The 55,587-nt window shown below is 69.1% G+C and carries 60 protein-coding genes (2 of these 60 only partly in view); 34 read left to right on the top strand and 26 right to left on the bottom strand.

What is annotated here, in order from left to right:
• Positions 1-412 carry the 5' portion of a polyphosphate--glucose phosphotransferase gene (gene ppgK / locus NM203_RS12910; RefSeq protein ID WP_255060318.1) on the bottom strand. Its footprint begins 389 nt before the window's first position, so the window shows 412 of its 801 coding nt (coding positions 1-412); it begins with the start codon at positions 410-412; its stop codon lies off the left edge, out of view.
• Positions 413-538: 126 nt separating this feature from the next.
• Between ppgK and NM203_RS12905 the strand changes: the two genes are divergently transcribed.
• The gene (locus NM203_RS12905; protein ID WP_255060317.1) at positions 539-1,396 is read left to right on the top strand and encodes an inositol monophosphatase family protein; all 858 of its coding nucleotides are present in this window, start codon (positions 539-541) and stop codon (positions 1,394-1,396) included.
• A gap of 6 nt (positions 1,397-1,402) precedes the next feature.
• On the opposite strand, the gene cei is transcribed toward NM203_RS12905, so the two are convergent.
• Positions 1,403-2,053, bottom strand: coding sequence for an envelope integrity protein Cei (gene cei / locus NM203_RS12900; protein ID WP_255060316.1), 651 nt, complete (start codon positions 2,051-2,053; stop codon positions 1,403-1,405).
• Between the two features lie 162 nt (positions 2,054-2,215).
• Between cei and NM203_RS12895 the strand changes: the two genes are divergently transcribed.
• Positions 2,216-2,518 (top strand): DUF4193 domain-containing protein, encoded by a 303-nt coding sequence (locus NM203_RS12895; RefSeq protein ID WP_255060315.1) that lies wholly within the window; start codon positions 2,216-2,218, stop codon positions 2,516-2,518.
• Here NM203_RS12895 and NM203_RS12890 read toward each other — a convergent pair.
• Positions 2,515-2,994, bottom strand: a complete 480-nt coding sequence (locus NM203_RS12890; RefSeq protein WP_255060314.1) for a DUF3093 domain-containing protein — start codon at positions 2,992-2,994, stop codon at positions 2,515-2,517. The two genes, NM203_RS12895 and NM203_RS12890, sit on opposite strands and share 4 nt — an antisense overlap.
• A gap of 25 nt (positions 2,995-3,019) precedes the next feature.
• On the opposite strand from NM203_RS12890, the gene dut reads away from it, so the two are divergent.
• A complete protein-coding gene (gene dut, locus NM203_RS12885; protein ID WP_255060313.1) occupies positions 3,020-3,484 on the top strand; it encodes a dUTP diphosphatase in 465 nt (154 codons plus the stop codon).
• Positions 3,484-4,257 (top strand): DUF3710 domain-containing protein, encoded by a 774-nt coding sequence (locus tag NM203_RS12880; RefSeq protein ID WP_255060312.1) that lies wholly within the window; start codon positions 3,484-3,486, stop codon positions 4,255-4,257. The genes dut and NM203_RS12880 overlap by 1 nt, the downstream gene beginning before the upstream one ends.
• Before the next feature lie 11 nt (positions 4,258-4,268).
• Here NM203_RS12880 and NM203_RS12875 read toward each other — a convergent pair whose 3' ends face one another.
• Positions 4,269-4,988, bottom strand: coding sequence for an alpha/beta fold hydrolase (locus tag NM203_RS12875; RefSeq protein WP_255060310.1), 720 nt, complete (start codon positions 4,986-4,988; stop codon positions 4,269-4,271).
• A 159-nt stretch (positions 4,989-5,147) separates the two neighbouring features.
• On the opposite strand from NM203_RS12875, the gene NM203_RS12870 reads away from it, so the two are divergent.
• Genes NM203_RS12870 through NM203_RS12860 form a run of 3 tightly spaced genes read left to right on the top strand, consistent with a single transcriptional unit; the run spans position 5,148 to position 7,653 of the window.
• Positions 5,148-5,519: an OB-fold nucleic acid binding domain-containing protein gene (locus tag NM203_RS12870; protein ID WP_255060309.1), complete on the top strand. Its 372-nt coding sequence runs from the start codon at positions 5,148-5,150 to the stop codon at positions 5,517-5,519.
• A gap of 59 nt (positions 5,520-5,578) precedes the next feature.
• Positions 5,579-6,211, top strand: coding sequence for a DUF3159 domain-containing protein (locus NM203_RS12865; RefSeq protein ID WP_255060435.1), 633 nt, complete (start codon positions 5,579-5,581; stop codon positions 6,209-6,211).
• Positions 6,212-6,225: 14 nt separating this feature from the next.
• Entirely contained in the window at positions 6,226-7,653 is a 1,428-nt protein-coding gene (locus NM203_RS12860) for an MFS transporter (protein WP_255060308.1), read from the top strand.
• Here the strand turns inward: NM203_RS12860 and NM203_RS12855 are convergent.
• Both NM203_RS12855 and NM203_RS12850 read right to left on the bottom strand, forming a co-directional pair.
• Positions 7,636-8,295: a potassium channel family protein gene (locus NM203_RS12855; protein WP_255060307.1), complete on the bottom strand. Its 660-nt coding sequence runs from the start codon at positions 8,293-8,295 to the stop codon at positions 7,636-7,638. The genes NM203_RS12860 and NM203_RS12855 overlap by 18 nt on opposite strands.
• Positions 8,296-8,302: 7 nt before the next feature.
• Positions 8,303-8,977: a potassium channel family protein gene (locus NM203_RS12850; RefSeq protein WP_255060306.1), complete on the bottom strand. Its 675-nt coding sequence runs from the start codon at positions 8,975-8,977 to the stop codon at positions 8,303-8,305.
• A 92-nt stretch (positions 8,978-9,069) separates the two neighbouring features.
• On the opposite strand from NM203_RS12850, the gene NM203_RS12845 reads away from it, so the two are divergent.
• Both NM203_RS12845 and NM203_RS12840 read left to right on the top strand, forming a co-directional pair.
• On the top strand, positions 9,070-11,073 hold the full coding sequence (locus tag NM203_RS12845) for an APC family permease (protein ID WP_255060305.1): 2,004 nt from the start codon (positions 9,070-9,072) through the stop codon (positions 11,071-11,073).
• A 29-nt stretch (positions 11,074-11,102) separates the two neighbouring features.
• Positions 11,103-12,293, top strand: a complete 1,191-nt coding sequence (locus NM203_RS12840) for a class I SAM-dependent RNA methyltransferase (protein ID WP_255060434.1) — start codon at positions 11,103-11,105, stop codon at positions 12,291-12,293.
• Between the two features lie 188 nt (positions 12,294-12,481).
• Here NM203_RS12840 and nhaA read toward each other — a convergent pair whose 3' ends face one another.
• Positions 12,482-13,816, bottom strand: a complete 1,335-nt coding sequence (gene nhaA / locus NM203_RS12835; protein WP_255060304.1) for a Na+/H+ antiporter NhaA — start codon at positions 13,814-13,816, stop codon at positions 12,482-12,484.
• A gap of 261 nt (positions 13,817-14,077) precedes the next feature.
• On the opposite strand from nhaA, the gene dxs reads away from it, so the two are divergent.
• Together dxs and NM203_RS12825 are read left to right on the top strand one after the other, a co-directional pair.
• Positions 14,078-15,988 carry a 1-deoxy-D-xylulose-5-phosphate synthase gene (gene dxs, locus NM203_RS12830; protein ID WP_255060303.1) on the top strand — a complete coding sequence of 637 codons (1,911 nt, stop codon included), beginning with the start codon at positions 14,078-14,080 and terminating at the stop codon, positions 15,986-15,988.
• Positions 15,989-16,009: 21 nt separating this feature from the next.
• Positions 16,010-16,924, top strand: a complete 915-nt coding sequence (locus tag NM203_RS12825; RefSeq protein ID WP_255060302.1) for an alpha/beta fold hydrolase — start codon at positions 16,010-16,012, stop codon at positions 16,922-16,924.
• Here NM203_RS12825 and NM203_RS12820 read toward each other — a convergent pair whose 3' ends face one another.
• Positions 16,925-18,202 carry an HRDC domain-containing protein gene (locus NM203_RS12820; RefSeq protein ID WP_255060301.1) on the bottom strand — a complete coding sequence of 426 codons (1,278 nt, stop codon included), beginning with the start codon at positions 18,200-18,202 and terminating at the stop codon, positions 16,925-16,927.
• Positions 18,202-18,738: a DUF3000 domain-containing protein gene (locus tag NM203_RS12815; RefSeq protein ID WP_255060433.1), complete on the bottom strand. Its 537-nt coding sequence runs from the start codon at positions 18,736-18,738 to the stop codon at positions 18,202-18,204. Before NM203_RS12815 ends, NM203_RS12820 begins: the two co-directional genes overlap by 1 nt.
• 166 nt (positions 18,739-18,904) lie before the next feature.
• Here NM203_RS12815 and hemE point away from each other — a divergent pair, with 166 nt between their 5' ends.
• From hemE to NM203_RS12795, 4 genes are all read left to right on the top strand, one after another.
• Positions 18,905-19,954, top strand: a complete 1,050-nt coding sequence (hemE, locus tag NM203_RS12810; RefSeq protein WP_255060432.1) for a uroporphyrinogen decarboxylase — start codon at positions 18,905-18,907, stop codon at positions 19,952-19,954.
• Entirely contained in the window at positions 19,951-21,306 is a 1,356-nt protein-coding gene (locus NM203_RS12805; RefSeq protein WP_255060299.1) for a protoporphyrinogen oxidase, read from the top strand. Before hemE ends, NM203_RS12805 begins: the two co-directional genes overlap by 4 nt.
• Before the next feature lie 4 nt (positions 21,307-21,310).
• Complete coding sequence (hemQ, locus tag NM203_RS12800; protein ID WP_255060298.1) at positions 21,311-22,003, top strand: hydrogen peroxide-dependent heme synthase; 693 nt, start codon at positions 21,311-21,313, stop codon at positions 22,001-22,003.
• A gap of 113 nt (positions 22,004-22,116) precedes the next feature.
• Positions 22,117-24,429 carry a putative bifunctional diguanylate cyclase/phosphodiesterase gene (locus NM203_RS12795; RefSeq protein ID WP_255060297.1) on the top strand — a complete coding sequence of 771 codons (2,313 nt, stop codon included), beginning with the start codon at positions 22,117-22,119 and terminating at the stop codon, positions 24,427-24,429.
• On the opposite strand, the gene msrB is transcribed toward NM203_RS12795, so the two are convergent.
• The 4 genes from msrB to NM203_RS12775 all read right to left on the bottom strand — a co-directional run bounded on the left by msrB (position 24,404) and on the right by NM203_RS12775 (position 28,545).
• Positions 24,404-24,820: a peptide-methionine (R)-S-oxide reductase MsrB gene (msrB, locus tag NM203_RS12790; protein WP_255060296.1), complete on the bottom strand. Its 417-nt coding sequence runs from the start codon at positions 24,818-24,820 to the stop codon at positions 24,404-24,406. The genes NM203_RS12795 and msrB overlap by 26 nt on opposite strands.
• Positions 24,817-26,091, bottom strand: a complete 1,275-nt coding sequence (aftC, locus tag NM203_RS12785; RefSeq protein WP_303624589.1) for an arabinofuranan 3-O-arabinosyltransferase — start codon at positions 26,089-26,091, stop codon at positions 24,817-24,819. The genes msrB and aftC overlap by 4 nt, the downstream gene beginning before the upstream one ends.
• Positions 26,092-26,123: 32 nt before the next feature.
• A complete protein-coding gene (locus NM203_RS12780; RefSeq protein ID WP_255060294.1) occupies positions 26,124-27,692 on the bottom strand; it encodes an alpha/beta hydrolase in 1,569 nt (522 codons plus the stop codon).
• Between the two features lie 64 nt (positions 27,693-27,756).
• Positions 27,757-28,545, bottom strand: a complete 789-nt coding sequence (locus NM203_RS12775) for a pyrimidine reductase family protein (protein WP_255060293.1) — start codon at positions 28,543-28,545, stop codon at positions 27,757-27,759.
• A gap of 25 nt (positions 28,546-28,570) precedes the next feature.
• Between NM203_RS12775 and zapE the strand changes: the two genes are divergently transcribed.
• Positions 28,571-29,617, top strand: coding sequence for a cell division protein ZapE (zapE, locus tag NM203_RS12770; protein ID WP_255060292.1), 1,047 nt, complete (start codon positions 28,571-28,573; stop codon positions 29,615-29,617).
• A gap of 32 nt (positions 29,618-29,649) precedes the next feature.
• Entirely contained in the window at positions 29,650-30,414 is a 765-nt protein-coding gene (locus NM203_RS12765; protein ID WP_255060291.1) for an FkbM family methyltransferase, read from the top strand.
• On the opposite strand, the gene NM203_RS12760 is transcribed toward NM203_RS12765, so the two are convergent.
• The 9 genes from NM203_RS12760 to NM203_RS12720 all read right to left on the bottom strand — a co-directional run bounded on the left by NM203_RS12760 (position 30,384) and on the right by NM203_RS12720 (position 36,108).
• A complete protein-coding gene (locus NM203_RS12760) occupies positions 30,384-30,920 on the bottom strand; it encodes a GNAT family N-acetyltransferase (protein WP_255060290.1) in 537 nt (178 codons plus the stop codon). The genes NM203_RS12765 and NM203_RS12760 overlap by 31 nt on opposite strands.
• A 3-nt stretch (positions 30,921-30,923) precedes the next feature.
• Positions 30,924-31,445 carry a hypothetical protein gene (locus NM203_RS12755; protein WP_255060289.1) on the bottom strand — a complete coding sequence of 174 codons (522 nt, stop codon included), beginning with the start codon at positions 31,443-31,445 and terminating at the stop codon, positions 30,924-30,926.
• 74 nt (positions 31,446-31,519) lie between these two features.
• Complete coding sequence (locus tag NM203_RS12750; RefSeq protein ID WP_255060287.1) at positions 31,520-31,942, bottom strand: PPOX class F420-dependent oxidoreductase; 423 nt, start codon at positions 31,940-31,942, stop codon at positions 31,520-31,522.
• A gap of 29 nt (positions 31,943-31,971) precedes the next feature.
• Positions 31,972-32,685, bottom strand: a complete 714-nt coding sequence (locus NM203_RS12745; protein ID WP_255060286.1) for a Clp protease N-terminal domain-containing protein — start codon at positions 32,683-32,685, stop codon at positions 31,972-31,974.
• Between the two features lie 127 nt (positions 32,686-32,812).
• Positions 32,813-33,298: an SRPBCC family protein gene (locus NM203_RS12740; RefSeq protein ID WP_255060285.1), complete on the bottom strand. Its 486-nt coding sequence runs from the start codon at positions 33,296-33,298 to the stop codon at positions 32,813-32,815.
• Positions 33,299-33,307: 9 nt separating this feature from the next.
• Entirely contained in the window at positions 33,308-33,715 is a 408-nt protein-coding gene (locus NM203_RS12735) for a hypothetical protein (protein WP_255060284.1), read from the bottom strand.
• A 112-nt stretch (positions 33,716-33,827) separates the two neighbouring features.
• Complete coding sequence (locus NM203_RS12730; RefSeq protein ID WP_255060283.1) at positions 33,828-34,346, bottom strand: Rv1352/Rv1906c domain-containing protein; 519 nt, start codon at positions 34,344-34,346, stop codon at positions 33,828-33,830.
• Positions 34,347-34,397: 51 nt separating this feature from the next.
• Positions 34,398-35,063: a hypothetical protein gene (locus tag NM203_RS12725; RefSeq protein WP_255060282.1), complete on the bottom strand. Its 666-nt coding sequence runs from the start codon at positions 35,061-35,063 to the stop codon at positions 34,398-34,400.
• Positions 35,056-36,108 carry a phosphotransferase family protein gene (locus NM203_RS12720; RefSeq protein WP_255060281.1) on the bottom strand — a complete coding sequence of 351 codons (1,053 nt, stop codon included), beginning with the start codon at positions 36,106-36,108 and terminating at the stop codon, positions 35,056-35,058. The genes NM203_RS12725 and NM203_RS12720 overlap by 8 nt, the downstream gene beginning before the upstream one ends.
• Positions 36,109-36,191: 83 nt before the next feature.
• On the opposite strand from NM203_RS12720, the gene NM203_RS12715 reads away from it, so the two are divergent.
• Entirely contained in the window at positions 36,192-37,031 is an 840-nt protein-coding gene (locus NM203_RS12715; protein ID WP_255060280.1) for an alpha/beta fold hydrolase, read from the top strand.
• Here NM203_RS12715 and NM203_RS12710 read toward each other — a convergent pair.
• Positions 37,028-37,600 carry a TetR/AcrR family transcriptional regulator gene (locus NM203_RS12710; protein ID WP_255060279.1) on the bottom strand — a complete coding sequence of 191 codons (573 nt, stop codon included), beginning with the start codon at positions 37,598-37,600 and terminating at the stop codon, positions 37,028-37,030. The genes NM203_RS12715 and NM203_RS12710 overlap by 4 nt on opposite strands.
• A 111-nt stretch (positions 37,601-37,711) precedes the next feature.
• Between NM203_RS12710 and NM203_RS12705 the strand changes: the two genes are divergently transcribed.
• From NM203_RS12705 to NM203_RS12695, 3 genes are read left to right on the top strand one after another with little or no spacing between them, the layout of a single operon-like run.
• A complete protein-coding gene (locus tag NM203_RS12705) occupies positions 37,712-38,647 on the top strand; it encodes a metal-dependent hydrolase (RefSeq protein WP_255060278.1) in 936 nt (311 codons plus the stop codon).
• A gap of 9 nt (positions 38,648-38,656) precedes the next feature.
• A complete protein-coding gene (locus tag NM203_RS12700) occupies positions 38,657-39,820 on the top strand; it encodes an Rv3169 family protein (RefSeq protein ID WP_255060277.1) in 1,164 nt (387 codons plus the stop codon).
• Positions 39,817-40,266 (top strand): VOC family protein, encoded by a 450-nt coding sequence (locus tag NM203_RS12695; RefSeq protein WP_255060276.1) that lies wholly within the window; start codon positions 39,817-39,819, stop codon positions 40,264-40,266. The genes NM203_RS12700 and NM203_RS12695 overlap by 4 nt, the downstream gene beginning before the upstream one ends.
• On the opposite strand, the gene NM203_RS12690 is transcribed toward NM203_RS12695, so the two are convergent.
• Positions 40,256-41,926 carry an FAD-dependent oxidoreductase gene (locus NM203_RS12690; RefSeq protein WP_255060275.1) on the bottom strand — a complete coding sequence of 557 codons (1,671 nt, stop codon included), beginning with the start codon at positions 41,924-41,926 and terminating at the stop codon, positions 40,256-40,258. The two genes, NM203_RS12695 and NM203_RS12690, sit on opposite strands and share 11 nt — an antisense overlap.
• 51 nt (positions 41,927-41,977) lie before the next feature.
• Here NM203_RS12690 and NM203_RS12685 point away from each other — a divergent pair, with 51 nt between their 5' ends.
• From NM203_RS12685 to NM203_RS12670, 4 genes are read left to right on the top strand one after another with little or no spacing between them, the layout of a single operon-like run.
• Positions 41,978-42,415 (top strand): Rieske (2Fe-2S) protein, encoded by a 438-nt coding sequence (locus NM203_RS12685; RefSeq protein ID WP_308212824.1) that lies wholly within the window; start codon positions 41,978-41,980, stop codon positions 42,413-42,415.
• Positions 42,412-43,494, top strand: coding sequence for an amidohydrolase family protein (locus tag NM203_RS12680; RefSeq protein WP_255060274.1), 1,083 nt, complete (start codon positions 42,412-42,414; stop codon positions 43,492-43,494). Before NM203_RS12685 ends, NM203_RS12680 begins: the two co-directional genes overlap by 4 nt.
• On the top strand, positions 43,491-44,639 hold the full coding sequence (locus NM203_RS12675; protein WP_255060273.1) for an amidohydrolase family protein: 1,149 nt from the start codon (positions 43,491-43,493) through the stop codon (positions 44,637-44,639). Before NM203_RS12680 ends, NM203_RS12675 begins: the two co-directional genes overlap by 4 nt.
• Before the next feature lie 58 nt (positions 44,640-44,697).
• Complete coding sequence (locus NM203_RS12670; RefSeq protein WP_255060271.1) at positions 44,698-45,030, top strand: hypothetical protein; 333 nt, start codon at positions 44,698-44,700, stop codon at positions 45,028-45,030.
• On the opposite strand, the gene NM203_RS12665 is transcribed toward NM203_RS12670, so the two are convergent.
• Both NM203_RS12665 and NM203_RS12660 read right to left on the bottom strand, forming a co-directional pair.
• The gene (locus tag NM203_RS12665; RefSeq protein ID WP_255060270.1) at positions 45,027-45,773 is read right to left on the bottom strand and encodes a TetR family transcriptional regulator; all 747 of its coding nucleotides are present in this window, start codon (positions 45,771-45,773) and stop codon (positions 45,027-45,029) included. The genes NM203_RS12670 and NM203_RS12665 overlap by 4 nt on opposite strands.
• Positions 45,774-45,825: 52 nt before the next feature.
• Positions 45,826-46,542, bottom strand: a complete 717-nt coding sequence (locus tag NM203_RS12660) for an SDR family oxidoreductase (protein ID WP_255060430.1) — start codon at positions 46,540-46,542, stop codon at positions 45,826-45,828.
• Positions 46,543-46,629: 87 nt separating this feature from the next.
• Between NM203_RS12660 and NM203_RS12655 the strand changes: the two genes are divergently transcribed.
• The 9 genes from NM203_RS12655 to NM203_RS12615 form a co-directional block, all read left to right on the top strand.
• On the top strand, positions 46,630-48,948 hold the full coding sequence (locus tag NM203_RS12655; RefSeq protein ID WP_255060269.1) for a CaiB/BaiF CoA-transferase family protein: 2,319 nt from the start codon (positions 46,630-46,632) through the stop codon (positions 48,946-48,948).
• 82 nt (positions 48,949-49,030) lie between these two features.
• Positions 49,031-49,582, top strand: coding sequence for a TetR/AcrR family transcriptional regulator (locus tag NM203_RS12650; protein ID WP_255060268.1), 552 nt, complete (start codon positions 49,031-49,033; stop codon positions 49,580-49,582).
• On the top strand, positions 49,575-50,816 hold the full coding sequence (locus tag NM203_RS12645; RefSeq protein ID WP_255060267.1) for a cytochrome P450: 1,242 nt from the start codon (positions 49,575-49,577) through the stop codon (positions 50,814-50,816). The genes NM203_RS12650 and NM203_RS12645 overlap by 8 nt, the downstream gene beginning before the upstream one ends.
• Entirely contained in the window at positions 50,809-51,846 is a 1,038-nt protein-coding gene (locus NM203_RS12640) for a dihydrodipicolinate reductase (RefSeq protein WP_255060266.1), read from the top strand. Before NM203_RS12645 ends, NM203_RS12640 begins: the two co-directional genes overlap by 8 nt.
• A gap of 50 nt (positions 51,847-51,896) precedes the next feature.
• Positions 51,897-53,012, top strand: a complete 1,116-nt coding sequence (locus NM203_RS12635) for an aromatic ring-hydroxylating oxygenase subunit alpha (protein ID WP_255060265.1) — start codon at positions 51,897-51,899, stop codon at positions 53,010-53,012.
• Between the two features lie 87 nt (positions 53,013-53,099).
• Positions 53,100-53,492 (top strand): nuclear transport factor 2 family protein, encoded by a 393-nt coding sequence (locus tag NM203_RS12630; protein WP_255060264.1) that lies wholly within the window; start codon positions 53,100-53,102, stop codon positions 53,490-53,492.
• A 20-nt stretch (positions 53,493-53,512) separates the two neighbouring features.
• On the top strand, positions 53,513-54,019 hold the full coding sequence (locus NM203_RS12625; RefSeq protein WP_255060429.1) for an FAS1-like dehydratase domain-containing protein: 507 nt from the start codon (positions 53,513-53,515) through the stop codon (positions 54,017-54,019).
• Between the two features lie 5 nt (positions 54,020-54,024).
• Positions 54,025-54,453, top strand: coding sequence for a MaoC/PaaZ C-terminal domain-containing protein (locus tag NM203_RS12620; RefSeq protein ID WP_255060428.1), 429 nt, complete (start codon positions 54,025-54,027; stop codon positions 54,451-54,453).
• Positions 54,450-55,587 carry the 5' portion of a flavin-containing monooxygenase gene (locus NM203_RS12615; protein ID WP_255060263.1) on the top strand. It continues 314 nt past the right edge of the window, so the window shows 1,138 of its 1,452 coding nt (coding positions 1-1,138); its start codon is at positions 54,450-54,452; its stop codon lies beyond the right edge, outside the window. Before NM203_RS12620 ends, NM203_RS12615 begins: the two co-directional genes overlap by 4 nt.

Below are 55,587 nucleotides of genomic sequence, written 5' to 3'. Positions count from 1 at the left end.
TGCCCGCGCCGAACTTCTCCTCGGCCAGGCCCGCCGCGTCGGCGTCGTTGAGCACCTCGACCGGCTGCCCGTCGAGTTTGGCGCTGATGACCTCGGCGGCGTTCGTGCCGATCCAGCTCTTGTCGACGTTGGCCGCGGTGCGCACCGTGCCGTTGGTCACCACGCCGGGGTAGGTCACGCCGAGCGCGCCGGTCCACCCGAATTCGCGAACCACCGCCGCGATCGTGTCCGAGACGGCTTCCGGAGTGGCGGGCTGCGGCGTGTCCAACTTGTAGCGGGGGCCGATGAGCTCACCGGTCGACAGGTCGACGATGCCGCCCTTGACGCCGCTGCCGCCGACGTCGACGCCGAACCCGCGGTGACCGGAGTCCTCGCCGCCCGCCTCGGTGGGTGGAGTGTCGGTGGCGGTCATGTTTCGCTCCTCGATACAAAGGCCGGGGTTGACAGCTGAGACGCGCACCACACATTAGTGGTTCGTCAAAGCCCATGTGTGGCTGCCGCGCAACCCGATCACCGAGGTGTGTGCTGCGATGGAGGGGTGAGCCACCCCAACGCCGATCACGACAGCGACCCCGACACTCTGCGGACGGTTGCGGAGGGACTGGCCGCCGAGGCGGCGGACTTCGTGCGCAGACGTCGGGCCGAGGTGTTCGGGGACGGCGCGGGCCGGTCTGACGTGGGATCGGCGGTGCGTGCGAAGAGCTCGCCGACTGACCCGGTGACCGTGGTCGACACCGAGACCGAGCGATTGCTGCGCGAGCGGCTGGCCGAGCTGCGGCCCGGCGACGTGGTCGTCGGCGAGGAGGAGGGCGGCGCCGCGGACACCCGCGGGGGCAGGCCCACCTGGGTGCTCGACCCCATCGACGGGACCGTGAACTTCCTCTACGGCATCGAGGCCTACGCCGTGTCGGTGGGCGTCCAGGTGGACGGCGAGTCGGTGGCTGGCGCCGTGGCCAACGTGTCGACGGGGGAGGTGTTCTCGGCTGCGAAGGGGCACGGTGCCCGGATGCGTCGCGGCGACGTCTCGATCGCGCTGCGGTGCAACGACGTCACCGAGCTGTCGATGGCGCTGGTCGGCACCGGCTTCGCGTACGACCGCGACCGCAGGCTGGCGCAGGCGGAGGCGCTCGCCCGCTTCATCCCCGCGGTGCGCGACGTGCGGCGGGTGGGGTCGTGTGCGCTCGATCTCTGCATGGTCGCGGCGGGCAGGCTCGACGCCTACTACGAGGACGGCGTGCACCTGTGGGACTGGGCCGCCGGTGCCCTGGTGGCCGCGGAGGCGGGCGCCGTACTGCGGCTGCCGCCCGCCGACGGCGCGTCCGAGCTCATCGCGGCCGCGGCACCCGGCATCGCCGCGGCGTTCGAGGCCGCGCTGCGCGAGTCGGGCGTGCGGTAAGCGGGCTCAGCAGGCGCTGGCGTGGATCTTCGTCAGCAGCGAGGCGTCCGCCGGCTGCGTGGCGTCCGGACGCAGGCTGGCCAGCATGGCGTCGGTGTCGTCGTTGTGGCTGAGCTCACCGAAATCGGTGCCGATCGCCAGATCAACCGTGTCGTCGGTCCGCTGGTCCTGATACAGCTCGGTGCAGGGCGCGACGAGCCACAGCGCCGCCGCCGTCGCCCGTCCCGATGCGCCGAAGCGGATCTGGCCCTGACAGGTCAACCGGGTGTTGGCGTACACGGTGTCGTTGGCGGCCTCGGGTTGTGCGTACCCGAGGTCGCGCAGTGCACCGGCGACCTCGGCGGCCTGCCCGCCCTGCCCGCTGGCGTTGAGCACCTTGATCTTGGTGTCGGCGAGCTTGGCGGGCACGACCTCGGTCATGGTCGCCGCGCTGACGCGTTCGCCCAGTGCGGTCTGCGACGGATCGGTCGGCGCGGGCGGGGCGTTGCACGCCGTTGCCTGCTCGACCACGACCGGCTGGTTGAACGCGATCACCCACACGACGAGCGACACGACGGCCAGCGCGGCGATGAGAACGGCGCCGGGGAGGTAGTTGCGCCGCCGGAACGGGCGCCCGTGCTTGTCGAACGCTGTTCCGGAGGTGATTTGCGCGACCACCACTGCACTGTAATCTCCGGCTGCGCGACCGGTCCCTACCTGGTCGTTTGGGTTGTGATATAAATCACAACCAATCCGGCGACGATCGGGGCACGAATCGTTTGGCGGATGCGTTCTGCGCTGATACAAACCTCAGTCGCAGAGGTAACGAGGGAAGAGGGCATGGCTACCGACTACGACGCCCCACGGCGCACCGAAACGGACGACGTTTCCGAGGATTCGCTTGAGGAACTCAAGCAGCGGCGGAACGAGGCCCAGTCCGCGGTCGTCGACGTCGACGAGAGCGAAACCGCGGAGTCGTTCGAACTGCCCGGCGCCGATCTGTCGGGCGAGGAACTGTCCGTCCGGGTGGTGCCGAAGCAGGCCGACGAGTTCACCTGCTCGAGTTGCTTCCTGGTCCACCACCGCAGCCGTCTCGCGAGCGAGAAGAACGGCCAACTGCTCTGCTCTGACTGCGCCGCCTAGACCCGCAGCGCCGCCAGCAGCCGGTCGGGCCTGCGGCAGCTGATGAGCCAGTAGGGCGTCGGATCGTCCGGATCGTCGAGAACCACCAGGACCATCGGACCCACCCACGGCCGGTGCACGACGTACGCGGCCGGATCGAGCTGCCGTCCGAGCGCCGACGACTTGGCCGACCGCGGCACTTCCGCGGACCGGGAGATCACGCCGACCGGCAGGTGCGCCGGTCCGGCCCACAGTTCGGTCTCGCCACTCGACGTGCCCACGACCTTGATCTCGACCCGGCCCAGCCACAGCAGCACGATCGCGGCAACCGGGAAGAACACCGCGTACGGCAGCCACGCCGGCAGTGCGGTTACTCCGCGCGCGAAGGTCGCGGCGATCAGTGCGGCGAGCAGGAAGCCGGGGGGCCACCACCACCAGGGCACCAGCAGTCGTTCTTGGTAGCGCACCGTTTGGGCGGCTGCGCGCGTGTCGGACACGCGGCCAAGAGTAATCTTGCACGCCGTGCCCACCTCTCTGGCGGTCGTCCGGCTCGATCCCGACCTGCCGATGCCCGCCCGCGCTCACGACGGCGACGCCGGTGTCGATCTCTACAGCGCGGTCGACGTCGACCTGGCGCCGGGCCACCGCGCGCTGGTGCCGACCGGTGTCGCCGTGGCGATTCCGCACGGCATGGTCGGCCTGATTCATCCGCGCTCCGGTTTGGCCGCGCGCGTTGGCCTTTCGATCGTCAATACGCCGGGCACCGTCGACGCGGGTTACCGTGGCGAGATCAAGGTGTCACTGATCAATCTCGACCCGGCCGAACCGATCGCCGTGCGCCGCGGCGACCGGATCGCCCAGTTGCTGGTGCAACGGGTCGAACTGCCCGAGTTGGTCGAGGTCACGTCGTTCGACGAGGCCGGACTGGCCGACACCTCCCGTGGCGAGGGCGGCCACGGTTCCTCCGGCGGACACGGGAGTCTGTGATGGCATTCGGTAAGCGCAAGCGCGACGACGACACGGACGCCGGTGGCCACGAGGCCGCCGCCGACGTGCCCGAGAGGACGGCGGGCGGTGCGGCCGACGCGGCCGATGTCGACGACGGTCCGTTCGACATCGAGGACTTCGACGATCCGGATCTCGCGGCGCAGGGCCGCCACGACCTCGGTTCGGTCCTGATCCCGATGGACGAGACCGCCGAGTTGGCCGTCGAGGTCAATCAGCAGGGCGTGCCCACCATGGTGTGGATGGTGACGCCGAACGGGCGTTACAACGTCACCGCGTACGCGGCGCCGAAGACCGGCGGGCTGTGGCGCGAGGTCATCACCGAGGTCGCCGAATCGCTGCGCAAGGAGGGCGCGCAGGTCTCGTTCGAGGACGGGCCGTGGGGCCGCGAGGTCGTCGGCCTGATGACCAAGGGTCCCGAGCCGGTCACCATGCGTTTCATCGGTGTCGACGGCTATCGCTGGATGATCCGCGGCGCGGCGGTCGGCTCGCCGGACAACGCGCCGACCATCGCGGCGGATGTGCGAAACGCTCTGACCGACACCGTCGTTCGTCGCGGTGACACTCCGCTTCCAGTGCGCTTCATGCTGCCGCTGCAGCTGTCGGAGCAGCTCGTCGCCCGGCTGCGCGCACGAGCCGAGCAGATGGTCGCTCAGAACGCGGCGCCGCCGCCGCCCGAGCCGCCGCAGCCCGCCGCCCGGCGCAGTGAGCAGGGCTCGGCGATGCAGCAGCTCCGGACGATCACGGGTGGGTAGAGCTGGGTGGGCTAACAGCCCTGGTGGGTAGAGCCGGCCTCCAGTAGCGCGGCCACACACGCGCGCCCCAGCGCGGCGGGATCGGCGCCCATCTCGGTCAGCGTCACCGTGCGCAGCGCCGCGCGTGGCGCCGCGGCCACCCAGTCCAGCGCCACCTCGACCGGATGCACCTGGTCGTCGGTGGCGGCCGCCAGCCCGAGCGGCACCGCCAGCCGGGCCAACTCGTCGAGCGTCGGCGCCACGTAGCGCGACGCCTCGTCCATCGCGTCGGGCAGCTCAGGCCACTGGCCCGCCCACGACCTGGCGAGTTCGTCGCCGAGCCACGCCGGGCTGCCCTCCCGCATCTGAGCTACCGACGCGATCAGTCCGTCGCGCCGCAGCATCTGCGCCGAGTACCGGGCCGCCAGGGCCGCGGGCGCTCCGTCCGGGGCGCCGGTCCACGCGGGCAGCGCCGCGAGCACGCCGATTGCCAGATCCGGCCGCGCTGCCGCCCACGCCGTCGCCACCGCGGCTCCGATCGACACGCCGCCCGCCACGATGGGGCCGCTGCGCGCCGCCGCGTTGAGCGCTTGTCGATAGCCCTCCACCAGGCGCTCCGGCTCGGGTGCGGGAGTGACGACGACGGCGCCGCAGTCGTGCAGCGCGGGGGAGAAGGCGCGGTACACGTAGTCGTCGTCGGACCCCGTGCCGGGTAGCAGGACCACGGTCGCGCCGCGCAGGATGAGACTCATCCGTCGATCGTGCCGGGTCCGCGGCGAGGTGTGAAAAACGACACGTCAATGTGACCCGGCGCAACGCTGAGCCACGTGGTAATTCGGAACCAACAGGGCTACCGTGGCGAGGGTTACGAAGTGAATCCACGGTGGATTCACAGAGGTTCAGGAGAGCCCATGGCCACGGCCGAAGGTTATCTGCGCCGGCTCACCCGTCGGTTGACGGAGGACCCGGAACAACTCGACGTCGAGGAACTCACCGACGAAGCGGCCCAGAGCGGCGCACAGAAGGCCATCGACTGTCAGCGTGGCCAGGAAGTCACCATGATCGGCACGCTGCGCTGCGTCGAGACCAACGCGAAGGGGTGCGCGGGCGGGGTCCGCGCCGAACTCTTCGACGGCACCGATTCGGTGATGCTCGTGTGGCTCGGCCAGCGACGCATCCCCGGCATCGAATCCGGTCGGACGCTGCGAGTGCACGGTCGGCTCGGAAAGCTCGAGAACGGTTCCAAAGCGATCTACAACCCCCATTACGAGATTCAGAAGTGACGTCCCCCGACAAGGGGACTGCCGACGAGGCCGTAGACGCTCCCGACACTTCCGATGAGGTGGTGGAGGAGAAGACCAAGCTCGATGGCCGCGCGCTGCTCGATCAGATGGGCGGCATCAGCGGTCTGATCTACTCGTCGCTTCCGGTGCTGGCGTTCGTTCCGGTGTCGTCCCTGTTCGGGCTCGGCCCGGCGATCGGCGCGGCCCTCGGCGTCGCGACGCTGATCCTCATCTGGCGGCTGATTCGGCGAGAGTCGTTGCAGCCGGCCATCTCCGGCTTCTTCGCCGTCGGCATCAGCGCGTTGATCGCCTGGTGGGTCGGCGAATCCCGCGGCTACTTCGCGTACGGCATCTGGATGTCGCTGGTGTACGCCGCCGTCTTCATCCTGTCGGTGCTGATCCGCAGACCGATCGTCGGATACGCCTGGGCCTGGCTCAGCGGACACGTCGGCGAGTGGCGCGGGGTGCGTCGGGCGGTGCTCGCCTTCGACGTCGCCACCTGCACGTGGGCGCTCGTCTTCGCGGCGCGCTTCCTGGTGCAGCGACACCTGTACGACGCCGACGACGTCGGGATGCTCGGAGTCGCCCGCATCGCGATGGGGTGGCCGCTGACCGGAGTCGCGGCACTGGTGACGCTGTTCGCCATCCGGTCGGCCCGCAAGGCGCTGGCGGCGCAGGAGCGCGTCGACTGAGCGCATCCGGGCGGGTGTTGATCGCCGTCGCCGTTCTGGCCTCGTTCGTGGCCTTCCTCGACGGTTCCGTGGTGAACCTCGCGCTCCCGGCCATCGGGCGCGAGCTCGGTGGCGGGCTGGCACTGCAGCAGTGGGTCGTCGACGGCTACCTGTTGGCGCTGGGCGCGCTCATCCTGCTGGCGGGTGCGGTATCCGACGCCTACGGGCGGCTCGCGGTGCTGCGGGGCGGACTGGTGCTGTTCGCCGTGGCGTCGGCGGCGTGCGCGCTGGCGCCGGCCGGCTGGGTGCTGGTGGCGGCACGCTGTCTGCAGGGCGTCGGCGCGGCCTTCCTGGTTCCGAGCTCACTCGCGATGCTGAACGCGCGGTTCACCGGCGAGCGGCAGGCCGCTGCCATCGGTACGTGGACGGCGTGGACGGGTACCGCGTTCGTGATCGGACCGCCGCTGGGCGGGGTGCTGGTCGACGCGCTCAACTGGCGCTGGGTGTTCGGGCTCAACGTCGTTCCCATCGCCGTCACGCTGTACCTGACCACTCGGCTGTCGCCCGAAGCCGTCGGCGACCGCGATCGGGTGGCCGCGGGCCGCATCGACGTCGTCGGCGCGCTGCTCGCCGCGGTCGGGCTCACCGCAACGGTGTACGCGCTGATCGAGCGGAGTCGCTACGGGCTGACGCATCCGGTGGTGGTCGGCGCCCTGGCGGTCGGCGTGGTGTGCCTGCTGGCGTTCCCGTGGTGGGAGGCCAGGGCGCGGAATCCGATGATGCCGCTGACGCTGTTCGCCCGGCGCAACTTCGCGGTCGGCAACCTGGCGACCGTGTTCTTCTACGCCGCCGTCTCGCTGGGCATGCTGCTGATCGCGCTGTTCCTGCAGGAGACCGTGGGCATGTCCGCGACGGCGGCCGGCCTGGTGTCGTTGCCGATCCCGGTGTTGTCGTTCCTGCTGGCCCGGCTGTTCGGGACGCTGGCGGGCCGACACGGTCCTCGGCTGTTCATGGCCGTCGGCCCGGTGGTCGCCGCCGCGGGTTTCCTGCTGATGACCGCCGCCGGCACCGACTTCGACGTGTGGACGCAGATCCTGCCGGGACTCGTCGTGTTCGGGCTGGGTCTGTCGATCACCGTGGCGCCGTTGACCGCCGCGGTGCTGGCGGCGGTCGATCCGGCGCAGAGCGGCATCGGATCGGCTGTGAACAACGCGATATCACGCATCGCGGGGCTCGTCGCGGTGGCGTTCATGGGCGTAATCGTCGGTGACACACTGGATTTCGTCGGTTTTCGGCACGGTGTCGTCGTCGTCGCGGCGCTGTTCGTCATCGCGGGGATGTGCTCGGCGCTCGGCATCACCAACCGGGCGCACGACAGCGGACGCGTCGACGCCGGCGCGGCCGCAGCGTGCCACGACCGGGTGGCGCCGCCACACGGCCTGAACTCAGGCCGACGGCAGTAGCAGCTCGCGCAGTTGCTCCTCGACCTCGTCGGTCGCCACGAACAGCAGCTCGTCGCCACCCTCGAGTGGCTCGTCGTCCTCGGGCACGATCACCCGTGCCCCGCGCAGAATCGTCACCAGCGCTGCGTCGCGCGGCAGCTCGAGGCGCTTCACGGCCTTGCCGCCCCACGGGGTGTCGTCGGGCAGCGTGATCTCGACCAGGTTGGCCTGGCCCTTGCGGAAGCTCATCAGGCGCACCAGATCGCCGACCGACACCGCCTCCTCGACCAGCGACGCCAACATCCGCGGCGTCGAGACCGCCACGTCCACGCCCCAGCTCTCGTCGAAGAGCCACTCGTTGCGCGGGTCGTTGACTCTGGCCACGACGCGCGGCACCGCGAACTCGGTCTTGGCGAGCAGGCTCAGCACCACGTTGGCCTTGTCGTCACCAGTGGCGGCGATCACGACGTCGAAATCCTGCAGCCCCACCGACTCGAGCAGGGTCAGCTCGCACGCGTCGCCCAGCATCCAGTGGGCCGCGGGGATGGCGTCGGCATCGAGGTGGTCGGGATTGCGTTCGAGCAGGGTGACCTCGTGGTTGTCGACGAGTTCCCTGGCGATGGAGCGCCCCACGGCGCCCGCCCCTGCGATCGCGACCTTCACGGTTATGTCACTTCTCCTCGACGTCGTCGCCGGGCGGCAGCGCGGCGATGGCCATGGCCTCGGCGACGCGGCCCGATATCGCCGCGAGATACACCTGGTCGCTGGCCTGGATGACGGTCTTCGGATCCGGCAGCACACCGCCGCCGAATCGGATCATGAACGCCACCCGGCCGCCGGTCGCCGCTTCGAGTGCCGTGACGCGGTGGCCGACCCACTCCTCGTGCAGCGGCAGTTCGGTGACGCCGACGTTGCCCGACGGGTCGCGCCACTTCGTGGTCTCGGTCTCCCTGGTGAGCACGTTGAGCAGGCGATCGGTGGTCCACGGCACGGTGGCGACCGTCGGGATGCCCAGCCGCTCGTAGACCGCCGCGCGCTTGGCGTCGTAGATACGGGCCACCACGCGCTCGACGCCGAACGTCTCGCGCGCCACCCTGGCCGAGATGATGTTGGAGTTGTCGCCCGACGACACCGCGGCGAACGCGCCGGCCTCCTCGATGCCCGCCCGCAGCAGCACGTCGCGGTCGAAGCCCATGCCGAGCACCCGCTCGCCGGGGAACTCCGGGGACAACCGATGGAACGCCGTGCTGTCGCGGTCGATGACGGCGACCTCGTGACCCACGCGGGCCAGCCCGTCCGACAACGACGCGCCGACTCGGCCGCACCCCATCACCACTACACGCACGCGTCGGTCCTTCCAGCGGTCCCGGGCTCGTTGCAACTGTGCACTGACGAACGCTACCGCTTTCCGTCGGACGAACCACGCCTGCCTTACTCTTGGCAGTCGTGTCCAAGCTATCGACCGTCGCGCGCCGATTGGTCATCGGGAGACCGTTCCGGAGTGACAATCTCGGTCACACCCTTCTGCCCAAGCGGATAGCGCTGCCGGTCTTCGCCTCTGACGCCCTCTCCTCGGTCGCCTACGCGCCGGAGGAGATCTTCCTGGTGCTGTCGGTCGCGGGGCTCACGGCGTATGCGATGGCGCCGTGGATCGGGCTGGCCGTCGCGGCGGTGATGATCATCGTCATCGCGAGCTACCGGCAGAACGTCCACGCGTACCCGTCGGGCGGTGGTGACTACGAGGTGGTCACCACGAATCTCGGCCCCACCGCCGGTCTGACCGTAGCGAGCGCACTGCTGGTCGACTACGTGCTGACGGTCGCCGTGTCGATGGCGTCGGCGATGTCGAACATCGGGTCGGCGGTGCCGTTCATCGGCGAACACAAGGTCGTCTTCGCGGTGACCGCCATCCTGCTGCTGGCGTCGTTGAATCTCCGCGGCATCCGGGAGTCGGGCACCGCCTTCGCCATTCCGACCTACGCGTTCATGATCGGCATGTTCGTCATGCTGGGCTGGGGCCTGATCCAGATCTACGTGCTCGGCCACGAACTGCGCGCCGAGTCGGCGTCGTTCGAGATGCACTCCGAACACGGGGAGGTCTTGGGATTCGCGCTGGTGTTTCTGGTGGCGCGTGCGTTTTCCTCCGGCAGCGCGGCGCTGACCGGTGTCGAGGCGATCAGCAACGGTGTGCCGGCGTTCCGGAAACCCAAGTCGCGCAATGCGGCAACCACGCTTGCATTGCTGGGCGTCGTTGCCATCTCCCTGTTCATGGGCATGATCCTGCTCGCGAAGGAGACCGGCGTACAGGTGGCCGAGCGGCCCAACGAGCAGTTGATCGGCGCTCCGGCCGACTACCAACAGAAGACGCTCATCGCGCAACTCGCCGAGACGATCTTCCGTGACTTTCCGGTCGGGCTCTTCGTCATCACCGGCGTCACGGCACTGATCCTGGTGCTCGCCGCGAACACCGCCTTCAACGGGTTCCCGGTGCTCGGGTCGATTCTCGCGCAGGACCGCTTCCTCCCGCGCCAGCTGCACACCCGCGGCGACCGGCTGGCGTTCTCCAACGGCATCCTGTTCCTGGCGTTCGCCGCCATCGCGTTCATCGTGGCGTTCCGGGCAGAGGTCACGGCGCTGATCCAGCTCTACATCGTCGGTGTGTTCGTGTCGTTCACACTCAGTCAGATCGGCATGGTCCGACACTGGACACGGCTGTTGCGCACCGAGACCGATGCGACCCAACGCAGACGCATGCAGCGCTCCCGCGTCATCAACACCGTCGGCCTGATCTGTACGGGGACCGTCCTGGTGATCGTCGTGGTCACCAAGTTCCTCGTCGGTGCGTGGATCGCGATCCTGGCGATGGGCGGACTCTTCGTCCTCATGAAGCTCATCCACAAGCACTACGATTCCGTGGCACGCGAACTCGAGCTCGCGGAGAACGACGGCGAGGACGTCGTGTTGCCCAGCCGCAATCACGCCGTCGTTCTGGTGTCGAACCTGCACAAGCCCACCCGGCGGGCGCTGGCGTACGCCAAGGCGACGCGGCCCGACGTGCTGGAGGCGATCACGGTCAGCGTCGACGACGTCGAATCGCGGGCGCTGGTTCGCAAGTGGGAGGACAGCGACGTCACCGTGCCGCTCAAGGTGATCGCCTCGCCGTACCGCGAGATCACCCGCCCCATCCTGGATTACGTCAAGCGCATCACCAAGGAGTCGCCGCGGACCGTGGTGACGGTGTTCATCCCGGAGTACGTGGTCGGTCACTGGTGGGAGCAGGTGCTGCACAACCAGAGCGCGCTGCGACTGAAGGGCCGGTTGCTGTTCGAACCGAATATCATGGTGACTTCCGTTCCCTGGCAACTCAATTCGTCGGAGCGCCTCAAGACGCTACAGCCGCAGTCGGCCCCCGGTGATGCGCGCAGGGGCTTCCTGGAGTGACCGGCGGGCAGGAGCGCAGCGACCGCGGGATGTCGACCGAACTCGAGCTCGAGGCGGGTCCGCCCGCCAACGGGGGCAGTTGTGTCGCGCGGCACGACGGCCGGGTGGTCTTCGTGCGGTACGCCCTGCCCGGCGAGCGGGTGCTGGCGCGCGTCAGCTCCGAACGCGGAAGCCATTGGCACGCCGACGCGATCGAGATCCTCGAGCCGTCGAAGGACCGAGTGGACCCACTGTGCCCGATCGCCGGTGTGGACGGCGCGGGGTGCTGCGACCTGGCGTTCGCCCGGCCCGCTGCGGCACGCCTGCTGAAGGGCGACGTGGTGGCCAATCAGCTCGGCAGGCTCGGCGGCTTCGACTGGTCCGGTTCCGCCGAGTCAGTCGGTGCCGAGGCGGTGACGGGCTGGCGCACCAGGGTGCGGCTCGACGTCGGGCAGGACGGCCGCGCCGGGTTCCACCGCTACCACAGCGACGAGCTGGTGCACGATCTCGGTTGCGCCCAGGTGTCCGCGGGACTGCTCGACGGTCTCGCTGAAAAGCGTTGGCCCGCCGGATCGCAACTGCACGTGGCGCTCGACGACGACGGCACCCGGCACGTGGTGAAGACCGGGCCGCGCACCACACGCGGGTCGGCGCCGACCGAGGTCGTCGAGGGGCACTACGAGGCCGTGCAGCGCATCGGCGACCGAAGCTGGGCCGTTCCCGTGACGGCGTTCTGGCAGTCCCATCGCGACGCCGCCACGCTGTACAGCGCGCTGGTGGGGGAGTGGGCGCAGCTCGCTGAGGGGATGACCGCATGGGATCTCTACGGCGGCGCAGGCGTTTTCGCGGCGGTGCTGGCCGACGCGGTGGGCGAGACGGGTCGCGTGGTGACCGTGGACACCTCGCGTGGTTCGGCGCGGGCCGCGCGGGCCGCGCTCGGCGACCTGCCGTGGGTCGACGTCGTCACCGACTCGGTGCGGCGCGCCCTTGGCGCACAGCGCAGCCGCGCGGATGTCGCGGTGCTCGACCCGCCGCGCACCGGTGCGGGTCGTGAGGTGATCGACCTGCTCGCCGAAGCGGATGTGCCGAGAATCATTCACATCGGTTGTGAGGCCGCCTCGTTCGCACGCGATATCGGGCTGTACCGGGCGCGCGGCTACACGGTGGAGAAGCTGCGGGTGTTCGATTCGTTCCCGCTCACGCACCACGTCGAATGCGTCGCGCTGCTGACCGCGTCATGACGCTGGAAGGGTCGAGGCGTCGTCGCGCCTGTTGAGCCGTCGGATGTAGAGCAGAACCGCGAGCGGCACGGCGAGCACGCTCAGCAACTGCATGAGATTCAGCACGGATCATGTCTAACCGCACCGGGATTCGTCCGCCATCGCCTTGACGCTTTCCTGACGCTATCGGGTCGACCCCTTACGGAACCTCAACCCGGTTGATCGCGGTCGGTTTGAAAGACGTCGGGGATCCCGTCGTGATCGTCGTCGCGCGTTTCGTCGGCTTCGATGGCCCGATACTGCCGGTTGCGGATTCGAAGCAGGACGGCGGCGAGCATCGCCGACACCAGCGAGCCGATGAGTACGGCGATCTTGACGTGCTCTCCCTGCTCCGAGTACGGGCCGTAGGCGAGCTCTCCTATGAGCAGGGAGACGGTGAAGCCGATTCCGGCGAGCATCGACATCCCGAACACGTCGACCCAGCGCAGCGAACTGTCCAGCGAAGCCCTGGTCACCGCGGCCAGGATCCGGGTCGTCCCGAACACGCCGATCATCTTGCCGACGACAAGGCCGAACACGATCCCGAGGGCGATCGGATCGCCCAGTGACGCGACCAGACCCTGGTAGCCGCCGACGGTGACGCCCGCCGCGAAGAACGCGAAGACCGGAACCGCCACCCCCGCCGACACCGGCCGCACGACGTGTTCGAGGTGCTCGGCCAGTCCGGGGCCGGCATCCGGACCGCCCGCTGCGGCGCTCCGCAGCACGGGCACGGTGAATCCGAGGAGAACCCCCGCGACGGTGGCGTGGATTCCCGACTCGTGGACGAGGGCCCACGTCGCGGCGCCGAGCGGAACCAGCAGCCACCAGGCGTGGACGCGGCGCTGCACGCACAGCGCGAACAGCGCGAGCGGGACGACCGCCGCGGCGAGCGCCCACAGTTCGACGTCGTCGGTGTAGAACACCGCGATGACGGTGATGGCGAGGAGGTCGTCGACGACGGCCAGCGTCAGCAGGAACGTGCGCAGGGCGGCTGGCAGATGCGTCGATATCACCGCGAGCACCGCCACGGCGAACGCGATGTCGGTGGCCGTCGGGATGGCCCAGCCGCGCATCGCCTCGGGGCCCGCGGGCGCGGTGAACGCCACGAAGATCAGTGCGGGCACCGCCATGCCGCCGACGGCCGCGGCGATGGGAAGCGCTGCGCGCGCAGGGTCGCGCAGATCGCCCGCGACGAACTCGCGCTTGAGTTCCAGGCCCACCACGAAGAAGAAGATCGCGAGCAGGCCGTCAGCCGCCCACGTTCCCAGCGAGAGGTTCAAGTGCAGGCCGAATGAGTCGCTGCCGACGTGCAGTTCGCGGAGCGCGTCGTAGGACGCCGACCACGGCGAGTTCGCCCAGACCAGTGCGGCGACCGCGGCGATCAACAGCAGCGCGCCGCCGACCGTCTCCTGGCGAAGGATCTCGGAAACCCGGCTGGTCTCCGCCCACGACCCGCGACTGAACAGTGCGCGCCGTACGGATCCGCGGGGCTGGTCGGACACGGTTGAACACCTCGGCAATCGTGGGTGGGCGGTACTGCGGGCACGGACGTTGCAATCGCCGACCAGACTTCCCGGCACACCTTCGATCACCTTAGCCGGACGCCGTCGCCACACGCGCGCCGGGACGAAGTGTGACAATTCCGACGCCGTGGCTGGTCACGGACTGAAGTCGCTGGTCATACGTCCGCGGTCGGGACGGCTGGCAGGGCGTCCGCGTTCCGTCACACGACCCGGCACGGTGGGCGTGGCTAAACTGATCGAATGCTCTCCCAGATCCGCGGGCCTGCCGATCTGCAGCACCTTTCGCAGTCTCAGCTGGACGAACTGGCCGTTGAGATCCGCGAGTTCCTCATCCACAAGGTGGCTGCAACCGGCGGGCACCTCGGCCCCAACCTCGGTGTCGTCGAGCTGACCCTCGCCCTGCACCGGGTGTTCGACTCCCCGCACGACCCGATCGTGTTCGACACCGGCCACCAGGCCTACGTGCACAAGATGCTGACGGGCCGCTGCGACGACTTCGGCAACCTGCGCAAGAAGGGCGGGTTGTCGGGATACCCGTCGCGGACCGAGAGCGAGCACGACTGGGTCGAGTCCAGCCACGCCAGCACGGCGTTGTCGTACGCCGATGGGCTGTCGAAGGCGTTCGAGCTGTCGGGCCACCGCAACCGCCACGTCGTCGCGGTCGTCGGCGACGGCGCCCTCACCGGCGGCATGTGCTGGGAGGCGCTCAACAACATCGCCGGTGCGAACCGGCCCGTCGTCATCGTGGTGAACGACAACGGCCGCAGCTACGCGCCGACCATCGGCGGCTTCGCCGATCATCTCGCGGCGCTGCGACTGCAGCCCGGCTACGAGAAGATCCTCGAGGGCGGGAAGAAGGCCGTGCGCGGCGTGCCGCTGATCGGTGAACTCTGCTACCAGTGCATGCACAGCGTGAAGGCCGGCATCAAGGACGCCCTGTCCCCGCAGGTCATGTTCACCGACCTCGGACTCAAGTACGTCGGCCCCATCGACGGGCACGACGAGCGCGCCGTCGAGGCGGCCCTGCGCAACGCCCGCGGGTTCAACGCCCCCGTGATCGTCCACGTCGTGACGCGTAAGGGCATGGGCTACGGCCCGGCGGAGGCCGACGAGGACGAGCAGATGCACTCGACCGGCATCATCGACCCGCACACCGGGTTGGCCACCTCCGTGGCCGGGCCGGGTTGGACGTCGGTGTTCTCCGATGAGCTGATCGCGTTGGCGAGGAAGCGGCGCGAGGTCGTCGCGATCACCGCGGCCATGCCGGGTCCGACCGGGCTCAGCGCGTTCCGTGAGCGCTATCCGGACCGGTTCTTCGACGTCGGCATCGCCGAGCAGCACGCCATGACGTCGGCCGCCGGTCTGGCGCTGGGCGGCATGCACCCGGTCGTCGCGATCTACTCGACGTTCCTCAACCGCGCGTTCGACCAGCTGATGATGGACGTCGCGCTGCACCGGCTGCCCGTCACCATGGTGCTCGACCGCGCGGGTGTCACCGGTCCAGACGGTGCGAGCCACAACGGCATCTGGGATCTGTCGATGCTCGGAATCGTGCCGGGGATACGGGTGGCCGCCCCTCGCGACGCCGCTCGCCTTCGCGAGGAACTCGGTGAGGCGCTCGAGGTCAAGGACGGACCGACGGCCATCCGCTTCCCGAAGGGTGATGTGGGACAGGATATCCCGACGGTCGAGCGGCGCTCCGGCGTCGACGTTCTCGCCCTACCCGCCGACGGGCTGTCGGAGGACGTGCTGCTGGTCGCCGTCGGGGCGTTCGCGGGGATGGCGCTGTCAGCCGCCGAGCGGCTGCGCAAGCAGGGCATCGGCGTGACGGTCGTCGACCCGCGGTGGGTGCTTCCGGTGCCCGCGGTGCTGGGTGAGCTGGCTCAGTCCCACAAGCTGGTGGTCACCGTCGAGGACAACGGCGTGAACGGCGGCATTGGATCGGCGGTGTCGGCGGCGTTGCGGCGCAACGAGATCGACGTGCCGTGCCGTGACGTCGGAGTGCCGCAGGAGTTCCTTGCGCACGCGTCGCGAGGCGAGGTGCTCACCGAGGTGGGCCTCACCGATCAGCACATCGCCCGCCAGATCACCGGTTGGGTGGCGGCGCAGAACTCGGCGGTCGGTGACCACGTCACTCATCCCGTCGACTGATACTGCGCATAGGCTGCCGGCATGGATGCCGCACTGGAGCGCTGGAAGTCCGCAGGGGAGTACTTCGACTACCTCGGATTCCAGATCTTCTACCGGGTCGACGGCCCGCCACTCGGGACCGCCCCCGTCCTGCTGCTGATCCACGGCTACCCGTTCAACTCCTGTGACTGGGAGCCCATCTGGCCGACGCTCGTCGAACGCTTCACCGTCATCGCCCCGGACATGATCGGGATGGGGTTCTCGGCGAAGCCGGTCGCCTACGGGTACTCGGTGCACGACCACGCGGACATGCACGAGGCACTCTTGGCGCACCTGCACGTCGAGGAGTGCCACCTGCTGCCGCACGACCTCGGCGACTCGGTCGCGCAGGAACTGCTGGCCCGGCACGAATTCGGCGAGCAGGCCTACGGATCGGTGCGCTACCGGTCGATCACCTGGCTCAACGGCGGCCTGTTCGTCGAGGCGTACACGCCGCGCACGATGCAGAAGCTGATGTCCGCGACGCCCCTCGGCGACATCCTGAGTCCGCTGCAGGGGAGTCCGCTGTCGCGCAGGATCGTCGAGCCGACGATCAATGAGATGTTCGGTCCCAACACCAAGCCGACCCGCGCGATGCTCGACGTGTTCCACCAGATCCTCGAGTACAACGACGGGAAGCGCGTGCTGCACAAGGTCGGCCGGTTCATCGGCGACCGCTACACGCACCGCAACCGCTGGGTGCGCGCCATGCGGGAGACCTCTGTGCCGATGCGGCTCATCGACGGCCCGATCGACCCGAACTCGGGAGCGCACATGGCGAAGCGGTACGCCGAGGTGATCCCCGACGCCGACGTCGTGCTGCTCGCCGACGACATCGGCCACTGGCCGCAGCTCGAAGCGCCAGCCGACGTGCTGACCCACTTCCTCGCGCACGTCGACCGCGTCCTCGCGGGCTGACTACTCCTCGGGTGGCGCCGCCGGTTCCACGAGTGCCGCCGCGAGCACCGGAACCGTCAGCTCGCGCTGCCACGGCCGGGCGCCCCCGCCGGCCAGGAAGGCGTCGACGCGCTGCTCGACGTCATCACCCGGCTGCCAGTCCCAGATCAACCTGCGCACCAGATCCGGGGTGAGCAGATTCTCGGACGGCACCGAAAACCGTTGCGACACCTCGGCGAGCCCGGTGCGGGCGGCCTCCAGGCGGGCGGCCGCCTCCGGTTTGCGGCGGCTCCACCGGACTGCGGGCGGGGGACCGGTCAGTTTCTCGCTCGACGCGGGGAGGTCGTCGGTGGCGCGGGCGCGGGCGAGCGCCTCCAGCCAGACGTTCGCGCTGCGACGTTGCCGGTTGCCGCCGAAGATCGGCAGCGCGGTCAGCTTCTCGACGGTGTCGGGGTCGTTCACCGCGGCGCTGATGATGGCCGCGTCGGGCAGGATGCGGCCCGGCGCGATGTCGCGGCGCTGCGCGATGCGGTCGCGGGCGATCCACAACTCGCGCACCGCGGCCAGCGTGCGCGGATTCTTCACCTTGTGAATCCCCGACGTCCGACGCCACCGATCACGCCGGGTGGGCTGCGCGACGTAGGTGCGTAGATGCTCGAATTCCTCAGCCGCCCAACGAGTTTTGCCCTGCTCCTCGAGCACCTCCGCGATCGCGGTGCGCAGTTCGACGAGCACCTCGACGTCGAGCGCCGCGTAGTTCAGCCACTCCGCGGGCAGCGGGCGCTTCGACCAGTCCGCGGCACCGTGTCCCTTGGTGAGGCGCAGGCCGAGCAGCCGCTCGACCATCGCGGCGAGGTTGACGCGGTCGAATCCGGCGAGTCGGCCGGCCAGTTCGGTGTCGTAGAGCGAGGGCGGGATCATGCCGAGTTCGGCCAGGCACGGCAGATCCTGGTCCGCGGCGTGCAGGATCCACTCGGCGTCACCGAGCACATCGGCGATCGGCGCCATCGCCACGAGGGGGTCGACGCCGTGGCTGACCGGGTCGATGAGCACGGAGCCCGCGCCCGTGCGGCGGATCTGCACCAGGTAGGCGCGATTGGAGTAGCGGAAGCCGGACGCACGCTCGGCGTCGATCGCGAAGGGACCGCTACCGGCGCGCAACCGTTCGGCGGCCGCGGCGATGTCGCGGACGTAGATCGACAGTGGTGGGACGCCGTCGGCCGGTGCCAGCAGCGGGGTGGCGGCGTCCTCGGATTCCGGCTCCTGCGGTTCCGAGTCCGGTGACGGCTCGCCCGACATCAGGCGCGGGTGCGGGAGCTCAGGTCGGTGACACCGGTCGGCGGCAGGCCGGCGGCGTGCTCGAGCACCTCGCAGAAGGCGGTTACGTGCGGACCGAGCTCCAACGTCGTGGCGGTCCACGACGCACGCAGTTCGAGTTGGTGGGCCCGCGGCGGCCCCGAGATGTCGCCGTAGCGCACCGACGTCGTCGCGGTGACGGTGCCGCCCAGGGCGGTCACCTTGTCGGTGTGTTCGGCCAGCGAGTCGACCAGCCAGCTCCAGGCGACCTCGGGCAACAGCGGGTCGACGGCCTCGCTGGAGTCCAGATCCGCCTGGATGTAGGCGACCAGCCGCATGGTGCCGTCCCACGCTTCGGCGCCCTCGGGGTCGTGCAGAAGGATCAGCCTGCCGAACGCGTCGCCCTCGGGGTTCTCCGGGACGATCGCGGTCTCGGGATGGCGCACCTCGGCACCCAGCGCGTAGCTGAAGGGCGCGAGCCGTTGCGGCGGGCGGATCGGGCCGAGCTCGATCTCGGGCCGCACGGTGGCGGCGTTCATGGCCGCCACCGCTTCGCGGAACTGAGCCGGCTCAGCGGAGGTCACGACGATTGACGCTAGCCGATCGCCGCAGGGGACCACGCAGGCGCGCCGAACCGTTATCAGACGGTGCTCAGATGAGTCCGAGCGACGGCGCCGAGCAGGTCGCATGGCAGCATGGAGAGCGATGAGCACCCGTCGTGACCTGCCCTCCTCGCCGTATCTCGCCGCGGCCCGCGGCCGCCAGCCCGACCGCGTTCCCGTGTGGTTCATGCGCCAGGCCGGGCGCTCGCTGCCGGAGTACCGCGCGCTGCGCGCAAACCACGGCATGCTGGACGCCTGCTTCACCCCGGACCTGGTGTGCGAGATCACCATGCAGCCCGTCCGCAGGCACGGTGTCGACGCGGCGATCCTGTTCTCCGACATCGTGGTACCGCTGCGGGCGTCGGGCATCGACCTCGACATCGTGCCCGACGTGGGCCCGGTCATCGCCCAGCCCGTCCGGACGAAATCCGACGTCGACGCGATGAAACCGCTCGACCCGGAGAACGTCGCGCCCGTCGCCGCCGCCGTCGAACTGCTCGTCGCCGAACTCGGCGACGTGCCGCTGATCGGATTCGCGGGGGCGCCGTTCACCCTCGCGTCCTATTTGGTGGAGGGCGGGCCGAGCCGCAACCACGAACGGACCAAGGCGATGATGTTCGCCGAGCCCGAGACGTGGCACGCCCTGATGTCCGTGCTGACCGACATCACCATCGGTTTCCTGCGCGCACAGCTGGACAGCGGCGTCGACGCGATCCAGCTGTTCGACTCGTGGGCGGGCACGCTGTCGCTGGCCGACTACCGCAGCCACGTGCTGCCGCACAGCACAAGGGTGTTCGACACGCTGGCCGGCGACGGAGTGCCGATGACGCACTTCGGGGTGGGCACCGCCGAACTGCTCGGCGCCATGGGAGAGGCGGGCGCGACGGTCGTCGGCGTCGACTGGCGCACCGCGCTCGCCGACGCGGCTACCAGGGTCGGACCGGGTAAGGCACTGCAGGGCAACCTCGATCCGGTGGTGCTGCTGGCGGGTTGGCCCGCCGTCGAGCGCGCGGTGCGGGCGGTCGTCGCCGACGGCCGCCGCGCCATCGCCGCGGGAGCTGCGGGGCACGTCTTCAATCTCGGCCACGGTGTGCTGCCCGCGACCGATCCGGGCATCGTCACCGACGCGGTCACCCTGGCGCACTCGCTGTGACTGCGCGCTATTGCGTTGTCGGCGGCGGGATTTCGGGCCTCGTCGCCGCCTACCGGTTGCGGGTCACCGCGGGCCCCGACGCGTCGATCACGGTGTTCGACCCCGCCGACCGGCTGGGGGGAGTGCTGCGTACGGAGCAGATCGGCAACCAGCCCGTCGATGTCGGTGCCGAGGCGTTCGTCGCCCGCAGGCCCGAGGTACCCGCGCTGCTCGCCGAGCTCGGTCTCGGTGCGCGCCAGGTCGGCACCACCGGGGTGCGCCCGCTGATCTACAGCGAAGGTCGGCTGCACCCGATGCCGCAGGGCACCCTGCAGGGCATCCCAGCGCACGCGGAGTCGATGACCGGGCTCGTCGACGCCGCCGTCGAGGCGCGCATCGCCGACGAACCCGCGCGGCCCTTCGCCTGGCGACCCGGCGCGGACCCGTCGGTGGCCGACGTCGTCGGTGACCGGTTCGGCGACCAGGTGGTGGCGCGGTCGGTCGACCCTCTGCTGGCCGGGGTGTACGCCGGTTCGGCCGCCACCATCGGGCTGCGGTCGGCGGTGCCGACGCTCGCCGCGGCCCTGGACAGCGGCGCGCCCAACCTCACCGAGGCGGTGCGACGTGCCCTGCCCCCACCGCTGACGGGGTCGGTGTTCGGTGCGATCAGCGGCGGTTATCGGGTGGTCATCGACGAACTCGTCGCCCGCGCACGGGTGCGGTGGGCCCAGGTCGCCGTCGACCGTGTCGAGCGCGAAGCCGACGGGTGGAGGCTCATCGACGACGAGGGCACCGATTGGAACGCCGACGCCGTGGTGCTCGCGGTGCCCGCCCCGCGGCTGGCGCCGATGGTCGAGGCGGTGGCGCCGCGCACGGCCGCCGCGGCGCGCCGCATCGCGGTCGCGTCGTCGGCGCTGGTGGTGCTGGCACTGCCGGGTGGTACCCCGCTGCCCGCGCAGTCCGGGGTACTGGCCGCGAGCGGAGAGCGGTTGCACGCCAAGGCGATGACGCTGACGTCGCGCAAGTGGGGGCCGCGGGGCAACGTCGAACTGGTGCGGCTGTCGTTCGGCAGGTTCGGCGACGATCTCGCCCGCCGGGTCGGCGACGAGGAGCTGCTCGAGTGGGCCTCCGACGACCTGGCGACGGTGTTCGGGATCACCGCGGATCCGGTGGACTGTCGCGTTCAGCGGTGGCTCGACGCGCTGCCGCAGTACGGGCCGGGACACCAGGGCGTGGTCGCCGAACTGCGCGCCGGACTGCCGGCCACCCTGGCCGTGGCGGGCGGCTTCCTGGACGGTATCGGCGTGCCCGCGTGCGTGGCGTCGGGCAATCGAGCGGCGGCGCAGGTGAGCATCGCGAGCGTGGCACGATAGCGGTATGGCCAAGCTCGATTACGACGCGCTGAACTCGATGACCCGCTACATGATGTTGTCGGTGTTCGCCGTTCAGCCGGAGGCGCTCGGTGACGATCGCGCCGCGGTCGCCGACGACACCGCGACGTTCCTCAAGCAGCAGGAGGAGAACGGCGTCGTCGTCCGGGGGGTGTACGACGTCGCAGGTTTCCGGGCCGACGCCGACTTCATGATCTGGACCCACGCCGAGCGCGTCGAGGATCTGCAGGCGACGTACCGGGCGTTTCGAAGGACCTCGCTCGGGGTGGTCAGCGACCCGGTGTGGAGTGTCGTCGCGCTGCATCGCCCCGCCGAGTTCAACAAGAGCCACGTGCCCGCGTTCATCGCAGGGGAGGAGCCCGGCGACTACGTGTGCGTGTACCCGTTCGTGCGCTCGCTCGACTGGTATCTGCTGCCCGACGACGAGCGACGCAAGATGCTGGTCGAGCACGGCATGGCCGGCCGGGAGTACCCGGACGTGCGGGCCAACACGGTGCCGGCCTTCGCGCTGGGCGACTACGAGTGGATTCTGGCCTTTGAGGGTCCCGACCTCGGCCGCATCGTCGAGTTGATGTGGAAGCTGCGCTACACGGATGCTCGCCGCCATGTCCGCGAGGAGACGCCGTTCTTCACCGGGCCCCGCGTCGGCGTCGAGGACCTCATCGCCGCGCTGCCCTGATTGCACGGAGTTGCTGGCCGGCTGTGGATTGGCGACTTAGGTAGCCCTTAGCGGCTCTGTGCTGCAACCCGACAAATGAGACTTTCAGTACGAAACTTCGCTACGTTCTCTGTATGCGGAGCTCTTCCCTCACGGCGTGCGGCGCGACTGCCGTCGCGGTCGCCGTCTCCGTGTGGATCGGCACCGGTTTGGGTGGCACGGCGACGGTGAACGCGGTCTCCAACTACGGCAGCCTGGCCGCGGCGGTGTTCGCCACCCTGTCCACCGCGGCGGCCGCTCGACGGTCGGCGGGCCGTCGGCGAGCGGCGTGGACGATGCTCGCGATCGCCGTCGGCGGGTGGGCGCTCGGAACCGCGATGTGGATCTACTACGACACGGTTCTGCACGTCGCACCCTTCCCCTCGCCGGCGGACTTCGCCTACCTGGTGTTCCCGGTTGCCGCGAGTATCGGGCTCGCCCTGTTCCCCACCGGGTACACCGGCCACTCGCCGAGCCGGCTGGCGATCGACGCCTTCATCATCGCCGCTGCGCTGTTCCAGATCTCGTGGGTGACGGTGCTGCAACCGGTGTACGAGGCCGGCGGCTCCGGCCGGTTCGCCATGGGGCTGTCGATCGCCTACCCGGTGGGCGACGTCGTGGTCATCATGGTCGCACTGCTGGTACTGGCGCGTGCGCGCACCGGTCATCGGCGCACGCTCGCCCTCCTGACCACGGGCGCGATCCTCATGGCCGTGTCGGACAGCGTGTTCGTCTACCTCACCGCCCGGAACGCCTTCGACACCGCGTCGGTAGCGGATATCGGGTGGGTGCTGGCTCTGCTCTGCATCGGACTCGCCGGACTGTCCCACGGCGGTGAGGTGGGGGTCGCTCGCCTGCGACCGCCGTCGCGGGCGGCGCTCAGCCTGCCCTACCTGCCGACCGCGGTGGCTGTCGCCGTGTGCGCGCCCGTCTGTTTCAGGACTCCCGGCATGGGTGGGCTCTTCGTGTCGTCGGTGCTTCTGGTCGTCGCGGTCATGGCCCGTCAGTTCTTCGTCGTGCGCGAGAACCGCGCGCTCCTGGAGATCGTCGCCGATCAGGCGATGCGGGACCCGTTGACGGGCCTTGCGAACCGCGCACTGTTCAACGACAGGCTGGCGCACGCCATGCAGTTGCACCAGCGCGACCGGCAGGCCGCTGCGGTGTTGTCCCTCGACCTGGACGACTTCAAGCTCGTCAACGACAACCTCGGCCATCCCGCGGGTGACGTGCTGCTGAAACTGGTCGCCGAGCGGATTCAGAGTTGCGTGCGGCCGGGAGATACGGTGGCGCGGCTGGGCGGCGACGAGTTCGCGGTACTGATGGAGGGCAGCACGGAGCACGCCAGGGTGGTGGCGCATCGGGTGATCAGCGCATTCGACGAGACGTTCGCCGTCGACGGCCACGGTCTGCTCCTGCGCCCCAGTGTGGGCCTGGCGTTGGCGTCACCAGACGACCTGGGTCTGACGGCCGACGAACTGCTGAAACACGCTGACGTGGCCATGTATTCGGCGAAGAAGTCGCGAACCGGCGGCGTGCACACCTTCGACGCCGAACTCCACGGTCTCGGCCACGGCGATCCTGCCGGGCTGATCGAGGCCATCGGCGCGCGTCGCAGCGGCGCGACCGCGGTGGAACTGCTCGGACAGGTGCGCCACGCGATCGACCATGACGGACTTAGCGTGGTCTACCAACCCAAGTTCGACCTCGCGGACGGACGCGTCGTGGGCGTCGAGGCGCTGGTCCGCTGGCCCCATCCCGAACGCGGGTTGCTCGGACCCGACGAGTTCCTGCCACTGGTGCGCGAACACGGCCTGACGCGGGCGTTGACCGACTTCGTGCTGGCGCGGGCGCTCGACGACGTATGTGGCTGGCGGCGAAGGGGTTTCGATGTTCCGGTCGCGGTCAACGTCTTCGCCCCCTCGCTGTCTGATCTCGCGCTGCCCGACCGGATCCTCGGAGAGCTTCACGACCGCACGCTGAGTCCCGCGGTGTTGACGATCGAGATCACCGAGGACCTGCTGCTCGACGACTTGGAGCGCGCCAGCGCAGTGCTCGCCGCCCTGCGTTGGCACGGGGTACGGGTGGCCATCGACGATTTCGGCAGTGGCTACTCCGCCCTCCGTTACCTCGGCGAGTTGCCAATCGACGAGGTGAAGCTCGACAGGGGGTTCATCGCGCCGATCCTCGACGATCGGCGAGCGGCGGCCATCGTCCGCGCGGTGGTCGACCTCGCGCACGTGCTGGGGGTGACGACGGTGGCCGAGGGTGTGGAGAACGAGGCCACGGCGATCCGCCTACGCGAGTACGGCTGCGAGGTGGCGCAGGGCTTCCACTTCAGCAGGCCGATCCCGGCGGCCGAGGTCGGTGATCTGCTGGCGACGGCTAGTGCTGCGCGGGCACCAGCTTAAGTGAGATCGAGTTGATGCAGTAGCGCTGATCGGTCGGCGTGGGATACCCCTCGCCCTCGAAGACGTGGCCGAGGTGACTGTGGCAGCTCGCGCAGATCACCTCGACACGGTGCATGCCCAGGGAGTCGTCCGACTTCAGGATCACCGCGTCCGAGTCCGCGGGATCGAAGAACGACGGCCAGCCGCAATGGGATTCGAACTTCTCGGTGCTGCGGAACAACTCGGCGCCACACGCCCGGCACTCGTAGACACCCTCGGTCGTGGTGTCGGTGTACTCACCGATCCCCGGCCGTTCGGTGCCCGCCTGCCGCAGCACGGCGAACTCGGCCGGAGTGAGCTTCTTACGCCACTCGTCGTCCGTCAGTTGCACCTTGGGAGCGGGGGTACTCATGCCTTCACGCTATCGCGCGCATCGGTGTCCGTCATCCACGGCGGATCGATGCCCCGGTCGAGTCGATTCTCGGCCTTGGCGTCGAGGTAGCGGAAATACAGCACGCAGAACACCACGATGAGCATCAGGCACCAGCCGTACGTGATCTTCATGTACTCCAGGTAGCGGCCGGTCGTCGGCCAGTGCCCGAGCAGCCAGCGGTCCATCGTCATGAAGCCGTAGATCGCCAGCCACGCGGGCCAGTTCCGGAGCACCGAGTTGCGCAGCACCACCGTCATCAGGAAGGGGAACAGCATCATCGAGTAGTAGCCCTGGCCCAGCGCCGTCACCAGGAACGTGGCGATCAGCAGCACACCCGAGGACGTCAGCATCCAGAACAGCGGGTCGCGCTGCCGGTAGTACCTGTACAGCAGCCACAGGCTCGCGACGGCCAGCAGCCCGAACCCGATGCGCAGCACGAGGATCAACCACGGCGGCAGCCCGTAGTAGATGCCGTTGCCCTGGATCGAGCTGTTGAAGTAGTCCCGCACCGAGAGGATGTACGGAACGGTGTTCTTCACGAAGTTCCACGGGTCGCTCACCAGCATCCAGCCGACGGCGTTGAACACCGCGGGTACCGCGACGGCGGGGACGAGCGCGCGCCATTGACGATTCAGCAGCGGCAGCAGCAGCAGCGGCGCGAGCGACGGTTTGACGACGAGCGTCAGGCCGATCGCGGCGCCCGCCAACCATTCGCACCCCTTGCGTCCGTCCAGCAGCCACCGGAAGAACAGCACCTCCGCCAACAGGATGCAGCCGTTGATGTTCGTGAAGACCAGGGTGCTGGTGACGCTCTCGGTGCAGAACATCGCCAGCAGTACGGCGGGCAGCGCAACCGACGTCCACGCGTAGCCGAACAGCTTCACCAGCAGGAGGGCGGCGATGACGACGGCGATCGTGTTGAAGGTGATGAACCAGTAGCGCGACGCGTCGACCGGCAGATAGCCGAAGGGGGCCAGCAGCAGGGTGCCGCCGGGTGGATACAGGTAGTGCGGGTCGACGTGGTCGAAGTGCTCGTTGTAGATGTCCAGGCCGAGCTTGAAGTTCACGACCGCACGGTAAACGGGCCCGAAGTCGTCGGTGATGTAGCCGTTCGTCGCCAGCACGTATCCGCGATGGATGATCGACAGGATCGCGACCGGCCAGAGCACCGAACGCAGCACCGTCGCGGTGCTCGGTGCCGAGGTGCGGGGCCGGAACGGGCTCAGCAGGGAGTCGGGAAGCGCCACCAGCGAAACCTACACTGACCGGCCGGAGCCGGTGCCTAGGCCGGGCAGTACGTGTCGGTCTCGGGAAGCTCGCCGGAGGACAGATAGCTCACGACGGGAGCCACGGCACACTGGGTGTACACCGAGGCGCCGTGTCCGACGCCCTGCCAGATGACGCGTCGGCTCGGGGCGCCGGAGTTGATCACGGTCGCGGCGACCGCGGCCACGCCCTCGTTGCCGACGATCGGGTCGTTCTGCACGCCGAGCAGCAGCACCGGGGTCTTGAGGTCGTTGGGGTCCCCCGGCTGCTTACCGCTGGGCCAGTTCAGGCAGTTGACCAGGCTGAGCGCTGCCACCGTGCCGAACTGCGGGTAGACCTTGCCCCACTCGACGACGAGTTCACGGACGCGGTCGGGGGTCGGCCGATTGAGCGCGTCGCTGCAGGAGTTGACGAACTGCCCGTCGGTGAGCCGCAGCGACTCGGTGCGATTGACGAGCGCGTTGATCGGGCCGGCGTCTCCGGAGCGGGCGGCTGCGAGCACGCCGGCGAGGCCGTTGGTGGCCGCGGTGCGGTCGCCGACGGGGTAGGCCAGCGACGTAACGATCGCATTGGCCAGCGTGGCGACCGATACCCCGCCGGGGCCACGGTCGTCGCGGGCGGCGGACAGCAGGTCGGCGACCGCGCCCTTCGGATCGGGGCCCAGTGGGCAGGCCAGGGCCACGCACTGCGCGGCGAACGCGTCGAGCGCGGCTTGCTGGCCCTTCACTCGCTGGTCGGCGGCGGCCTCCGCCGCGACGCCGAGCGGCAGCGGGGAGTCCAACACCAGCCGTGCGACCTTGTTCGGATGCGACCCGGCGTAGGCGAGCGCCACCTGCGCGCCGTTGCCGATGCCGAGGAGCGCCAGGGCCGGGACGTCCCATGTGCTGCGCAGCTTCTCGAGGTCCTCGGCGGCGTGGGCGTTGTCGTAGGCGGAGTCGCCGGGCGCGATGGTGTCGGTGCAATTGGTGGTGGCGGTCTGGACGATCGCGCTGAGGTTGGCCACGGGGTCGTCACCCGACTCGAACTGCGCCTGGTCCATCATCTCCTGGCGCTCGAACGAGTCGCGGCAGTCGAGGTCGCCTGACAGCCCGATGCCGCGGCGGTCGACGGCGACGATGGGGTTGGTCTTCAGGATGTCGCCGCCGGTGCGGCTGAGCCATACCGGAAGTTGGGCCGACGACGGCAGGTCCGTGCCGGTGGTCATGACGAGTGGCGCCGCGTCGCGCGGGGTTCCGGTCGAGGTGGCGCGCACGACACCGATGCTGATCGTGCCCGTCGCCCCGTTGAGGGAGTCGAGGTCGGCGTCGTAGCTCGCGCAGTCCAGGTTGACGCCGGTCACCGGGCTGACGGCGGCCTGGGAGAACACCCTGGACGTGCAGTCCTGCCACTGCAACTCGTTCTTGGGGGCCTCCAGTGGAGGAGGGCCGGCCTGCTGCGCCGACGTCTGCGGCTGACCCTGCGGGGAGTTACCCGAGTCGGTGGCGAAGTTCGGGTTGGCGGCGAGCCCCGGCGCGCAGCCGGCGACGACGACGGACGCGACCACGGACACGACCAGGGTCCGGGGTAGCTGACGGTGCCAACGCATGCTGACCACAGTACTGAGTGGGTCGGTGTGTTCCGGCGGGCAGGAGCGAAGCGACCGGGGAGTGTTACCGAACGTAGCGCGTGTAGAGGTAGCCCTCGCCGTCGGTGAGGATGTGGCTGCGCCGCATGCGGTTGTGCGCTTCGCCGCTCCCGGTGGCGATGCGGCGCGCCGAACCGCCGACGAGGATCGGCGCGATGGTCACGCAGAGCTCGTCGAGCAGGTCGCGTTCGATGAACAGGCCGAGCAGCGACGGCCCGCCTTCGGTCAGCACGCGTCGCAGTCCGCGAGCCTCCAGCGCGTCGAGGACGGCTGCGGGGTCCACGCGATCGTTCTGCGGACCGGACGCGTCGACGACGTCGGCTACCGTGCCGAACCGGCTGCGGGCGTCCTCGACGTTGTCGTGGCTGGTGAGGATCAACGGCGGAACCTCGGTGCGGGTGAACAGCTTGGCGTCGTGTTCGAAGTCGGCGCCGTGCGTGATGACGGCGATCGGCGGAACCTCGGCCTGGCCACGCGCCTGCCGTTCCTGGCGCTGTGCGAGCGACATCTGCGCGCCGGAGTAGTTCTCGATGCGCACCGTGGACGCGCCGACCAGGATCACGTCCGCCTCCTGGCGCATCCTGGCGAACACCGCTCTGTCACCGGGACCGGCGAGGCCACCGGAGCTGCCGTCGTCGGTGGCGCCGCCGTCGATGCTGGCGATCATGTTGGCCCGGACATAGGGGCGGGTCAGCCCGGCGGGGTAGGCGTAGAGCTCCGCCAACCGGGTGTCGTCGTCGAGGTCGAAACCGGAGCCGACGGGGCCCAGTTCTGTGAGCTCGGTCGCAGCGTCGGCATCGGGCACGGGGTCCATTGCAACACGTCGATACAGTTCCACCATGTCTGGGGCTGGCGATGTCGCACATCTGACGGATCGGCATCCGAGCGTGACTCCGGAACGGCTCGTCGCCGGGTTGATCCCACCGCCGACGTTCGCGTCGGTCGAGTTCGACACGTACCGGCCGGATCCCGGCGAGCCGACGCAGGCCGCCGCGGTGACCGCGTGCCGGGAGTTCTGCGACCTCGCGGTGCAGCGGCGTGCGGGGAAGAAGAAGCTGTTCGGGAAACGCGAGGTGCTGCCGGGTGTCGGCATCTATCTGGACGGTGGTTTCGGCGTCGGCAAGACGCACCTGCTGGCGTCGATCTACTACGACATCGGAGGGGGCTCGGAGGTCGAGAAGGCGTTCGCGACGTTCGGTGAGCTCACGCAGTTGGCGGGTGTCTTCGGCTTCCAGGAGTGCATCGAACTGCTCGCCGAGTACGTCGTGGTGTGCATCGACGAGTTCGAACTGGACGATCCCGGCAACACCACGCTGATCTCGCGGCTGCTGTCCGCGCTCGTCGACCGCGGGGTGTCCATCGCCGCCACGTCGAACACGCTGCCCGAACAGCTCGGCGAGGGCCGGTTCGCCGCGCAGGACTTCCTCCGCGAGATCAACACGCTCGCAGGCATTTTCACGACCATCCGGATCGAGGGGCCCGACTATCGGCACCGCGACCTGCCGCCCGCGCCGGAGCCGCCGACCGATGACGAGGTGGGGGCGCGCGCGGCCGAGGTGGCCGGCGCCACGCTCGACGAGTTCGACGCGCTGTGCCGGCACCTCGCGACGATGCACCCGTCGCGGTATCCGGCGTTGATCGAGGGGGTCACCGCCGTGTTCATCACCGGCGTGCACCGCATCGACGATCAGAGCGTCGCGCTGCGCCTGGTGTCGCTGACCGACCGGCTGTACGACGCGGGTATTCCGGTAGTGGCGTCCGGCGCGAAGCTCGACACGGTCTTCAGCGAGGAGATGCTCGCAGGCGGATTCCGCAAGAAATACCTACGCGCCACATCGCGGCTTCTGGCGCTGAGCCATGCGGGTCGAGGTACGGGCGGGGGATAGGCTGGCTGCGCGCTACGGCCCGAGGAGGGGGAATGGCACCAGCGATCGCACAGCTCGGCGGACTTCGCCGCACGCTCGTCGTCGGGGGTCTTCGCGGGCTGGCCCGCACGACGCCGTGGCTGGAGAGCGAACTCGTCGGCGTCGCCCAGGTCGTCCCGCGCGGCGGCGTCTGCCTGGACATCGGCGCGGCGGCGGGGTTCTACACCGCCGAGATGGCCCGGCTCGTCGGCGGGGGTGGTGTGGTGCACAGCTTCGAGCCGCTGCGGTTCGCCCACGCGACGACGTCGCGGGTGCTGGGTCTGCGTAGCGGCTCCAACGTCGTGCGGCACAGCCTGGCGCTCGGCGATACGGGTGACGAGGTCGTCATGAGCGTGCCGCTGCGCCGCGGAATCCCCGTGACGGGGCGGTCGTTCGTCACGCGCAACGCGTCGGGTCTGGGCTCCAACGCCGAGTTCGACGAGCATCTGCGGGTGGTGGTGGACGGTGACACGGTCGACCAGTTCTGTGAGCGTGCGGGTCTCGTCCGGATCGACTTCGTGAAGATCGACGTCGAGGGTGCCGAACTGCACGTGCTGCGCGGCGGCGAGGCGACCATCGAGCGGCTGCGGCCCGCGGTGATGGTGGAAGTGGAGGACCGTCACCTCGAGCGCTTCGACACCCACTCGTCTCAGATCGCGGAGTGGTTCACGACGCGCGGATACCGGATGTCTGTGTGGCACAACGGGTTATGGCGCGACGTGGACGCAGTGACGCTGGAGTTCCGCAACTACCTGTTCAGCCCGCGCACCATCACGTAATCCTGTTCGAGTCCCTCGCCGAGCCGGAACGTCTTCGTGCCGGTCACCGCGAAGCCGTGTTTGGCGTAGAACCTCTGGGCGCGTTGGTTCTGCTGATTGACGCCCAGCCACGTGCAGACCGCACCCATGCTGCCGCAGCGGTCGAGGGTCGCGGCCATCAGCGCGGCGGAGACCCCGGCGCCGTGCGCATCGGGCAGCACGTAGCACTTGGACAGTTCGACCGCGGGCCGCTCGGGCACCGCGCGCTGAACGTCGGCGTCGTCGACGACGCCGCGAATCAGCATGGCATAGCCCAGTATTCGGCTCTCGTCGCGTGCCGACAGCACGACTCGGTTCCGGTCGGCGAGGTAGTCCGCGAATCGCTCGCGGGACAGGTGCGCGGCGATGAACGCCGCCACGTCAGCGGCGGACGCCGACGGCGGGCAGGCGAGCGGGAACGTGCGCGCTGCGACGTCGGCGAGTTCGTCGAGGTCGAATTCGGTTGCGGTGCTGACGCTGACGCTCATGCGTCAGGGCAGCGGAGTTCCCGGCTGCCAGATGTTCCACTGCGCCAGGTGCGTTCCCGTTTGGGGGTTGATCAGGACCACGTTGGTGACCAGTGCGCGGTACACCTGCCAGTAGACGGCGCCGCTGACCGTGGCACCCGGCGGTGCGTTCTGCAGCGCTGTCGACAGGGCGTCGGCGGCGTCGGTGTTCTTCGGCTGGTACGCGTCGGCGTACGGGGTGACGCCGTTGAATGCCCACTGCACGGACGTGATGAACGGGTTGGGCGCCGAGATCACGCGCACGGTGACGTTGGCTTTCCACGGCCCGCCCTCGTTGCGCCAGCGCGGCGAGCCGGTGGGGACGTAGCCAGGGGGAGGGGCGGTCGGCACGACGTCGTGCACGGTGACGTCGGCGACGACGCCCTTGAAGTCGACGCGCAGCGTCTCGCCGATGTTGCCGATCGGCGCGTCCGCGGCGAACGCCGACGGTGCGACCGTTCCGGCGACGACCGCCAACACGGCCACCAGGGACATCAACCAACGCATCGGCGTCCTCCTTTGCTGTCCCCGCATCTTGTCACACGCGGCAGCGGCGCTCGGGAGGTTCGGGGCTCGCCGGGTTACGACGCCCAGGGGCCGTACCCGCCGACCTTCTCGATGCGGATGCGGGTCAGCAGTCCGGGCGGCGAGTCCGGCGGCGGGAAGTGCTCGCTCGAACCGAGCATGACCTCGGCGAGGTCGGTGAGCAGTTCCGGTGCGCCGCCCTCGACGACGCGCGCGGTCCCCGCGATCGACAGGTAGGGCGTCTGCTGATTCGGGGCGTCCTTCGCCACGATCGTCAACGCGACGCGCGGGTCGCGGCGCACGTTGCGCGTCTTCAGGTATTCGGCGAGGTGCGCGCTGACGAGTTCGTCGCCGTCCGGAGTGGATTCGACTGCCACCCACACCAGCGACACCTGCGGGCTGCCGTCGGCGTTGATGGTTACCAGCGTCGCGTCTGCGCCGGCGCCGATGAACGCGCGGGCGGAATCGTCGAGTTTCATGTCACGTACCTACCGCGGCGCGGCGGTTTTCATTCCCCGGTCGGCGAACTCATCGAACTGAGCAGCACGACGAGGTCGGTCTCGACCTTCGCCTTGTCGACTCCGAGGTGGCGGAGGACGTCGCCCTGGTCGTCGGCCTCGAGCAGGGCGAGCAGCACGTGTTCGGTGCCGATGTAGTTGTGGCCCAGGCGAAGTGCCTCGCGGAAGGTGAGCTCGAGCGCTTTCTTGGCCTTCGCGTTGAATGGGATCAGGTCGAGTTCCTCGCCTTGTTCGGCGGGCAGTTCGGCGGCGGCGCGAATCGCGTCGGGCTCGACGCCCTGCGCCTTCAGGAGCGGGACCGCCAGGCCCTCGGGATCGGCGATCAGGCCGAGCAGCAGGTGCACGGGCGCGATCTCCTGATTGCGGGCCTCACGGGCGATCCGCTGCGAGGCGACGATCGCGGCGCGGGCCCGCGGGGTGAAGCGGGCGAAGCCCTCGTTTGGATCCATCGGCTCGGTGTCGGCTTTCGGGACGAAGCGCTTCTGCGCCGCCTGCTTGGTGACGCCCATGCACTTGCCGATGTCGGTCCACGACGCTCCGGAGCGCCGAGCCTGGTCGACGAAGTGGCCGATCAGGTGGTCGGCGACGTCGCCGAGGTGCTCCGCCGCCAGCACCGCGTCGGTGAGCTGCTCGAGCGGCTCGTCGTGCACCTTCTTGATGCTGGTGATGAGGGTGTCGAGGCTGACGGTGTACGGGGTGGTCATGCGTCAACCCTAGGTTGACGCTACTCCGTTCGTCAACCACGAGTTGACGCCCATCCCCCGCGAACGTTGGTTACCGCCACGCGAATCCGCGCCGGACCGTGGCGGTAACCAACGTTCGGCGGGAAGGTCAGCCGCGCGGGTAACCCCGGCGCACCGTGCGGTCGAGGATGCCGAGCGTGCCCCGCAGCGCGCCCTCGGAGATCACCGGGAAGATGCCCGCGTCGCGCCAGTGCTGGTCGATCTCGGACCAGTCGTAGAACGACGTGACAACTGTGGACTGAGCATCCGCGGCGTCGGGTTCGAGCCGGTAGCCGTAGACGTGACCGATCTGGGGCTTGATCTGACCCACGATGGTCCACGCGATCAACCGGTCCTTCTCGTACTCCGTGATGTTCACCGTGACGTCGTACTTACCGAGCGGGAAGTCGTTGAGCGCCTCGCGATCCATGTGCACCACGAAGCTGTCGCCAGCCGCCGTGACCACATCGCCGTCGGCGGATTGCAACATGCCCGACGAGTCGATCGCCACATGTCCCTGCGGGTCGCACAGCACGGCGAAGACGTCGGCTGCGGGGGCGGGAATGGTGCGCTGGACTTCGATCCGTTCGCTCATGGTTCGACGCTAGCCGAGCGTTGCGGCGTAGGGCCCGAGCACCTGCCAGTAGCGGGCCGGATCCTGGCCGAGCCACCTCGGAAGACCCCGACCGGTCGACTCGTAGGTGACTCCGGGGCGGACCGGGCTGAGTTGCACCCGCGCGCCGTCGGGTCCACGACCCTGGCTGCACACCTGCGACGAGCCGTCGAGAGCCTGCAGACAGGCGACGCTGAGGTCGGCGGAGCCCGGCGAGATGCAGACTCCGGGTGTCACGGTGGCGACGACCGTCGCGACGCCCGCGACCTGTTCCACCGCAGGAGGGGACAGCGTGAATCCGCACGGCGGCGGCGGCTCCGCCTGCGCCCCCGGTGCCGCGGCGATGACGCCGAGGAGAGCGAACGCGGTTGCCGTGCCGAGTCTTACGAGACGGATCATTCGTGCACGGTAACCCACGGACAGCTGCGGGAATCCCGGTTTCGCGGTGCCGGGCTACCCGCCAATCAGGCTGAGTTCGCGCGCGCCGCGGACCACCTCGGCGATGCGTTTGTCAGCCCGGTGGGACCGGTCCGGGGGGTGGTCCGGGCGCCGCCGAGGCGGGGTCCGGTGCGGGCGGAGGCGGCACCGGACCGGCCAGGCCCGCCATGCCGTTGATGAGCGCGAGGTAGCCCTGCATCTTGAGACCGTTCAGTTGCGGCGAACCCGCGCTGGGCGGAGCCGCGTCGGTGAGCTGCCAGGCCTGGCAGCCGCTGGTCTTGAACGAGGCGTCGGTGGGCGTGATCGCGACGATCTGGGGCTTCTTGGACATCGCGTTGTCGAGCGTGGTGCCGCTGCCGTCTGCGCGTTTCCAGTAGCAGACGCCATCGCCCGCCGGGCCCGCGGTGGCATAGGTGCCGGGGACGATGTCGGTGTTGACGGCGAAGGTGCCGTCGGTGTCGATCGCGTTCCTGGGGGCCGGCGGAGGTGCGGGCGCGGGGGCGGGCGGCTCGGCCACGGCCGTGGCACCCGTCGCGCTGACGGCGGCGAACGCGAGGGCAGCGGCGACCGCGGCCGTCGTGATCGTCTTCATGGGTGACAGCTTAGCTCGGCTATGCGAATGCGTCGCAATCGTCGACTGCGATCACCGCGCCTCCAGTCGCGACAGGGTCCGGGTGACGCCGATGGCCGCGGCGTGGTGGGCCATCGCCGCCACCATCTCGTGCCGCACCGCGCGCATGGGAAGCGTGAGCTGAGCCCGCAGGTGCTGCAGCGCCGGGGAGTCGCCGCCGTCCCATTCGCCGCCGGCCTCCAGCACGTCGTGCAGGTGACAGACGAGTAGGTAGAGCGGGTCGTCGGAGACGGCCTCCGGATCCAGGTCGCCGTACCGATAGCGGTCGTACAGCGCGTTGGAGTCGAGGTAGCAGGGGTTGACGATCGCCACCCGATGCGCGACGAGCCACCGGGCGACGACCGTGTTGGTCAGCCGCACCTGCTCTGCGAGGTCATCGGCACGGTCGCGGAGCAGCCCCGCCGCCCGGTCGAGCGCGCGGTCGGCGTGCTCGGCGACCGCCACGTCCACCAGCCGGTTCGGTGCGTTGACGAGTCTGCGCGTGCGCTCACCGCGAAGGACGCAGTCGGCCAGGCTCCAGCGGGTCGTGTCGAGGTAGTCGTACACACTCTCGGTTTCCGGAGCCGCCACCGGGTCGTCCAGCAGACCGAGTTCGTCGGCGATGTCGGCGATGTCGGACAGTTCCCGCGCCAGTTGCTCGGCCACCGTCGGACGGCGGGAGCGCAGTTCGTCAGCCATTGATCGCCTCGACGGCGAACGTGGGCAGGATGGGCGCCTTCGCGAGAAAGTGGTCGCCCTGGCCGATGCTGCGCAGCAGGCTCTGCATCCGGACGATGCAACACGACATCCGCACCATCGCGAAGACCTCGTACCAGTGCAGGTCGTCGAGCGGCCTGCCGATCATCTCCTCGAATCGCGCGACCACCGTGGCTCGGCTGTCGAAGCCCGGCAACTCGGGGTCCAGCGTCAGCCCGGCCACCTCGAGCATCTGCCTGCGCGTCGCGAGCCACCACCCGAAGTCGAGTTCCGCCGGGCACCAGCACGCCTGCTCCCAGTCCAGGGCGGCGAGCAGTTCGCCGTCGTCGGCGTAGATCGCGTTGGAGAACCTGGCGTCACCCCAGCACAGCACCAACCGGTCCGGGTCGTCGGGCAGACGACGGCGCAGCCAGTCGAAGGCATCGACCATCACGCCGGGCACGTCGCCGTCGGTGCCCCACTCGACGTAGTCGCGCCACCACGTCAGCTCCGCGGTGTTGCCGACCCCGCTCGGGCGCGCCAGCCACGGCGCCTCGTTCTGCGGAACTCGGTGCAGCGCAAGCAGAATGTCGAGGAAGCCGTCGTGAACCCGGCGCTGCACGTCGGGGCCCGAGTCGAGCAACCAGCCGCGCTTGGCGTACGAGGTGTCCGAGGGGGTGTGCCCGACGATGCGGGGCATGACGAGGAACCGCGAGCCGATCCAGGTGTCGTCGGGCTCGTAGTACAGCGGTGACGGAGTCGCGATCCCGTAGCCGCGGAGCAGTTCCTGGGTACGGGTCTGGGCGAGCAGGTCGTACTCCGCGAAGATGCCGCCGCCCGTCGGCGGGATCCGCACGACGTAGTCGGCGGCGGCGCCGTCGGCGCGCCGGACCGAGAACTTCAGGCTCTCGCAGGACCACCCCGAGGCCTTGTTGGCGGCCTCGAGACCCGACACCGTGACGGGTTCACCGAACCTCCGCTCGAACCACTCGCCGAGGCTGCGCTGGGTGCCGGGCAGATCGCGCTGCGCGAGGGTGATGCCTGCCATGCGATCAGAGTTACATATGGGTGGCTCCATGTAAAGGATCCAGCCTGTTACGTTTGATGCTTCAGGTGTAATACACTCGCGCCGTGACTGCAGCGGACCCGGTGACGTTCGGCGACGTCGACGACCCCTCCCTCCCGCTGGCTGTCCTGGTGCACGGATTTCCCGACACCCCACACACCTGGCGTCATCTCGGGCCGCAACTCGTCGAGAGCGGTTACCGCGTGGTGGCACCGTGGCTGCCGGGTTACGACGCGCCGATGTCGACGCCGATCAGCGCGGGCACCTACGTTCGCAGCGTGCTGGCGGTGCGCGACCGGTTCCGAGGCGACGATCGCGCCGTGCTGGTCGGCCACGACTGGGGGGCCAACGCCGGTTACGGCGTGACCGTCACCCGACCCGAAGCGTTCGCGCGCTTCGTGGCGCTCGCCGTCCCGCCGACGGCCGCGCTGGGAGCGGGCATCCTGCGGTACGCGCAGCTGCGGCGCTCGTTCTACGTATGGTTCATCCAGCAGATCGGAATGGCCGAATTCGCGCTGCTGGAACCGGGTTTCTGGGAGTCGCTCTGGGCCGACTGGTCGCCGGGTTACGACGCCACGGGGGACATCGCGGAACTGCGCAAGCACGTCACCGCAGACACCATCACCGGTGTCATCAGTCCCTACCGGTCGACCTTCAACGAGCAGTTCGCCGACCCCGCCGCAGCGGCGGAGGCCGCGGCGACACTGAGCCCGCCCGCGATACCCACGCTGTATCTGCACGGGGCCGACGACGGCGCACTCGGCGCCGAACTCCTCGGTGACGTCACCGATCAGCTACCGGCAGCGGGCTCCGCGTTCGAGGTGATCGGCGGTGTCGGGCACTTCCTGCACCTCGAACAGCCGGATGTGCTCTGGGACAGGATCTCCCGCTGGTTGACAGGCTAGCTTGCGGTGGCGGCGGCACGGGGTGCGCGACGCCGCCGCTGGGGCAGTCCCGCTGCGTGGCGCAGCTCCGCGAGGTACTGCTCGGGGTCGCCCGCACCCAGGAGGAAGTGGCTGACAGCGATCCGCACCACAGCGGCGGCAGCCAGGTCCGCGTGCTCGCCGGGGATGATGCGAGAGATGCGCTCCTGAAGCAGGGGTAGTAGCCGTTTCGTCTGTGCCAGAACGTGTTCGGGCTCGATCTCGACCATCGTGCTGACGGAGTACTCGTGCTGGAAGTCCACGATGAACTGCAGCGCGGCGTCGAGCCGCTCCGGACCGCGCAGCCCCGCAGTTGCAGTGGCGAGCCCCGCGTCGAAGTTGTCCTGCTCGTAGAGTCCGAACGCATCGAGCAGGCCCTGCTTCGAGCCGAAGTACCGGTACAGCGTCGGTCGCGAAACGCCGGCCTCGGCGGCGACGTCGGACAGCTGCAGATTGCGATGTCCGCAGCGGGACAGCACCGCGAACGTCGCGGCGAGGATGCGCTTGCGAGTCGACTGCTCGGCGTCGGCGGGCATCTGCAGAACCACCATCCATTCCTTTACATCTGAACCCCATAATGTCACACTGGCGACGTTCCTGTCTGCCCCTGCGAGCACGCCGGTGTGAGACACCGAACCGCTTCGATGTTAGGTGGTCAGGCGATGACGGACTTGGTGGTCCGCAAGATCGGGTGGGAGTTCGACGCCAGTGTGCCGTTCCTGTGGCAGCCCGCGAATCCGGACTTCAGCATCTTCTGCAACGCGTTCACGTTCATCGCGGTGCCGTTCGAGAAGTACATCATCGACGCGGTGCGCAAGGCGCAGTCGGAGTTCGACTCCGATCCCGTCATCGCCGCCGAGGCCGAGGCGTTCCTGCGGCAGGAGGCGCAGCACGCCGCCGCGCATCGCAAGCACATGCTCGCCCTCGTCGAGCGCTATCCCGCCCTGGAGAAGTGCTACGAGGACGCCGTCACCGCCTACAAGACGCTGATCGAGGAGTACCCGGCGGAGTACCACTGGGCCTACATCGCCAATCTGGAGGCGACGTTCACGCCGCTGTTCAAGGTGGTGCTCGACAACCGCGACGCCCTGTTCGGCACCGGCGATCGGCGGGTCGCCTCACTGATGATGTGGCACTTCGTCGAGGAGATCGAGCACCGCAGTTCGGGTCTCATCCTCTACCGCCACCTTCGTGCCGATCCGTGGTACCGGATCAAGCACATCAGGAGCACGTTCAGTCACGTCGGCGAACTGTCGGCGATGATCGCGAAGAAGTTCGACGAGGTGGTCCCGTTCGAGGAGCGCGGCGCCTCGGCCGAGGAGCTGATGTCGATCAAGCTGCTGATCGGCGAGTTCAAGTACCGCGGCCCCGGTGGCGCGAAACGTCGTACCCGCGAGGGGAATCCGGCGACGCTGTTCAATCCCGTCCCGACGCGCGAGCTCGCGGCCATGGTGTGGCGGTTGATCCTGTCCCAGACGCCGCACCACGACCCGGCCGGGCAACCGCTGCCCGACAGTGCGGACGTGTGGATGCGCGAATACGCGAAGGGCACGGACATGACGAGGTACTTCGGGTCGGAGCCCGTGACGGAGAGATGAGGTGGACGCTTGCTGAACACGAACTACGGCGCGCTGGTGCCCGATGACGAGAACCTGACTCACCAGATCGTCGACACGTTCGCCTCCGTCGCGCAGTCCGACCCGTCGTGGACGGAGAAGATCTGGACCATCGCGCACGCCAGGGACAACTCGCTACAAGCCGTGCTCGGCATCGGAAAGTACACCAACCGAGGGGTTTTCGACGGCGCGGCCGGGGTGTGCCGGGGCACCGAGCAGTGGACGGTGCGAGCGGGCAGACGGCTCTCGTCGGATCCGAACGGCACCGACGTGGGCCCCGTGCACTACAGCGTCGTCGAACCGCTGCGCGCCATCCGAATCCGCCTCGACGAGAACGACCACGCGCCGATCGCGTTCGATCTGACTCTGCGAGGCGACTTCGACGCCGCCCTTGAGGACCCGTGGCCCGATCGCAGTCCCGACGGCTTCCGGGTCACCCACAACGTGCTGCGCTACCGCCAGGTCGGGGTGGCGTCCGGGTGGGTGCAGCTCGAGGGCGAACGCACGGAAGTCGCTCCCGATCAGTGGATTTCGGTGCGTGACCACTCCTGGGGTATCCGGCCCGGCGTCGGCAAGCCGATCCCCGGACTGCCCCGCGGCGGTCGCGGTGTGACGCACATGTTCATGACGTGGCTGCCCATGACGCTCACCCGCGATGACGGCACGCCGTACTCGCTGTTCGTCTTCTACCAGGAGGAGCGCGGTCAGGGCTTCCGATCGGTGCGCTGTCAGGCCGAGGAACAGTTCGCCGACGGCACCTCACGGCGCTTCGCCGACGTCGAGCAGGACTTCCACTTCCAGGACGACAACCGCAGGTTCACCCACGGCACCCTGGTGCTCATCGAGGAGGACGGATCGCGGCGGCCGCTGACGATCACGGCGGCCGGCCCCGGCGGCTTTCACCTCGGCACCGCCGGGTACTACGGCTGGAACGACTGGGTGTACGGCCAGTGGGTCGGCGAGCTCAAGGTCGAGGGCAGTCACGTCACCGCCTGCGACAGCCCGGAGAACGCGCGCAAGCTGCACCAGTTGCGCGATCTGCTGGTGCGCGTCGACGACCCCGTCGGCGGGGGGAGTGGGCTGGGTAACGCGGAGACGTTCGCGCTGGGGGACTTCCCGGAACGCGGCTTGACAGTGGAGAATTCGTTCCTATGACCGTGCTTCATCACGCCGGCGTGTGCTGCCGGGACCTCGACGAGTCGCTGCGGTTCTACCGCGACGGCATCGGCCTCACCGTGCTCGCCGACGTCGTGCTCGACGCGGATCTGGCTCCGCTCCTGGGAGTCACCACGACGTCGGTGCGCACGGTGTTCCTCGGCTCACCGGACCGTCCCGACGCCGGCATCGTGGAACTGCTGAGCCTCGGCGTCGAGTCCGTCGACGGCGCCGCCGCGCAGACTGGCAGGCCCGCTCGCGGGGTGTTCCTGCTGTCCGTGCAGGTCGACGTCGACGAGGTGCTCGCACGGCTCGCGGAACTGGGCTTCGGCGGCACGCCGTTGAGCATGCCGACCCCCGGCGGCGGTCGGGCCGCAACGGTCGTCGACCCCGACGGGGTGGTGGTGGAACTGCTTCCCCTGGGCGGTCTTTCGGTTATGAAGTAGCCGCGTCGAGGAGCGCGTCGACCGTGGTGAACTTGACTCTGGGACGGTCGGCCCGGCGGCCGGCGAGACGCTCGGCGACGTCGATTCGGGACCAGCCGGGGTAGCCGAGCGCGGCCGGTTGCCGCTCGCGCAACAGGTCGTCGAGGGCGGCACGGTCGGGTGCGGTGGGCAGGAGCCCCGCGGCGGCGTCCTCCAGCAGACACGCGACGGTCTCTCGGGAGCAGCGCTTGTTGGTGCCGATGACGCCCGTCGGGCCGCGCTTGATCCACCCGGTCGCGTACATGCGGGGCACCGGTGTTCCATCCGGTTCGGACAGCACTCGCCCCGCGGCGTTGGGGATGACGCCGCGCGCGACGTCGAAGGGTACGCCGGGAACCGGGTGGCCGCGGTAGCCGATCGACTGCAGCACCAGACCCGCGTCGATGGGGTCGAGTTCCCGGCCCGCCGTAGCGCGAAGCGCGCCGTCCTCGGCCCGAACCAGCGTGTTGCGGGCGACGTGCACCGCGGACACCGCGCCCGCGCCGTCGAATCGGACTGGCGAGGTGAGGAAGCGCAGCACCAGCCGCTTGGCCGCCCCGGTCGGTGCGCGATTCGAGAGCTCCCGTGCCAGTCGGGCCTTGAGCCGGGCCGCCGGTTCGGCATCGGGTGCGGCGAGGTCCTCGGCACTCAGCGGGTCGGGCTCGGCCTCGGCGGCGTCGACGACGATGTCGACGCCGTCGAGTTCCCGCAGCGCCAGCAGTTCCGGATTCGTGTACGCCGCCTGCGCGGGTCCGCGTCTGCCGAGAATGACGACCTCGCGAATTCTGCTGGTGCGCAACGCCTCCAGCGCGTGATCGGCGATGTCGGTGCGGGCCAGTACCTCGGGGTCGGTGAGCAGGATCCGAGCCACGTCGACGGCCACGTTCCCGTTGCCGACGACGACCGCGCGCTCGCAGGACAGGTCGAATGCGCGGTCGGCGGACTCGGGACGCCCGTTGTACCAGGCGACGAACTCGGTCGCCGAGTGCACACCCGGCAGGTCGGCCCCCGGTACGTCCGACGGGCGGTCGCCTGCCGCGCCCGTCGCGTAGATCACCGCGCTGTGATGCGCGAGCAGATCGGCGTTGGTCAGGTGGGTACCGATCTCGATCCCCAGGTGCATTCGCACGTTCGGACGGCGCGCCGCGCGTTCGAAGGTGGTGAGCACCGCCTTGGTGGACGGGTGGTCGGGCGCGACACCCGACCGGATCAGTCCGTAGGGGGTGAGCGCGCGGTCGTACAGCTCGATCTCGACGCCGCGGTGCTCGAGCAGGTCCCACACGGCGTACATCGCGGCCGGGCCGGTGCCGACGACGGCGACCCGGAGCCCGGTCAGGTCGGCCGACGGGGTGGCCGGCACCCCGCGTGGTGGCGCTGACGGGGTCGGCCTGGCGGTGAAGTAGGCGGCGCTGATCTCGAGGTAGCGCTGCTGCGGCGCGGTCAGCCGGTCGTCGGCCACGATCGCGTCGACCGGGCACTGTTCGACGCACGCGCCGCAGTCGATGCAGGCGTCGGGGTCGATGTACAGGCTCTCGGTCGTGCTGAAGGCCGCGTCGTCGAGCCGCGGATGGATGCAGTCGACGGGGCAGACGGCCGTGCACGACGCGTCGTTGCAGCACGACTGCGTGATGACGTACGGCACGCGCGCCTCCGTATTGTTCGACCGCCGACTTGAACGGTATCGTAAACGGTAGTGACGACGGTAGCAGTTCCGCACGCGACGACGCGGGTCCCGGTGGACCATGGAGGCGGACCGGACGACGAGGGAGCGCTGATGCGGCGGCGACGAGTGTGCGCGCTGGAGGATCTGCCCCCCGGCTCGATGAAACTGGTCGAGGCCGGCCGGTTCGGCGTCGGCGTCTACAACGTCGGCGGGGAGTTCTACGCGATCGCCAACTACTGCGCTCACGAGGGCGCGCCACTGTGCACCGGGTTCGTCGGCGGCACCAACGTGCACGCGCCGGACAAGCCGGGCCGGCTCGAGTTCGTCCGCGACGGTCAGATCGTCCGGTGCCCCTGGCATCAGTGGGAATTCGACCTCACCAACGGTCGGACGCTGTCCGATCCCGACCGGAGGATCCGGACCTATCGGGTCGATGTGAGCGACGGGGAGGTGTGGGTCACCGCATGAGCGAAGCCCGCGAGCGAATCGACGACACGGCTCGGATCATCGACACCAACGTGCAGCCGCACTTCAAGCACAACGCCGAGATCCGCAAGTTCATCGACCCGGCGTACCGGACCAGGGCCATCCCGGACGTCGAACAGCAGTGGTATCAGGCGCCCGGCGGCGACTACCGCGCCGATCTCCACGACGGCAGGTATCCGGGCTCGGTGCCGGAAACAGTTGCCCGCCATCTCTTCTCCGATGGACACGCGAGGTGCGCCATCTTGAACCCTCTCACCCGCGGCAACATCGCGGACTACCTGCTGAACAGCCGCATCTGCGCCGCGATCAACGACTGGTTGGTGGAGCGCTGGCTTGATTCGGACGCTCGCTTTCTCGGCACCATCCGGGTCAATCCGGAGGACCCCCGCGGTGCCGTCGCCGAGATCGAGCGACTCGCCGGGCATCCGAAGATGGTTCAGGTGGGTGTGCCGATGCAATCCCGCGAGCCGTACGGCAAGCCGCAGTTCGAGCCCATCTGGGAAGCCGCCGCCGCAGCGGGATTGCCGGTGGCCGTGCACATCAACGGCGGCAACGGCGTCGACTACGCGCCGACGTTCGCCGGGCACGCGCACACCTATCCCGGATACGCGGCGTTCATGCCGCTGAACTTCTTCGTCCACCTCGCGACGCTCATCGTCGAGGGGGTGTTCGCGCGACATCCCGACGTGCGGTTCGTCTTCGCCGACGGCGGCTACGACATCCTCACCCCGCTGATGTGGCGGCTCGACACGTTCTGGCTGTCGATGCGCGATCAGACGCCGTGGGTGGATCGCCATCCCAGCGAGTACCTCACCGAGCACGTCCGGTTCTGCTCGTCGGCCCTTGACGGCCCGACCGACCCCGCCGATGCAAGCCGATGGATGGAGTTCACCGGCCGATCCGATCTGGTGATGTACGGCTCGGGATATCCGCACTGGTCCACGACGGCTCCGCATGACGCCGCCGCCGGGCTCGATGCCGATCAACGTGCAAAGCTGCTGTGGCACAACGCCGCGACGTTCTACAAGCTGTCCGATGTCCTGGAGGGAAGCGACACATGACGACCCTGGAGAACGTTCCGCTCGACGTCGCGCCGCAAACGGTTCCGGTGACCGTCGTCGACACCGACGTCCACCCGATGCCGGTGTCGACCGAGGTGCTGAAGTCGTACGCGCCCCCGGACTGGGTGGATCGGATCTGGCCGACCGGCCGCGCCGCGACACCGCTACCGCACTTCTACGACACCCCCGACGCGTTCAAGTCGATGTCGATGCGCGTCGACGCCATGCCGCCAACGGGTTACGCGGGCAGCGATCCCGACTTCGCCGCCCAACAGCTGCTCGTCGACGCCGGTGTGAGCATCGCGATGCTGGAACCGATGTGCGATCACCAGCTGCCCCAGCACGAACACGTGCTGAAGTCGACGTACAACGACTGGCTCGCCGACGTGTGGCTGCACCGGAACAACGCGCACGGGCGCTGGCGCGGCGCGATCAGCGTCAGCGCTCAGACGCCGACCGACGCCGCGCGGGAGGTCGAGCGCTGGGCGGGGCATCCGTACATGGCCGAGGTGCTGATGACCCCGCAGACGCGTGGAATCCCCTTCGGCAACCCCCACTTCGATCCGCTGTACGAGGCGGCCGCACGCAACGGATTGCCCATCGCCACCCACCTGATGGGGCAGACGCCGTTCGAGCTGATCCCGCTGTACCCGGTCGGCAACCCCGCGCACTGGCACGACTTCTTCGCCTCCTGGCCGCTGCTCTATGTGTCGCATCTGATCAGCCTCGTGTTCGACGGCGCCTTCGACCGCCACCCGGACCTGCGGGTGGTGTTCGTCGAGGGCGGGTTCACCTGGGCCATGCCGGTGATGTCGCGGATGGACCGGATCTGGGAGCACCGCAAGGCCGATCTGCCGCACGTGCGTCGGCGTCCGTCGGAGTACGTCCGCGAGCACGTGCGGTTCACCACGCAACCGGTCGAGGAGGTCGAGGTCGAGACCTACCTCGAGTATCTCGACATGATGGATCTCGGTGACAACATCATGTTCTCGACCGACTACCCGCACTGGAGCTACGACTCGCCGACGTGGGCGATCAACCGGTTCCCCGCCGATCAGCGGGACCGCATCATGCGCGGCAACGCCATGGAGCTGTACGGCCTGCCCGACGTGGTCGGCGCGCTGCCGGGGGAACACCCTGCCTGACGTCGACACCGTCGTCGCGGAGTACGACAGCGCCTGGAACGCACTGGATTTCGAGGCGTTGGCACAGCTGTGGGTGCGGTCGGACCCCGAGCCGGTGTACATCGGGGACGAGTACGCCGAGCCGCAGGTGGGTGCCGACGCCCTGGACCGGCACTGGGGTCGACTGAGCGCGCGCATGCGGTCGGCGACGATGCGCTCCGAACTGCACCGGGCCGAGGTGCTCGACGGCGGGGTGGCGCGGTGCGTGCTGCTGTGCCGGTGGACTCTCGTCACCCGCGGGTCGGGTGGCGCGGGCGACGGCGCCAGCTGGGTGAGCTGGCTGCTGGTCCCTCGAGCCGGTGGCTATCGCATCGCGCTCCACATGGAGTCGGACGTCCACCTCGCCGACTAGGTCGCGAGGAGCCCTCTCGCCTTCTCGATGAGTGCGTCGAGGGTGAACTCGAACGTCATGTCGGCCACCGCGTCTCCTCGGTTCGCCCGCTCGAGTAGGCGCGGCGTCGTGCCCGACGACAGCAGCGACAGCGTGGCCACCCGGACGGGGCTCGGCACGGCCTGCTGCAGCGCCTGGGCGTTGAGTTCGCCGACGTCGGCCGCTCTGGTCGACATGGCGGGCGAGTGCTCGGCGTGCCGTGAGCCCAGGTGCTCCATCATCGCGCTGCCGCGGCTGTGCACGGACAGAGCGAGGTAGATCTCCACGGCGTCGTCGAGCGTGAAGCCGGCCTGCACCAGCATGTCGACGACCGTCTCGATGCGGTGCACCGCGGTCCTGGTGGCGTCGGGGCTGAGCTCGCCCACCCGCATCAGGACGAGATCGCACAGCACCGGGTTCTCCCGGAACACGCGTCGCATCCCGCGGAAGTGGGTGCGCAGTGACTCGTCCCACGTCTCGCCGTCGACGAAGGTGGTGACCGAGTGATAGCGGCTCAGCGCGTCCTCGAGCATCGCGTCGAGCAGCTGCTCCTTCTTGCGGAAATGCCAGTAGATGCTGGTCACCGGGACATCGAGGTGCTTGGCCAGCTTCGGCATGTTCAGATTGGCCAGCGAGACGTCCTGCGCCAATTCGAACGCCGCGGCGATGACGTCTTCGGGGGTCAGCGACCCGCGGGGGCGGCGGCCGGCCCGCGCAACCGTCATCGTCGCCTCCTCGAATCCGGAACGGAGGCCTTTACGGTAGCCGATGCGGTGGTCAGGACGGGCGGCTGCGCCGGGTCACTTCGTCGGGGACCACCGGCGGTCTGGACGACGGCCCTCGTCTCACCGCGGCGAGTTGGATCTCGGGGAGGTCCACCGACGGGTGCACGGTGTCCAGCCACGCCACCGACTCGGCGACGTCTTCGGCTCGGATGGCGTACATCTCGAACGGCACGTCCTGCAGCATCTCCGTTTCCACCGGGCCCGGGGTGACGAGGTGGACGTTGATGCCGTCCCGGTCGACCTCGAGGGCCAGGGCACGGGCGAAGGCGTTCATGCCGGCCTTGGACGCGGAGTACGCGGTCCTGCCCGGCATCGGTTCGTGGGCGGCTGACGACGAGATGAACACGAACCTCGATCCCGGAACCATCAGGGGCAGCGCGGCGTGGGTGACCACGAAGCACGAGTCGAGATTGGCGGAGATCGTCGTGCGCCACTGGGCGAAGGTCTGCTTGCGGGCGTACGTGCCGTCGAGCACGCCCGCGGCGTGAACGACCAGATCCACGCGATCGAACTGTGCGAGTGCGGCCGAGAAGCTGTCCGGATCGGCAGCGTCGGCGACGAGGTAGCGCGCCCCCAGTTCGTCGGCGCACGCACGCAGCGGCGCTTCCCGCCTGGCCGTCAGGACGACGTCGTAACCACGCCCGACGAGCGTGCGGGCACAGGCTTTGCCGATGCCGCCGCTGCCACCGGTGATGATCGCGTTTCTCACCACTGCGCGTCCTTCCGTCTATCGTCGCTATTTTAACAGTGTTCGAATTGAGGCCTCGGGCGTATCGGCGTTGTTAGCATTGCGGCGATGACGGGTCCGACGCCGCGCACGCCCCTGACCGATGTCCGGGTGCTCGAGATCAGCGATCGAATCGCTGGTTCCTACTGCGGCAAGCTGTTCCGCGATGCCGGAGCCACCGTGGTCAAAGTCGAACCCGCGACGGGCGATCCGCTGCGTCGGTACTCCGCGACGCGGTCGGCGATACCGCAGGGCACCGACGGCCCGCTCTTCGACTATCTCAACGCGGGAAAACGCAGCGTCGTCGGCGATCTCGGCGACTCGGTGGTCGCGGCCTTGATCGAGGGTGCGGACGTCGTGATCCTGACGGCGGGTCGGGCCGACGCCGAACGTGCGGGTGTGGCCGCCGACAGCCGCCGGGCGTTTCTCACCATCTCCGACTTCGGCTGGACGGGTCCGTGGGCCGACCGTCCCGCCACCGAGTTCACCCTTCAGGGCGCCTGCGGTGCGACCGGGTTCCGCGGACTGCCGGACGGGCCGCCCATCTCCGTCGGCGGTGACGTCGGGGAGTACGTCGGAGGCGCGATGGCCGCGTTCGCGGCGCTGGCGGTGACGCGGCGGATGCGGGCGGGCGGGCCGGGGGAGCATCTCGACATGGCCCTGCTGGAGGCGATGACGCTGTCCATGCAGAGTTCGGAATGGCTGCACACCCACCTGCTGCAGGTCGGACCCATCACGCGCTCCGTCGAGGTGCCGTCCATCGTGGCGGCGAAGGACGGCTTCGTGGGGATGACGTTCATCACCGGCCAGCAGTGGCACGACTTCGCCGCGATGGTGGAATGCCCTGAGCTGAGCGAACATCCGGAGTTCACCTTCCAGCTGGGACGCTGGGGACACCGCGACCGGATCCTCGAGCTGATCGGGCCGTGGATGCGCGAGCACACCGTCGCCGAGATCGTCGAACTCGGGGAGTTGTTCCGGTTGCCGATGGCGGCGATCGGCACCGGTGCGACCGTCACCGAGCAGGACCACTTCGTCGCCCGCGGGGTGTTCGGGCCGAATGCGTCTGGGCTGCTGGCGCCCCGCCCGCCGTGGCGGATGACGGGCACCGCACCCGCCCCGATGGCGCCCGCACCGTCCGTCGGTGAGGCGGGCACGGGCCCGGACTGGTCACCGCGTGCGGCGTCCACCGAGGGAGCGCCGGAGCTCCCCCTGGCCGGCGTGAGAGTCGTTGATCTGACCGCATTCTGGGCGGGCCCGGCGGCGACGCACCTGTTGGCGGCCTTCGGTGCCGACGTGGTCAAGATCGAGTCGATTCAGCGTCCCGACGGCATCCGCTACTCGGGCGCGATGCGCACCGACGTCGACGACTGGTGGGAGTACGGCTGGGTCTTCCAGGCGGTGAACACCAACAAGCGGTCGGTCACGTTGAACCTCGACTCACCGGACGGGGTGCGGTTGTTCAGGCACCTGGTGGCCGGCGCCGACGCGGTGATCGAGAACTTCTCGCCGCGGGTGATGGAGCAGTTCGGACTCGGTGCCGATGCGCTACTCGAGGTGAATCCGAGGCTCGTCGTCATGCGGATGCCGGCGTTCGGATTGGACGGTCCGTGGCGCGACCGCGTCGGCTTCGCGCCGACCATGGAGCAGATCGCCGGGATGGCCTGGCTGACAGGACTTCCCGATGGTCCGCCGATACCACCGCGCGGGGTGTGCGATCCGCTGGCCGGATCGCACGCCGCGTTCGCCATGGTCGCGGCGCTCGACCTCGTCGCACGCACCGGGACGGGGCGACTCGTCGAGATGCCGATGATCGAATCGGTGCTGAACGTGACCGCGGTGCAGGCGCTGGAGGCACAGGCGTTCGGCGTGGTGGCACAGCGCGAGGGCAATCGCGGGCACGGCCCGGCCACGCAGAACGTGTACCGCTGTGCCGGCGAGGACGACTGGGTCGCCGTCGCGATGCGGGACGACGCCGAGCGAACGACGATGGCGGGGCTGATGGGGGCGTCGGGCGCCGAACTCGTCGACGACGACCTGGCGGCCTGGTTCGTCGACCGCGATGCCGACGACGCGGTCGAGGTCCTCGTACGCGCGGGAATCCCTGCGGCGCGGGTCATCTCACCGTCGGACGTCATTCGTAATCCACACCTGATCGACCGCGGTTACTTCGAGTCGCTGGTGCATCCCAGCACCGGACCGTGCGTGTACCCCCGGCCGCCGTTCGCGCCGATCGCCGCCACCGACGGTCGTTGGCTGCGCACACCGGCGCCGACTCTCGGCCAGCACACCGCCGACGTGCTCGGCGACCTGTGCGGTGTCACCGCCGACGAACTGGCCGCGCTCGCCGCGGCTGGCGTCGTCGGCACTCGCCCGAAGGGGCTGTAGGGCTTCTGCACCCTTGACGCGACGCCGCGATGTGCGGCAATCTGAACGCTGTTCCAATTAGAACGACGTTCGAAAGGTGACTATGGCCGGTCGCTCGGCGCGGGCCCTCGGGTACGGAATGCTGGACCGCGATCACCTGACCAAGCACCTTCTCCAGCTGGCCCAGCGCGTGGGCGTGGAGAAGGTCACGATGCGCGCACTGGCCCTCGAAGCGGGCACGTCGGCGTCGTCCGTCTACTACCACGTGGCGGGCAAGGACGAACTGCTCGACCTGCTCATCGAAGCCGTCGTGAACAGCATCGAGGTGCCCACCCGCGGTGACTGGGAAGCCCGGCTGGTGACCCTCTACCTGAACGCGTGGCGCGCGCTGGTCTCGGTGCGCGGTGTGGCAGCGCTACTCCAACAGCGCCCGCACACGGCGGCCGCGGCCAACATGGACCGCTCGACCCGATCGATCCTGAGCGAAGCGGCTCTGCCGAAGCGCGAGTTCGCGGCCGCGTACGCGCTGCTTTACGTACACCTGCTGGGCTCGGTGGAACTCGAACACCACCGAGCCGAACCCGGCACCCGGCGCGCTGAAACCGTTTTCCGCGACGGCTTGCGCATCATCCTGAACGGAGTCCGGCATGCCTGATACCGCGGTCACCCCGAGCGGATACGACGACGCCGCGTGGAGACTGTTCGAGACGTTCAACACGCTGGTCGGCTTCGGCCAGCCGGCCCCATACGTGACCTATCACGATCTGCGGTCCGAGTCCCCGGTCCACGCCGGATTGCCACACCTGGGGATGCCTGGGAACTCCGCCGACACCCCGCCCGTCTTCAGCGTGTACTCCTACGACGCCGCGGTACAGGCACTACTCGACACCGGGACGTTCAGCAGTGCGGCCTATCACGACATGATCGGGAAGGTCATGGGTCGCTCGGTCATCGAGATGGACCCGCCCGAACACCGCGAGTACCGGGCCCTGCTGCAGCAGCCCCTCGGCCCGAAGACGATGGCGGGCTGGAAATCCCGCTTCGTGTCGCCGCTGCTCTCCGAGATGACGGCGGATCTGCGACCGGAGGGCCGCGCCGACCTGGTCAGCGGCTTCCTCTTCGCCTTCCCGATGCGCACCTTCGCGGCGATTCTCGGACTGCCCGCCGCGCAGTATCCGGCATTCCATTACACCGCAATCGAACTGGTCACACTGTCCTACGACCTGGACAGGGGCCGCGCCAGCGCCGCCACGCTCGCCGAGATGTTCGGCTCCGTCCTCGCCGAGCGTCGCGCCGAGCCTCTCGACGACTTGATCTCGGTGCTCGCGCACGCCGAGCACGGCGGTCAGCGGCTCGCCGACGAGGAGATCCACTCGTTTCTGCGCCTGCTCCTGCCCGCGGGAGCGGAGACCACCTACAGGTCGTCGTCCTCGCTTCTGGCGGCCCTGCTGTCGGACCCCGACCAGCTGGCGGCGGTGCGCGACGATCCCGCGGCGCTGACGGCCGCGGTGAACGAAGCCGCCCGCTGGGAGACCCCGCTGCAGTTCGTCCCGCGACTGGTCACCCACGACACCGAACTCGGCGGAGTGCGCATCCCCGCGGGCGCCACCGTCATGGTGGTGCTCGGCGCGGCCAACCACGATCCGGCGCGCTGGGAGGATCCCGACCGCTTCGATCTTCGCCGGCCCTACAGGTCGGCGCTGGCCTTCGGGCACGGCGTGCACATGTGTCTGGGGATGCACCTGTCGAAGATGGAGACGGAGGAACTCGTCCGCGCACTGCTGACCTCGCTACCGGGCCTGCGGCTGGATCCCGACCACCCCCGGCCGGAGATCGAGGGCACGCTCATGCGTTCCCCTGCGAGCCTGAAGGTGGTGTGGGATGTCTGAACGGCCGATCCGAGTGGTTCAGTGGACCAGTGGCATCGTCGGCACGAGCGCGGTACGCGCCGTGCTCGACGACCCCCGCCTCGAACTGGTCGGCCTCTACACGCACAGCGCGGACAAGCGGGGACTCGACGCGGGGACGCTCGCGGGCCGCGATCCGGTCGGCGTGGCCGCCACCGACGACGTCGACGCCGTGCTGTCGACACGTCCGGATTGCATTGTGTACATGCCGCATTGGCCCGACATCGGCGAACTCGAGCGGATTCTCGGCAGCGGCGTCAACGTCGTCACGACCGCCCGCCTGGTCAACGGCGAGTACTACCCGGACGACGCCGGATCGCGGTTGGCGGCCGCGGCTCGGGCGGGCGGTGCCACGCTCGTCGGCACCGGAATGAACCCGATGCACGTGCCCACCGTGGCGTTGGCGGCCACTGCGATGTGCCGTCACGTGAGCCGGATCAGCATCACGGAGTCGATGGACTGCTTCGGGTACGGCAACACCGCCACGTGGACGGGCTACGGCTTCGGCGGCCCGCCCGATTCCGCCGACATCAAGGCCAAACTCCTTGCGGCCGAACCGGACTACGCCGAGACGGTGTCCGCGATGGCGCGCGCGATAGGCAAGGAGATCGACGATGTCGGCCTCACCGTCGAGTGTGCCGTCGCCCTCGCCGATCGAGACCTCGGTTTCATCCGGATCGCGGAGGGCACGGTGGCCGGCGTCGACGCCACGTGGACGGGTTCGCGTGCAGGCGCTCCCGTCGCCGAGCTGCGGACGACGTGGACGTTGGGTTCCGTGCTGGGCCACCGCCAGGATCCCGAATGGCGGCTGGCCTTCGGATACCTCGTCGAGATCACGGGGGACCCGAACGTGAAGCTCACGATGTCCTTCGCGCCAGCGGATTACGAGACGTTCGACATCGGCACGACGACGGCGATGCCCGCCGTCAACGCGATCCCGGCCGTTGTCGCGGCCCCCGCGGGCGTCCTCACGCCGCTGGATCTGCCGCTCGTCACCGCACGGCGCCGTTGACCCTGATTGCCTTTTTTAGTGATAATAAGAATCCAGCCTGAGGAGGTGACGTGACCGACACCGTGCTCAACCCGACAGTCGACCCGTCCGAGCGGGAGTTCGGTCCCACCGGCATCGCGCTCTCGAAGTACCGCTTTCCGACCGGCTGGTTCATCGTCGGATTCGCATCGGAGCTCGCTGCGGGCCAGGTCAAGCGCATGCACTACTTCGGTGAGGAACTGGTGATGTTCCGCACCGCGTCCGGCACGGTGAACGTGCTCGACGCCTACTGCCTCCATCTGGGCGCCAACATGGCGGTGGGCGGCACCGTCGACGGAGAGCACATCGTGTGCCCGTGGCACGGCTGGCACTGGGACGGCGAGGGCAACAACACGCTCATTCCGTACAGCAGGATCGGGTGCAAGCAGAACGTCCACGTGCAGTCCTACCCGTGCCGGGAGTGGTACGGCTTCATCCTGGTGTGGCACGAACGGCACCGCCGGGCACCGTACTGGGAGCCTCCGGTGCTGGCCGACCTCGACGACGCCGACCGCTATCCACTGCACCCGCACACCCGGATGGTCAATCGGGTCAAGGTGCACGCCCAGATGATCATCGAGAACGCGGCCGATCCGTACCACGTGCAGTTCGTCCACAAAGCGGACAGCGCGGCGACCACGACGTCGTTCGAGGTGGACGGCTACCACCTGCACGCGACCGTGACGGCGAACTTCGGCGGCGGCCGGGCCGCCACGTGGCTGACCCCGGACGGCCCGGTCGACGCGAACATCGTGTACGACAACTACTCCCTGGGCCTCGGCGTCGTCCGGTTCCCCTCCGAACTCGTCGACACCGTTCAGGTCACCGGACAGACTCCTGTCGACGAGGAGTACACCGACTACTTCTACACCCAGGCCTCGACTCGCGACGCCGGTGACACCGGCGACATTCCGCAGGGGCGAGCGGCGAAATTCCTTGCACTACAACAGGAAGTCATCAAGCAGGACTTCTTCACGTGGGAGAACATGAAGTATCTGGAGAAGCCGAACCTGGCGCCCGAGGAGGCACGCGACTACGCCGCGCTGCGCCGCTGGGCGCACCGCTTCTACCCCGGCGAGCAGCCGGCGCCCGACGACTTCGGCTACCTGCCCGACGGGCAACCGGACCCCGCCGCAGCGGACGCGTGATGTCCGACGGCGGAGCGTGCGCCGTAGTCGGGATTCCAGGGATCGCGAGGCCCCGGGCCACGTGGTGAGACGGTAGAGGGAGAACTCATGTCGTTCGGCTATCAGCAGGAGCGCGTTCTGGCCGGTGTGGAGGCCAGGGCCGCCATCCTGAACCTCAACGCGCGGCACAACCGGCTGTTCTCCGCGGGGGACCGGGCCCAGTGGATCGCCACGTTCAAGCACACCGGCGCGACGCTGACAATCGGCGCCCAGACACACAGCAGGATCTGGGACGCGTTCGACGGCGGTTCGGGACGGCTCGTCACGGTCGACCACGAGATCGACGTCGACGGGGTGAACGCCACGCAGCACTGCGTGGCCATCCGCTTCGACTCCGCCGGGACCGTCGTGGCGACCGGTACCTACACCGACGTCCTCATCTACGAACGCGGCGGCTGGTACTACTCCGGTCGCATCCTGACGTGGGACACCGCGGCGTGACAGCGCCGGTGAGCTACCCGATGGCGTTCGGCACCTACGATGACGCACTCGCGATGGTCGGGCTTCGCGGTGAGCCGCGCGTGGCGGGCACGGCGGTGAGCGCCGCCCGGATCCAGCACTTCGCGGCCACCGTGCGCGACCCGAATCCGGCCTACTGGGACGTCGATTTCGCGCAGCGGACGTGGGGCGCACTGCTCGCGCCGCCCGCCATGCTGATGGGGTGGCTGATCCCGCCGCCGTGGGATCCGTCGGGAGAGCGCCCGCAGCCGTCGATCGCGATCCGAATCCCGCTGCCGGGAACCAGTTTCGTCAACGCCGCCAACGACGTCGAACTGCTCGACCCGATCCGGGAGGGGGATCGGCTGACCGTGGTCGAGGAGGTCGTGTCGGTGTCCGCGGAGAAGCGCACCCGGCTCGGAGCGGGGCACTTCGTCGAGACCCTCGAGACGTACTACCGCGATAACGGGGCGCCGGTGGCACGCAACCGCAACACGCTGTTCCGCTTCACGCCGGAGGACCACACGTGACGGGGATGGACTGGGCGGCGATCGGCACTTTCGGCGACCTGCCCGACGTGGTGGACGATCCCGTCACCTACGAGCGCGTCATCATGAATCCCGGCGCGACGTGGGACTACTTCCCCGGCCATTTCGACCCCGAATACGCACGCGCACAGGGTCAGCCGACGATCTACCTCAACACCATGCATCTGGCGGGATTCGTTGACCGCGCCGCGACGCAGTGGGCGGGCCCGCTGAGCCGGGTCGTGCGCCGATCGATGGCGCTCGCCGGTTCGGTGTACGCGGGCGACACGATGACGGCGCGCAGGCGCATCACGGGCAAGCGACGCGACGGCGAGCGCTGGCTCGTCGACCTGCACGTCGACGTTCTCAACCAGCGCGGGGAACTCTGTGTCCCCGCCGATGTCACGCTCGACGTGAGTAAGGCGGTGCAGGAGTGAGCAAGCCGACCGTCGCCGTTATCGGCGCGGGCCCCGGCGGTATCGCCATGGGAATCCAATTGGCCGCGGGGGGATTCGACTTCACCGTGTTCGAACGGGGTGCCGGGTTCGGCGGGACGTGGCGCAACAACACCTATCCCGGCGCCGCCTGTGACGTGCCGTCGCACTTCTACTCGTACTCGTTCGCGCTGAACCCGCGCTGGAGTAGGACCTACGCCGATCAGCCGGAGATCCTGGCCTACCTGGAGCAGGTCGCCGTCGAACGCGGGCTGGCCGAGCATCTCGTCGCCGACACCAGGGTGACCGAGCTGCGCTGGTCCGATCAGACGCACCGCTGGACCGTCACCACCGCCGCCGGGGTGCGGCAGGAGTTCGACGTCGTTGTGAGCGCGGTGGGGATGCTGGACGTCCCGACGATCCCCGACTTCCCCGGCGCCGACCGCTTCCGGGGCCGGACCTTCCACACGTCGCAGTGGGACCACGCCACCTCCACCGCGGGGCAACGGGTGGCGTCGATCGGCACCGGCGCCAGCGCCATTCAGTACGTTCCTGCGATCGCCGCCGACACCGCGCACCTCACCGTCTTCCAGCGCACCCCCACCTGGGTGGGGCCGCGCTTCGAGGAGGTGTTCACCGACGAGCAGCTCGAGCTGTTCGAGCGAGAGCCCGACGCGGCTCTCAAGCTGCGGGACAAGGCGTTCCAGGATTACGAACTCGCGGATTTCGATGTCGAGTCGGACATCACCCGCTATCTGACCAAGATCTCCAAGGGCTATCTCTACGCCGAGATCGCCGACCCCGACCTGCGCACGCGTCTGCTTCCCGACCATCCGGTGGGCTGCAAGCGGCCGCTCTCGTCCACCGGGTGGTTCGCGGCGCTCGCACTGCCGCACGTGCACGTCGAAACCTCGCCGATCGTCGAGTTCACCGAGCGCGGTCTACGCACCGCCGACGGCGCCGAACACGAGGTCGACACCGTCATCTACGGCACGGGATTCGCGGCCAGCGACTACCTGAGCACCCTCGAGGTGACGGGCCGGGGCGGACGCAGGCTGCACGACGACTGGGCCGACGGCGCCGAGGCCTATCTCGGGACGGCGGTGCCCGGCTACCCGAATCTGTTCACCCTCTACG

Source organism: Mycolicibacterium arenosum (assembly GCF_024320865.1).
Taxonomy (GTDB): Bacteria; Actinomycetota; Actinomycetes; order Mycobacteriales; family Mycobacteriaceae; genus Mycobacterium; species Mycobacterium arenosum.
This window is presented reverse-complemented; position numbering and strand designations above follow the sequence as displayed.

What these genes read in the sequence shown, in the direction of transcription:
- NM203_RS12895 (WP_255060315.1), top strand. Translation starts at nt 2,216, where the DNA reads ATGGCTACCGACTACGACGCCCCACGGCGCACCGAAACGGACGACGTT.
- NM203_RS12880 (WP_255060312.1), top strand. Translation starts at nt 3,484, where the DNA reads ATGGCATTCGGTAAGCGCAAGCGCGACGACGACACGGACGCCGGTGGC.
- NM203_RS12875 (WP_255060310.1), bottom strand. Translation starts at nt 4,988, where the DNA reads ATGAGTCTCATCCTGCGCGGCGCGACCGTGGTCCTGCTACCCGGCACG.
- NM203_RS12870 (WP_255060309.1), top strand. Translation starts at nt 5,148, where the DNA reads ATGGCCACGGCCGAAGGTTATCTGCGCCGGCTCACCCGTCGGTTGACG.
- NM203_RS12840 (WP_255060434.1), top strand. Translation starts at nt 11,103, where the DNA reads ATGTCGACCGAACTCGAGCTCGAGGCGGGTCCGCCCGCCAACGGGGGC.
- dxs (WP_255060303.1), top strand. Translation starts at nt 14,078, where the DNA reads ATGCTCTCCCAGATCCGCGGGCCTGCCGATCTGCAGCACCTTTCGCAG.
- NM203_RS12825 (WP_255060302.1), top strand. Translation starts at nt 16,010, where the DNA reads ATGGATGCCGCACTGGAGCGCTGGAAGTCCGCAGGGGAGTACTTCGAC.
- NM203_RS12820 (WP_255060301.1), bottom strand. Translation starts at nt 18,202, where the DNA reads ATGTCGGGCGAGCCGTCACCGGACTCGGAACCGCAGGAGCCGGAATCC.
- NM203_RS12815 (WP_255060433.1), bottom strand. Translation starts at nt 18,738, where the DNA reads ATGAACGCCGCCACCGTGCGGCCCGAGATCGAGCTCGGCCCGATCCGC.
- hemE (WP_255060432.1), top strand. Translation starts at nt 18,905, where the DNA reads ATGAGCACCCGTCGTGACCTGCCCTCCTCGCCGTATCTCGCCGCGGCC.
- hemQ (WP_255060298.1), top strand. Translation starts at nt 21,311, where the DNA reads ATGGCCAAGCTCGATTACGACGCGCTGAACTCGATGACCCGCTACATG.
- NM203_RS12795 (WP_255060297.1), top strand. Translation starts at nt 22,117, where the DNA reads ATGCGGAGCTCTTCCCTCACGGCGTGCGGCGCGACTGCCGTCGCGGTC.
- msrB (WP_255060296.1), bottom strand. Translation starts at nt 24,820, where the DNA reads ATGAGTACCCCCGCTCCCAAGGTGCAACTGACGGACGACGAGTGGCGT.
- NM203_RS12780 (WP_255060294.1), bottom strand. Translation starts at nt 27,692, where the DNA reads ATGCGTTGGCACCGTCAGCTACCCCGGACCCTGGTCGTGTCCGTGGTC.
- NM203_RS12775 (WP_255060293.1), bottom strand. Translation starts at nt 28,545, where the DNA reads ATGGACCCCGTGCCCGATGCCGACGCTGCGACCGAGCTCACAGAACTG.
- zapE (WP_255060292.1), top strand. Translation starts at nt 28,571, where the DNA reads ATGTCTGGGGCTGGCGATGTCGCACATCTGACGGATCGGCATCCGAGC.
- NM203_RS12765 (WP_255060291.1), top strand. Translation starts at nt 29,650, where the DNA reads ATGGCACCAGCGATCGCACAGCTCGGCGGACTTCGCCGCACGCTCGTC.
- NM203_RS12760 (WP_255060290.1), bottom strand. Translation starts at nt 30,920, where the DNA reads ATGAGCGTCAGCGTCAGCACCGCAACCGAATTCGACCTCGACGAACTC.
- NM203_RS12755 (WP_255060289.1), bottom strand. Translation starts at nt 31,445, where the DNA reads ATGCGTTGGTTGATGTCCCTGGTGGCCGTGTTGGCGGTCGTCGCCGGA.
- NM203_RS12750 (WP_255060287.1), bottom strand. Translation starts at nt 31,942, where the DNA reads ATGAAACTCGACGATTCCGCCCGCGCGTTCATCGGCGCCGGCGCAGAC.
- NM203_RS12745 (WP_255060286.1), bottom strand. Translation starts at nt 32,685, where the DNA reads ATGACCACCCCGTACACCGTCAGCCTCGACACCCTCATCACCAGCATC.
- NM203_RS12740 (WP_255060285.1), bottom strand. Translation starts at nt 33,298, where the DNA reads ATGAGCGAACGGATCGAAGTCCAGCGCACCATTCCCGCCCCCGCAGCC.
- NM203_RS12735 (WP_255060284.1), bottom strand. Translation starts at nt 33,715, where the DNA reads ATGATCCGTCTCGTAAGACTCGGCACGGCAACCGCGTTCGCTCTCCTC.
- NM203_RS12730 (WP_255060283.1), bottom strand. Translation starts at nt 34,346, where the DNA reads ATGAAGACGATCACGACGGCCGCGGTCGCCGCTGCCCTCGCGTTCGCC.
- NM203_RS12725 (WP_255060282.1), bottom strand. Translation starts at nt 35,063, where the DNA reads ATGGCTGACGAACTGCGCTCCCGCCGTCCGACGGTGGCCGAGCAACTG.
- NM203_RS12720 (WP_255060281.1), bottom strand. Translation starts at nt 36,108, where the DNA reads ATGGCAGGCATCACCCTCGCGCAGCGCGATCTGCCCGGCACCCAGCGC.
- NM203_RS12710 (WP_255060279.1), bottom strand. Translation starts at nt 37,600, where the DNA reads ATGGTGGTTCTGCAGATGCCCGCCGACGCCGAGCAGTCGACTCGCAAG.
- NM203_RS12705 (WP_255060278.1), top strand. Translation starts at nt 37,712, where the DNA reads ATGACGGACTTGGTGGTCCGCAAGATCGGGTGGGAGTTCGACGCCAGT.
- NM203_RS12695 (WP_255060276.1), top strand. Translation starts at nt 39,817, where the DNA reads ATGACCGTGCTTCATCACGCCGGCGTGTGCTGCCGGGACCTCGACGAG.
- NM203_RS12680 (WP_255060274.1), top strand. Translation starts at nt 42,412, where the DNA reads ATGAGCGAAGCCCGCGAGCGAATCGACGACACGGCTCGGATCATCGAC.
- NM203_RS12675 (WP_255060273.1), top strand. Translation starts at nt 43,491, where the DNA reads ATGACGACCCTGGAGAACGTTCCGCTCGACGTCGCGCCGCAAACGGTT.
- NM203_RS12665 (WP_255060270.1), bottom strand. Translation starts at nt 45,773, where the DNA reads ATGACGGTTGCGCGGGCCGGCCGCCGCCCCCGCGGGTCGCTGACCCCC.
- NM203_RS12655 (WP_255060269.1), top strand. Translation starts at nt 46,630, where the DNA reads ATGACGGGTCCGACGCCGCGCACGCCCCTGACCGATGTCCGGGTGCTC.
- NM203_RS12650 (WP_255060268.1), top strand. Translation starts at nt 49,031, where the DNA reads ATGGCCGGTCGCTCGGCGCGGGCCCTCGGGTACGGAATGCTGGACCGC.
- NM203_RS12645 (WP_255060267.1), top strand. Translation starts at nt 49,575, where the DNA reads ATGCCTGATACCGCGGTCACCCCGAGCGGATACGACGACGCCGCGTGG.
- NM203_RS12640 (WP_255060266.1), top strand. Translation starts at nt 50,809, where the DNA reads ATGTCTGAACGGCCGATCCGAGTGGTTCAGTGGACCAGTGGCATCGTC.
- NM203_RS12630 (WP_255060264.1), top strand. Translation starts at nt 53,100, where the DNA reads ATGTCGTTCGGCTATCAGCAGGAGCGCGTTCTGGCCGGTGTGGAGGCC.
- NM203_RS12625 (WP_255060429.1), top strand. Translation starts at nt 53,513, where the DNA reads ATGGCGTTCGGCACCTACGATGACGCACTCGCGATGGTCGGGCTTCGC.
- NM203_RS12620 (WP_255060428.1), top strand. Translation starts at nt 54,025, where the DNA reads ATGGACTGGGCGGCGATCGGCACTTTCGGCGACCTGCCCGACGTGGTG.